The sequence below is a fragment of the Mesorhizobium sp. B1-1-7 genome (assembly GCF_006442705.1).
In the GTDB taxonomy this organism is placed as follows: domain Bacteria; phylum Pseudomonadota; class Alphaproteobacteria; order Rhizobiales; family Rhizobiaceae; genus Mesorhizobium; species Mesorhizobium opportunistum.
This window is the reverse complement of the sequence record NZ_VFWQ01000016.1, coordinates 1-55,375: the sequence shown is the minus strand read 5'-3', so window position 1 is coordinate 55,375 and position 55,375 is coordinate 1. Positions and strand designations below refer to the sequence as shown.

The 55,375-nt window shown below is 61.7% G+C and carries 56 protein-coding genes and 1 tRNA gene (1 of these 57 cut by a window edge); 34 read left to right on the top strand and 23 right to left on the bottom strand.

Features of this window, described 5'->3' with window-relative positions; translation table 11 throughout:
- Window positions 1–178 carry the 5' portion of a sugar O-acetyltransferase gene (locus FJ978_RS25140; RefSeq protein ID WP_140574809.1) on the bottom strand. Its footprint begins 380 nt before the window's first position, so only the first 178 of its 558 coding nucleotides appear in the window; it begins with the start codon at window positions 176–178; its stop codon lies off the left edge, out of view.
- 140 nt (window positions 179–318) lie between these two features.
- Here FJ978_RS25140 and FJ978_RS25135 point away from each other — a divergent pair, with 140 nt between their 5' ends.
- The 4 genes from FJ978_RS25135 (at window position 319) to FJ978_RS25120 (ending at window position 4,609) form a co-directional block, all read left to right on the top strand.
- Entirely contained in the window at window positions 319–780 is a 462-nt protein-coding gene (locus tag FJ978_RS25135) for a DUF4126 domain-containing protein (protein ID WP_140574807.1), read from the top strand.
- Window positions 777–2,153 (top strand): FAD-containing oxidoreductase, encoded by a 1,377-nt coding sequence (locus FJ978_RS25130; protein WP_140574805.1) that lies wholly within the window; start codon window positions 777–779, stop codon window positions 2,151–2,153. The genes FJ978_RS25135 and FJ978_RS25130 overlap by 4 nt, the downstream gene beginning before the upstream one ends.
- 147 nt (window positions 2,154–2,300) lie before the next feature.
- Window positions 2,301–3,470: an MFS transporter gene (locus tag FJ978_RS25125; RefSeq protein ID WP_140574803.1), complete on the top strand. Its 1,170-nt coding sequence runs from the start codon at window positions 2,301–2,303 to the stop codon at window positions 3,468–3,470.
- An 83-nt stretch (window positions 3,471–3,553) separates the two neighbouring features.
- Window positions 3,554–4,609, top strand: coding sequence for a succinylglutamate desuccinylase/aspartoacylase family protein (locus FJ978_RS25120; RefSeq protein WP_140574801.1), 1,056 nt, complete (start codon window positions 3,554–3,556; stop codon window positions 4,607–4,609).
- A gap of 1 nt (window position 4,610) precedes the next feature.
- Here the strand turns inward: FJ978_RS25120 and FJ978_RS25115 are convergent, their stop codons facing one another.
- Entirely contained in the window at window positions 4,611–5,381 is a 771-nt protein-coding gene (locus tag FJ978_RS25115; RefSeq protein ID WP_140574799.1) for an isocitrate lyase/phosphoenolpyruvate mutase family protein, read from the bottom strand.
- A gap of 320 nt (window positions 5,382–5,701) precedes the next feature.
- Between FJ978_RS25115 and FJ978_RS25110 the strand changes: the two genes are divergently transcribed.
- Complete coding sequence (locus tag FJ978_RS25110) at window positions 5,702–7,891, top strand: anthranilate synthase (RefSeq protein WP_140574797.1); 2,190 nt, start codon at window positions 5,702–5,704, stop codon at window positions 7,889–7,891.
- A 5-nt stretch (window positions 7,892–7,896) separates the two neighbouring features.
- Window positions 7,897–8,844: a cation diffusion facilitator family transporter gene (locus tag FJ978_RS25105; RefSeq protein ID WP_013893414.1), complete on the top strand. Its 948-nt coding sequence runs from the start codon at window positions 7,897–7,899 to the stop codon at window positions 8,842–8,844.
- Between the two features lie 153 nt (window positions 8,845–8,997).
- Here FJ978_RS25105 and FJ978_RS25100 read toward each other — a convergent pair whose 3' ends face one another.
- Complete coding sequence (locus tag FJ978_RS25100; RefSeq protein WP_140574795.1) at window positions 8,998–10,101, bottom strand: hypothetical protein; 1,104 nt, start codon at window positions 10,099–10,101, stop codon at window positions 8,998–9,000.
- Between the two features lie 96 nt (window positions 10,102–10,197).
- Here FJ978_RS25100 and FJ978_RS25095 point away from each other — a divergent pair, with 96 nt between their 5' ends.
- The 6 genes from FJ978_RS25095 (at window position 10,198) to FJ978_RS25070 (ending at window position 15,581) form a co-directional block, all read left to right on the top strand.
- Window positions 10,198–10,635 carry a DsrE family protein gene (locus FJ978_RS25095; RefSeq protein WP_013893412.1) on the top strand — a complete coding sequence of 146 codons (438 nt, stop codon included), beginning with the start codon at window positions 10,198–10,200 and terminating at the stop codon, window positions 10,633–10,635.
- A 64-nt stretch (window positions 10,636–10,699) separates the two neighbouring features.
- The gene (locus FJ978_RS25090) at window positions 10,700–11,482 is read left to right on the top strand and encodes an SDR family oxidoreductase (RefSeq protein WP_013893411.1); all 783 of its coding nucleotides are present in this window, start codon (window positions 10,700–10,702) and stop codon (window positions 11,480–11,482) included.
- Window positions 11,483–11,546: 64 nt separating this feature from the next.
- A complete protein-coding gene (locus tag FJ978_RS25085) occupies window positions 11,547–11,855 on the top strand; it encodes a putative quinol monooxygenase (protein WP_013893410.1) in 309 nt (102 codons plus the stop codon).
- A 38-nt stretch (window positions 11,856–11,893) separates the two neighbouring features.
- Window positions 11,894–12,139 carry a type II toxin-antitoxin system prevent-host-death family antitoxin gene (locus FJ978_RS25080; RefSeq protein ID WP_013893409.1) on the top strand — a complete coding sequence of 82 codons (246 nt, stop codon included), beginning with the start codon at window positions 11,894–11,896 and terminating at the stop codon, window positions 12,137–12,139.
- A 57-nt stretch (window positions 12,140–12,196) separates the two neighbouring features.
- Window positions 12,197–13,297, top strand: a complete 1,101-nt coding sequence (locus tag FJ978_RS25075) for an AbrB family transcriptional regulator (RefSeq protein WP_013893408.1) — start codon at window positions 12,197–12,199, stop codon at window positions 13,295–13,297.
- Window positions 13,298–13,469: 172 nt separating this feature from the next.
- Window positions 13,470–15,581 carry a TonB-dependent siderophore receptor gene (locus tag FJ978_RS25070; protein WP_140574793.1) on the top strand — a complete coding sequence of 704 codons (2,112 nt, stop codon included), beginning with the start codon at window positions 13,470–13,472 and terminating at the stop codon, window positions 15,579–15,581.
- Between the two features lie 26 nt (window positions 15,582–15,607).
- On the opposite strand, the gene FJ978_RS25065 is transcribed toward FJ978_RS25070, so the two are convergent.
- Both FJ978_RS25065 and FJ978_RS25060 read right to left on the bottom strand, forming a co-directional pair.
- Entirely contained in the window at window positions 15,608–16,687 is a 1,080-nt protein-coding gene (locus FJ978_RS25065) for a siderophore-interacting protein (protein WP_140574791.1), read from the bottom strand.
- 159 nt (window positions 16,688–16,846) lie between these two features.
- Window positions 16,847–17,734 carry a LysR family transcriptional regulator gene (locus FJ978_RS25060; protein ID WP_140574789.1) on the bottom strand — a complete coding sequence of 296 codons (888 nt, stop codon included), beginning with the start codon at window positions 17,732–17,734 and terminating at the stop codon, window positions 16,847–16,849.
- Between the two features lie 147 nt (window positions 17,735–17,881).
- Between FJ978_RS25060 and FJ978_RS25055 the strand changes: the two genes are divergently transcribed.
- Window positions 17,882–19,411, top strand: a complete 1,530-nt coding sequence (locus tag FJ978_RS25055) for an MFS transporter (protein ID WP_140574787.1) — start codon at window positions 17,882–17,884, stop codon at window positions 19,409–19,411.
- 10 nt (window positions 19,412–19,421) lie between these two features.
- Here the strand turns inward: FJ978_RS25055 and FJ978_RS25050 are convergent, their stop codons facing one another.
- From FJ978_RS25050 to FJ978_RS25040, 3 genes are read right to left on the bottom strand one after another with little or no spacing between them, the layout of a single operon-like run.
- Complete coding sequence (locus tag FJ978_RS25050) at window positions 19,422–19,736, bottom strand: nuclear transport factor 2 family protein (protein ID WP_246678200.1); 315 nt, start codon at window positions 19,734–19,736, stop codon at window positions 19,422–19,424.
- A 29-nt stretch (window positions 19,737–19,765) separates the two neighbouring features.
- On the bottom strand, window positions 19,766–20,542 hold the full coding sequence (locus tag FJ978_RS25045; protein WP_140574785.1) for an esterase family protein: 777 nt from the start codon (window positions 20,540–20,542) through the stop codon (window positions 19,766–19,768).
- 3 nt (window positions 20,543–20,545) lie between these two features.
- The gene (locus tag FJ978_RS25040) at window positions 20,546–21,712 is read right to left on the bottom strand and encodes an ATP-grasp domain-containing protein (RefSeq protein WP_140574783.1); all 1,167 of its coding nucleotides are present in this window, start codon (window positions 21,710–21,712) and stop codon (window positions 20,546–20,548) included.
- Window positions 21,713–22,136: 424 nt separating this feature from the next.
- Between FJ978_RS25040 and leuA the strand changes: the two genes are divergently transcribed.
- The 4 genes from leuA (at window position 22,137) to FJ978_RS25015 (ending at window position 27,652) form a co-directional block, all read left to right on the top strand.
- Window positions 22,137–23,882: a 2-isopropylmalate synthase gene (gene leuA, locus FJ978_RS25030; RefSeq protein WP_140574781.1), complete on the top strand. Its 1,746-nt coding sequence runs from the start codon at window positions 22,137–22,139 to the stop codon at window positions 23,880–23,882.
- 262 nt (window positions 23,883–24,144) lie between these two features.
- Window positions 24,145–25,914, top strand: a complete 1,770-nt coding sequence (locus tag FJ978_RS25025; RefSeq protein ID WP_140574780.1) for a tetratricopeptide repeat protein — start codon at window positions 24,145–24,147, stop codon at window positions 25,912–25,914.
- A 198-nt stretch (window positions 25,915–26,112) separates the two neighbouring features.
- A complete protein-coding gene (locus FJ978_RS25020) occupies window positions 26,113–26,916 on the top strand; it encodes an alpha/beta fold hydrolase (RefSeq protein ID WP_140574778.1) in 804 nt (267 codons plus the stop codon).
- Between the two features lie 121 nt (window positions 26,917–27,037).
- Window positions 27,038–27,652, top strand: a complete 615-nt coding sequence (locus FJ978_RS25015; RefSeq protein WP_013893396.1) for a hypothetical protein — start codon at window positions 27,038–27,040, stop codon at window positions 27,650–27,652.
- On the opposite strand, the gene FJ978_RS25010 is transcribed toward FJ978_RS25015, so the two are convergent.
- The gene (locus FJ978_RS25010; protein WP_140574776.1) at window positions 27,636–28,565 is read right to left on the bottom strand and encodes a metallophosphoesterase; all 930 of its coding nucleotides are present in this window, start codon (window positions 28,563–28,565) and stop codon (window positions 27,636–27,638) included. The genes FJ978_RS25015 and FJ978_RS25010 overlap by 17 nt on opposite strands.
- A 53-nt stretch (window positions 28,566–28,618) precedes the next feature.
- Between FJ978_RS25010 and FJ978_RS25005 the strand changes: the two genes are divergently transcribed.
- Window positions 28,619–29,113, top strand: coding sequence for an NUDIX domain-containing protein (locus FJ978_RS25005; RefSeq protein ID WP_140574774.1), 495 nt, complete (start codon window positions 28,619–28,621; stop codon window positions 29,111–29,113).
- Between the two features lie 75 nt (window positions 29,114–29,188).
- Window positions 29,189–29,671, top strand: coding sequence for an ABZJ_00895 family protein (locus FJ978_RS25000; RefSeq protein WP_140574772.1), 483 nt, complete (start codon window positions 29,189–29,191; stop codon window positions 29,669–29,671).
- A 15-nt stretch (window positions 29,672–29,686) separates the two neighbouring features.
- Here the strand turns inward: FJ978_RS25000 and FJ978_RS24995 are convergent, their stop codons facing one another.
- The gene (locus tag FJ978_RS24995; protein WP_140574770.1) at window positions 29,687–30,676 is read right to left on the bottom strand and encodes a glutathione S-transferase family protein; all 990 of its coding nucleotides are present in this window, start codon (window positions 30,674–30,676) and stop codon (window positions 29,687–29,689) included.
- Window positions 30,677–30,943: 267 nt separating this feature from the next.
- Here FJ978_RS24995 and FJ978_RS24990 point away from each other — a divergent pair, with 267 nt between their 5' ends.
- From FJ978_RS24990 to FJ978_RS24970, 5 genes are all read left to right on the top strand, one after another.
- On the top strand, window positions 30,944–31,480 hold the full coding sequence (locus FJ978_RS24990) for an N-acetyltransferase (protein ID WP_023765291.1): 537 nt from the start codon (window positions 30,944–30,946) through the stop codon (window positions 31,478–31,480).
- A 58-nt stretch (window positions 31,481–31,538) separates the two neighbouring features.
- Window positions 31,539–32,300 (top strand): 3-hydroxyacyl-CoA dehydrogenase, encoded by a 762-nt coding sequence (locus FJ978_RS24985; RefSeq protein ID WP_140574768.1) that lies wholly within the window; start codon window positions 31,539–31,541, stop codon window positions 32,298–32,300.
- A 125-nt stretch (window positions 32,301–32,425) separates the two neighbouring features.
- The gene (locus tag FJ978_RS24980; RefSeq protein ID WP_140574766.1) at window positions 32,426–33,205 is read left to right on the top strand and encodes a HugZ family protein; all 780 of its coding nucleotides are present in this window, start codon (window positions 32,426–32,428) and stop codon (window positions 33,203–33,205) included.
- A gap of 155 nt (window positions 33,206–33,360) precedes the next feature.
- Window positions 33,361–33,705, top strand: coding sequence for a metalloregulator ArsR/SmtB family transcription factor (locus FJ978_RS24975; protein WP_013893387.1), 345 nt, complete (start codon window positions 33,361–33,363; stop codon window positions 33,703–33,705).
- Window positions 33,706–33,808: 103 nt separating this feature from the next.
- Window positions 33,809–34,606, top strand: coding sequence for an RNA methyltransferase (locus FJ978_RS24970; protein ID WP_140574764.1), 798 nt, complete (start codon window positions 33,809–33,811; stop codon window positions 34,604–34,606).
- A 52-nt stretch (window positions 34,607–34,658) separates the two neighbouring features.
- On the opposite strand, the gene FJ978_RS24965 is transcribed toward FJ978_RS24970, so the two are convergent.
- Window positions 34,659–35,825, bottom strand: coding sequence for a hypothetical protein (locus FJ978_RS24965; protein WP_140574762.1), 1,167 nt, complete (start codon window positions 35,823–35,825; stop codon window positions 34,659–34,661).
- A 158-nt stretch (window positions 35,826–35,983) separates the two neighbouring features.
- Window positions 35,984–36,520 carry an EipA family protein gene (locus tag FJ978_RS24960; protein ID WP_083833235.1) on the bottom strand — a complete coding sequence of 179 codons (537 nt, stop codon included), beginning with the start codon at window positions 36,518–36,520 and terminating at the stop codon, window positions 35,984–35,986.
- A gap of 439 nt (window positions 36,521–36,959) precedes the next feature.
- On the opposite strand from FJ978_RS24960, the gene FJ978_RS24955 reads away from it, so the two are divergent.
- Both FJ978_RS24955 and FJ978_RS24950 read left to right on the top strand, forming a co-directional pair.
- Complete coding sequence (locus tag FJ978_RS24955; protein WP_140574760.1) at window positions 36,960–37,589, top strand: histidine phosphotransferase family protein; 630 nt, start codon at window positions 36,960–36,962, stop codon at window positions 37,587–37,589.
- A 242-nt stretch (window positions 37,590–37,831) separates the two neighbouring features.
- Window positions 37,832–38,200: a response regulator gene (locus FJ978_RS24950; protein WP_013893382.1), complete on the top strand. Its 369-nt coding sequence runs from the start codon at window positions 37,832–37,834 to the stop codon at window positions 38,198–38,200.
- Between the two features lie 172 nt (window positions 38,201–38,372).
- On the opposite strand, the gene ctrA is transcribed toward FJ978_RS24950, so the two are convergent.
- On the bottom strand, window positions 38,373–39,068 hold the full coding sequence (gene ctrA, locus FJ978_RS24945) for a cell cycle two-component system response regulator CtrA (protein ID WP_006203583.1): 696 nt from the start codon (window positions 39,066–39,068) through the stop codon (window positions 38,373–38,375).
- Between the two features lie 451 nt (window positions 39,069–39,519).
- Here ctrA and FJ978_RS24940 point away from each other — a divergent pair, with 451 nt between their 5' ends.
- Window positions 39,520–39,897, top strand: a complete 378-nt coding sequence (locus FJ978_RS24940; RefSeq protein WP_013893381.1) for a flagellar export protein FliJ — start codon at window positions 39,520–39,522, stop codon at window positions 39,895–39,897.
- A 73-nt stretch (window positions 39,898–39,970) separates the two neighbouring features.
- On the opposite strand, the gene FJ978_RS24935 is transcribed toward FJ978_RS24940, so the two are convergent.
- Entirely contained in the window at window positions 39,971–40,369 is a 399-nt protein-coding gene (locus FJ978_RS24935) for a helix-turn-helix domain-containing protein (RefSeq protein ID WP_140574758.1), read from the bottom strand.
- A gap of 89 nt (window positions 40,370–40,458) precedes the next feature.
- Here FJ978_RS24935 and FJ978_RS24930 point away from each other — a divergent pair, with 89 nt between their 5' ends.
- Window positions 40,459–41,385, top strand: a complete 927-nt coding sequence (locus FJ978_RS24930) for an NADP-dependent oxidoreductase (RefSeq protein WP_140574756.1) — start codon at window positions 40,459–40,461, stop codon at window positions 41,383–41,385.
- Between the two features lie 70 nt (window positions 41,386–41,455).
- Here the strand turns inward: FJ978_RS24930 and FJ978_RS24925 are convergent, their stop codons facing one another.
- The gene (locus FJ978_RS24925) at window positions 41,456–41,731 is read right to left on the bottom strand and encodes a DUF1153 domain-containing protein (protein WP_006203587.1); all 276 of its coding nucleotides are present in this window, start codon (window positions 41,729–41,731) and stop codon (window positions 41,456–41,458) included.
- A gap of 298 nt (window positions 41,732–42,029) precedes the next feature.
- Between FJ978_RS24925 and mnmA the strand changes: the two genes are divergently transcribed.
- On the top strand, window positions 42,030–43,220 hold the full coding sequence (gene mnmA, locus FJ978_RS24920) for a tRNA 2-thiouridine(34) synthase MnmA (RefSeq protein WP_140574754.1): 1,191 nt from the start codon (window positions 42,030–42,032) through the stop codon (window positions 43,218–43,220).
- Between the two features lie 155 nt (window positions 43,221–43,375).
- Here mnmA and FJ978_RS24915 read toward each other — a convergent pair whose 3' ends face one another.
- Window positions 43,376–44,335 carry a Gfo/Idh/MocA family oxidoreductase gene (locus FJ978_RS24915; protein WP_140574752.1) on the bottom strand — a complete coding sequence of 320 codons (960 nt, stop codon included), beginning with the start codon at window positions 44,333–44,335 and terminating at the stop codon, window positions 43,376–43,378.
- A 240-nt stretch (window positions 44,336–44,575) separates the two neighbouring features.
- Here FJ978_RS24915 and FJ978_RS24910 point away from each other — a divergent pair.
- Window positions 44,576–44,652 (top strand) — tRNA-Met (locus FJ978_RS24910).
- Here FJ978_RS24910 and FJ978_RS24905 read toward each other — a convergent pair.
- The 4 genes from FJ978_RS24905 to FJ978_RS24890 all read right to left on the bottom strand — a co-directional run bounded on the left by FJ978_RS24905 (window position 44,631) and on the right by FJ978_RS24890 (window position 48,732).
- Window positions 44,631–46,229: a recombinase family protein gene (locus FJ978_RS24905; RefSeq protein WP_140574750.1), complete on the bottom strand. Its 1,599-nt coding sequence runs from the start codon at window positions 46,227–46,229 to the stop codon at window positions 44,631–44,633. The genes FJ978_RS24910 and FJ978_RS24905 overlap by 22 nt on opposite strands.
- Before the next feature lie 641 nt (window positions 46,230–46,870).
- A complete protein-coding gene (locus tag FJ978_RS24900; RefSeq protein ID WP_140574749.1) occupies window positions 46,871–47,314 on the bottom strand; it encodes a hypothetical protein in 444 nt (147 codons plus the stop codon).
- 301 nt (window positions 47,315–47,615) lie between these two features.
- The gene (locus tag FJ978_RS24895; RefSeq protein ID WP_140574747.1) at window positions 47,616–48,191 is read right to left on the bottom strand and encodes a hypothetical protein; all 576 of its coding nucleotides are present in this window, start codon (window positions 48,189–48,191) and stop codon (window positions 47,616–47,618) included.
- 64 nt (window positions 48,192–48,255) lie between these two features.
- Window positions 48,256–48,732: a hypothetical protein gene (locus tag FJ978_RS24890; RefSeq protein WP_140574745.1), complete on the bottom strand. Its 477-nt coding sequence runs from the start codon at window positions 48,730–48,732 to the stop codon at window positions 48,256–48,258.
- Window positions 48,733–49,088: 356 nt separating this feature from the next.
- Between FJ978_RS24890 and FJ978_RS24885 the strand changes: the two genes are divergently transcribed.
- The 3 genes from FJ978_RS24885 (at window position 49,089) to FJ978_RS24875 (ending at window position 51,336) form a co-directional block, all read left to right on the top strand.
- A complete protein-coding gene (locus FJ978_RS24885; RefSeq protein WP_140574743.1) occupies window positions 49,089–49,748 on the top strand; it encodes a DUF2726 domain-containing protein in 660 nt (219 codons plus the stop codon).
- 120 nt (window positions 49,749–49,868) lie between these two features.
- Window positions 49,869–50,750, top strand: coding sequence for a nucleotidyltransferase (locus FJ978_RS24880; RefSeq protein ID WP_140574741.1), 882 nt, complete (start codon window positions 49,869–49,871; stop codon window positions 50,748–50,750).
- Window positions 50,692–51,336: an SLATT domain-containing protein gene (locus FJ978_RS24875; RefSeq protein ID WP_140574739.1), complete on the top strand. Its 645-nt coding sequence runs from the start codon at window positions 50,692–50,694 to the stop codon at window positions 51,334–51,336. Before FJ978_RS24880 ends, FJ978_RS24875 begins: the two co-directional genes overlap by 59 nt.
- Window positions 51,337–51,346: 10 nt before the next feature.
- Here FJ978_RS24875 and FJ978_RS24870 read toward each other — a convergent pair whose 3' ends face one another.
- Window positions 51,347–52,243: a hypothetical protein gene (locus tag FJ978_RS24870; protein ID WP_140574737.1), complete on the bottom strand. Its 897-nt coding sequence runs from the start codon at window positions 52,241–52,243 to the stop codon at window positions 51,347–51,349.
- 219 nt (window positions 52,244–52,462) lie between these two features.
- On the opposite strand from FJ978_RS24870, the gene FJ978_RS24865 reads away from it, so the two are divergent.
- Complete coding sequence (locus FJ978_RS24865) at window positions 52,463–53,260, top strand: hypothetical protein (protein WP_140574735.1); 798 nt, start codon at window positions 52,463–52,465, stop codon at window positions 53,258–53,260.
- A gap of 355 nt (window positions 53,261–53,615) precedes the next feature.
- On the opposite strand, the gene FJ978_RS24860 is transcribed toward FJ978_RS24865, so the two are convergent.
- On the bottom strand, window positions 53,616–54,245 hold the full coding sequence (locus FJ978_RS24860; RefSeq protein ID WP_140574733.1) for a hypothetical protein: 630 nt from the start codon (window positions 54,243–54,245) through the stop codon (window positions 53,616–53,618).
- A 76-nt stretch (window positions 54,246–54,321) separates the two neighbouring features.
- A partial coding sequence (locus tag FJ978_RS24855; RefSeq protein WP_210241450.1) for a hypothetical protein occupies window positions 54,322–55,375 on the bottom strand: 1,054 nt, incomplete at its 5' end.

The following is a 55,375-nucleotide window of genomic DNA, read 5'->3' as shown; positions in this document are numbered from 1 at the left end:
TGCCAGCGGCGCCGAGCAGCGCCTTCAGGCTCGGCCCGAGATTGCCGCGCTGGCGGGGCGGCAGCGTATTATGCTCGAACACGGCGTCGCGCGCCGTGGCGCGCAGCGCCTCCAATTCGTCATCGAGGCAGGTGTACCATTGGCCGGCGGCCATCCTTGTGCGGTCGCTCTCAGCCATGAAGGGTCTCCAATCGACGTCATTGCAAAGCACAATCGCGGCCGGCAGAAAAGTGCCGACGCAAGCACTGGCCAAATATCGGACCTATGGTAGCCTGCCTGCTCAGGGCTGTCCTGGCCCGGCGATCGAGGGGATCGACCATGCTTTATGTTCTCGCACTGCTGATCGGTGTCATTGCCGGCCTGCGCGCCATGACCGCGCCGGCCGCCGTCGCCTGGGGCGCCTGGCTCGGCCGGCTGCCGGTTGCCGGCACCTGGGCGAGCTTCATGGGCCACTGGGCCGCCGTCGGCATCTTCACCATCCTGGCCATCGTCGAGCTGGTCACAGACCAGCTGCCGTCGACGCCCAGCCGCAAGGTGCCGCAGCAGTTTGGCGCCCGCATAATCATGGGCGCCTTCACTGGTGCGGTGATCGGCGCAACTGGCGGCGCCACCGTCGGCGGCCTGATCGCCGGCGCCATCGGCGCGGTCATCGGCACGCTGGGTGGCGCCGAGGCGCGCGGCCGGCTGGCAGCGGCTTTCGGCAAGGATCCGCCCGCCGCCTTCATCGAGGACGCGGTGGCGATCATCGGCGGCCTGCTGATCGTGGCGGCGGTGGCATGACAGCCAAGACTTTCGACGCCATCATCATCGGCGCTGGCCAGGCGGGGTCGCCATTGGCCGGCCGGCTGACGGCCGCTGGCATGAGCGTGGCGCTGATCGAGCGCAAGCTGGTCGGCGGCACCTGCGTCAACACCGGCTGCATGCCGACCAAGACCATGGTCGCCAGCGCCTATGCCGCGCATCTCGCCAGGCGCGCCGCCGATTATGGCGTGACGCTCTCAGGCCCCGTCGGGGTCGACTACAAAGTGATCAAGGCGCGCAAGGACAAGGTGACGATCAACGCCCGCACCAATCTGGAGACATGGATCGCCGGCATGAAGGGCTGCACCCTCTATCGCGGCCACGCACGCTTCGAGACCGCCAACACGGTGCGCGTCGGCGACGAGCTTCTGACCGCCGAAAAGGTCTTCCTCAACACCGGCGGCCGCGCTTCTGTGGCCGACCTGCCCGGCGTCCACGACATCGACTACCTGACCAATTCCACGATGATGGATTTAGACGTGCTGCCGCGCCACCTGATCGTTGTCGGCGGCAGCTACATCTCGCTCGAATTCGCGCAGATGTTCCGCCGCTTCGGCTCGGAAGTCACCGTCATCGAAAAGAGCCCGCGCCTGACCGGCCGCGAGGACGAGGACGTCTCCGCCGCCATCCTGTCGATTCTCGAAAACGAAGACATCGCCGTCCATCTCGGCGCCGACGACATCGGCTTTGCCAGACAGGGCGGGGATATCGCCGTGACCTTCTCCGTCGGCAAGCCGCCGGCTGTCGGCTCGCACGTGCTGCTGGCGCTCGGCCGCACCCCCAACACCGACGATCTCGGGCTCGACAAGGCCGGCGTGGAAGTCGACAAACGCGGCTTCGTCACCGTCGATGACCAGTTGCGCACCAGCGTGCCGGGCATCTGGGCGATGGGCGACTGCAACGGCAGGGGCGCCTTCACCCACACCTCCTACAACGACTATGAGATCGTCGCCGCCAACTTGCTCGACAACGATCCGCGCAAGGTCAGCGACCGCATCGAGGCCTACGCGCTCTACATCGACCCGCCGCTCGGCCGCTGCGGCATGACAGAGGCCGCGGTCAAGAAATCCGGCCGCCGGGCGCTGATCGGCCAACGGCCGATGACGCGCGTCGGCCGCGCCGTCGAAAAGGGCGAGACGCAAGGCTTCATGAAGATCCTTGTCGATGCCGACACCAGGGAAATCCTCGGCTGTTCGGTGCTCGGTCCTGGCGGCGACGAGGCGGTGCATTGCGTGCTCGACCTGATGTACGCCAAGGCGCCCGTCGACACGCTGGCGCGCGCCATGCACATCCATCCGACCGTCTCGGAATTGCTTCCCACCATCGCGCAGGAGCTGAAGCCGCTGGCCTGAAACCTATTCGGCTTCCGGTCGGGTGCCTCGGCAGCCCGTTGCAGGTCTGCTCCATCCTTTCTGCATTGCTGCATTGCAGCGATGTATGTTGCGCCTGGCATGGATCCTCGCGCAGTCTAAATTGAACCGATTCAGCCTGGACGCCCCATGCCTTTGCCGATCCTTGCGCTTGCCATTGCGTCCTTCTGCATTGGCACCACCGAATTCGTCATCATGGGGCTGCTGCCGGAGGTCGCCGCCGATCTCGGCGTGACGATCCCCGCCGCCGGCTTGCTGGTCACCGGCTATGCGCTGGGCGTCGTCTTCGGCGCGCCGATCGTCGCCATGGCCACGGCGCATCTGCCACGCAAGCCGGTGCTGGTCGGGTTGGCCGCTCTGTTTGTTGTCGGCAATCTGTTCTGCGCCATCGCCCCCAACTACTGGCTGCTGATGGCCGCGCGCGTCTTCACCGCCTTCGGCCACGGCGCCTTCTTCGGCATCGGCTCGGTCGTCGCGGCAAGCCTGGTGCCCCGCAACAAGCGCGCCAGCGCCATCGCGCTGATGTTCGCCGGGCTGACGCTGTCCAACATTCTGGGCGTCCCGGCCGGCACGGCGCTTGGCGAAGCTTTCGGCTGGCGCTCCACCTTCCTCGCCGTGGTCGGCATCGGCCTGATCTCGGTCGCGGCCATCGCCTGGCTGGTGCCGTCCGATGTCGCCGAGCCGAGCGGCGGCGGCCTGCGCGGCGAACTGCGCGTGCTGGGCAAGTTGCAGGTCTGGCTGGCGATGCTGATCGCCTCGCTAGCCTCGGCCAGCCTGTTCGCCGTCTTCACCTACATCAAGCCCTACCTCACCGACGTGTCCGGCCTGTCGACCTCGGCGGTCACCTGGGTGCTCTTGCTGTTCGGCGCCGGCATGACCATCGGCAACGTCATCGGCGGCCGGCTGGCCGACTGGAAGCTGATGCCGACAGTCATCGGCACGCTGCTTTTGATGGCGGTCCTGTTCGTCGGCTTCATGCAGTTCGGCGCGATCCCAAGCGTCGCCATCGGCGTGGTCTTCCTGTGGGGGCTGCTGGTCTTCGTCGTCGTGCCGCCGCTGCAAATCCGCGTCGTCGAGGCGGCTTCCGAAGGACCGAACCTTGCCGCCACGCTCAACCAGGGCGCCTTCAATGTCGGCAACGCCAGCGGGGCATGGATCGGCGGCGTGGCCCTTTCGGCTGGCGTTTCCTATGCCCATCTGCCCCTGGTCGGCGCGGTGCTCGCTTTGCTGGCGGTCACCGTGGCGGTGCTGTCACAGGCCCTGGACCGGCGGATCCCCGTCGCACAACCCGCCGAGTAGTGCGCCCATAGCGCGACAAATTGGACCAATCGACAATGGCCTCGCCGCGGGGCATGTCTCTCCGCCTGCCGAAGGAGGAAGTCATGCAGAAATCGATCGAACGCATCGCCGGCGACAGCGATGGCGTTTCCTACGAATTCCCGGTGTTCCGCTTCACCGGCGCCGACAAGGCGGCGCCCTCGGCCTATCTGCAGGCGGCACTCCATGCCGGCGAACTGCCGGGCGTGGTCGCCATCGATGCCTTGATGCCGATGCTCGCCAAGGCCGAAGCCGAAGGCCGCATCAAGGGCAACATCACCATCGTGCCATGGGCCAACCCGATCGGCCGCGCCCAGTATCATTTCGGCGAGCATCAGGGCCGCTTCCATCTGGGCACCCGCACCAACTTCAACAGAGGCTTTCCGTTGCTTGCGGCACCCGATGCCAAGCTTTTGCCCGACACCACGTTCGGCGGCGCCGACCAACGGTTGAAGTCACGCCTGGTGCAGCTGTCGCTCGGCAACGACATCGTGCTCGACCTGCATTGCGACGACGAAGGCCTGGCCTATCTCTACATCCACACCAGCCTATGGCCGGCCATGGCCGATTGCGCCGCCGCCATGGCCATCGACGCGGTGGTGCTGTGGAGCGAGGACACCGACGGTACTTTCGAGGGCGCCTCGATCATGCCCTACCAGAACATTCCCGCCGAGGTGGCGAAGCTCGACCGCCGCGTCGCCACCACGGTCGAATATCGCGGCATCCTCGACGTCGATGGCCCGCTGGCCAGCGCTGATGCCGCAGGCCTCTACCGACTGCTGGTGGCACGCGGCGTGGTCACCGATGCCACGCTTCCCGCACCCGATCCGTTCAAGGGTGTCGTCGCCCCGTTGGAAAACATCGACATGATGCCGGCGCCCCGGGCTGGCGCTGTCCTCTATGACGTAAAGCCCGGCGACCGCGTCGCGCGGGGTGCGCGGCTGGCCACCATCGTGCATGCGCCGGGCGAGGCCGATGGCCACACCGAAGTGTTCGCGCCGCAGGACGGCCTCATCCTGACCCGCCGCTCGCGCCGCATCATCCGCGCCGGCGAGGATTTGCTGAAACTGGTCGGCGACAGGAAGAGCGCCGACGCCAGGTCAGGCACGCTCGAGGACTGAATTACCCCGAGATCGCCTGTCGCGCCTTCGCCTCCAGCCACTCAGCCATCTGCCGGTAAGGCACGGGACCATGGCTGATGCGGGCGACGCCGAGTTCGGCCAGCTGTTGCCGCGGCGGCACATGCGCCAGCGCGATGATGTTGACCGGCAGCGTCGTGGCCTTGCACAGCGCCTCGATTAGCCCTTCGTCACCAAGACCCGGCGCAAAGAAGCCGCTTGCCCCGGCCTGTTCATAGGCATGCGCGCGCTCGATCGCCTGGTCGAGCAGGGCCCTGTCATGCGCATCGGGCTTCGCCTTGAGGAAGACGTCGGTGCGGGCGTTGAGGAAGGCCGGGATGCCGGAGGCCTTGACGGCTGCTGCAGCCGCCTCGACTCGCTTTACCTGCACGGCAATGTCGTGCAGGCCGGTGCCGCCGACAATCTGGTCCTCGAAATTGAAGCCGATGGCGCCGGCCCGCAAGGCACGCGTCACCGTTTGGGCGACGACCTCCGGCTCGACGCCATAGCCGCCCTCGAGGTCCATGGTCACCGGCAGATCGACCGCCGCCACGATGCGCTTGATGTTGTCGAGCGCCAGTTCCAGCGGGATCTTCTCGCCATCGGCGTAGCCAAAGGCGGCCGCGACCGGCCAGCTTCCGGTGGCGATGGCCTTGGCGCCCGCTTTCTCGACGATCTTGGCCGAACCCGGATCCCAGGCATTGTAGAGAACCACCGGATTTCCCTTGACGTGAAGGGAATGGAACGTTCGCGCGCGCTCGATCTGGTCGGTCATGATGTCTATCCCGTTTTCTCGATGTTGGACACGCAGTTTAGGCAGGGCTACCGGCTGTGGCGATGTGCCATGGGCCTGAGAAGCGGCGGCCACCGAACAGACTTTTCAAATCAGTTGCGTATCCGGTTTTTCGCCGCTATGGATTTCGCCATGAACATGCGTTCGACCAAGACCATTTGGTGGTGGGCCTGCTGACAGCGGCCTGTTCGAACGCTTGCGCGTGAAAAGAGAGGGTGGCCGCAACGGAATGTCCGGGCGGCCATTTGTTTTTTCAAAAGCCAGTCCCGGGTCCGTTGCCCAACAAGCTGATGGAGACGGCAATGACGATGAAGGTTCTGGAAAACGGCGCTGAAAGCTTCGTGACCGCGGGTGGCATCACCATCACCCGCGAGCGTCACGACAAGCCCTATGCGGGAGCCATCGACAGCTATGTCGATGGCTTGAATTCGCGCCGAGGCGCGGTGTTCTCCTCGAATTACGAATATCCCGGCCGCTACACGCGCTGGGACACCGCCATCATCGATCCGCCGCTGGTGATCTCGGCGCGCGGCCGCGCCATGCGCATCGAGGCGCTGAACGGCCGCGGCGAGGCGCTGTTGCCGGTCATCGGCAAGACGCTCGGCGACCTTTCCGAGGTGACGATCGCCGAAACTTCAAAGAAACTCATCCGCCTCGACGTCGCCAAGCCCGGCCGCGTCTTCACCGAGGAAGAGCGCAGCCGCGTTCCCTCGGTCTTCACTGTCCTGCGCGCCATCACTGCTTTGTTCAAGACCGCCGAAGACGCCAATCTCGGCCTCTACGGCGCCTTCGGCTACGACCTCGCCTTCCAGTTCGACCCGGTCGACTACAAGCTCGAGCGCAAGCCTAGCCAGCGCGACCTCGTGCTGTTCCTGCCCGACGAAATCCTGGTCGTCGACCATTATTCGGCCAAGGCCTGGACCGACCGCTACGACTATTCGGGCGAGGGTTTTTCCACCGAGGGCCTGCCGCGCGACGAAATCGCCGAGCCGTTCAAGACCGCCGACCGCATCCCGCCGCGCGGCGACCACGAGCCCGGCGAATACGCCAATCTGGTGCGCCGCGCGATGGACTCGTTCAAACGCGGCGACCTGTTCGAAGTCGTACCCGGCCAGATGTTCTACGAGCGCTGCGAGACGCAGCCCTCGGAGATTTCGCGCAAGCTGAAGTCGATCAACCCCTCGCCCTATTCCTTCTTCATCAATCTGGGCGAAGGCGAATACCTGATCGGCGCCTCGCCCGAAATGTTCGTGCGCGTCAACGGCCGCCGCGTCGAAACCTGCCCGATCTCGGGCACCATCGCGCGCGGTGACGACGCCATTTCGGACAGCGAGCAGATCCTGAAACTGCTCAACTCGAAGAAGGACGAATCCGAGCTCACAATGTGCTCGGACGTCGACCGCAACGACAAGTCGCGGGTCTGCGAACCGGGCTCGGTACGCGTGATCGGCCGCCGCCAGATCGAGATGTATTCGCGGCTGATCCACACCGTCGATCACATCGAGGGCCGCCTGCGCGAAGGCATGGACGCCTTCGACGCGTTTCTCTCGCACGCCTGGGCGGTCACCGTCACCGGCGCGCCCAAACTGTGGGCCATGCGCTTCATCGAGCAGAATGAGAAGAGCCCGCGCGCCTGGTATGGCGGTGCGATCGGCATGGTCAATTTCAACGGCGACATGAACACCGGCCTGACGCTGCGCACCATCCGCATCAAGGACGGCATCGCAGAGGTGCGCGCCGGTGCCACGCTGCTTTTCGACAGCATTCCCGAGGAAGAAGAAGCCGAAACCGAACTGAAGGCATCCGCCATGCTCTCCGCCATCCGCGACGCCAAGGCAGGCAATTCCGCCAGCACCGAGCGCACCACCGCGCGCGTCGGTGACGGCGTCAACATCCTGCTCGTCGACCACGAAGACTCCTTCGTCCACACGCTCGCCAACTACTTCCGGCAGACCGGCGCCAATGTCTCGACGGTGCGCACGCCGGTGCCGGAGGAAGTCTTCGACCGGCTGAAGCCCGACCTCGTCGTGCTGTCGCCCGGCCCTGGCACGCCGAAGGATTTCGACTGCGCCGCCACCATCGCACGAGCTCGTGCCCGCGAGCTGCCGATCTTCGGCGTCTGCCTTGGCTTGCAGGCGCTGGCGGAGGCCTATGGCGGGGAACTCAGGCAGTTGCATATTCCCATGCACGGCAAGCCGTCGCGCATCCGCGTCTCCAAGCCGGGCATCATCTTTTCCGGCCTGCCCAAGGAAGTCACCGTCGGCCGCTACCACTCGATCTTCGCCGATCCGGTGCGGCTGCCGGATGACTTCATCGTCACGGCCGAGACCGAGGACGGCGTCATCATGGCCTTCGAGCACCGCAAGGAGCCCATCGCCGCTGTCCAGTTCCACCCGGAATCGATCATGACGCTTGGCCACAATGCCGGCATGCGCATCATCGAGAACATCGTTGCCCATTTGCCGCGCAAGGCCAAGGAAAAGGCAGCCTGAACTCAATGGCCGAAGCCGAGAACACGGTGGCGATCGCGGCCAAGGCCGCGGCGAAGCGCAAGGTCGCCAACCTTGCCTTCTGGTCGATCATCATTGCCGCGATCGTGCTCGGCCTGAAAATCGTCGCCTGGTACGTGACCGGCTCCGTCGCGCTCTATTCCGACGCGCTGGAATCGATCGTCAACGTCATCGCCTCGGCCGCCGCCTTCTGGGCGATCCAGGTCAGCTACAAGCCCGCCGACCAGGATCACCCGTTCGGTCATCACAAGGCGGAATATTTCTCGGCAGTGCTCGAAGGCGTGCTGATCGTGCTCGCCGCCCTTCTGATCCTGAACGAAGTCTGGCGCTCCTGGCAGACACCGGCGCCACTCGAGCAGCCCTGGGAAGGTCTTGCCGTCAACGGCGTCGCCACCGTCATCAACGCCTTCTGGGCCTGGACGCTGATCCGCGCCGGCCGGGCCGAGAAGTCGCCGGCGCTGGTCGCCGACGGCAACCACATCATGACCGACGTGGTCACCTCGATCGGCGTCTTCGGCGGCCTGGTCGGGGCCATCCTGACCGGCTGGCAGATCCTCGATCCGGCTCTCGCCGTCCTCGTTGCGCTCAACATCCTGTGGCAGGGCTGGCACGTCATCGGCTCGTCGATGAACGGACTGATGGACCGTGCCGTCGACACGAAGGAAAACATGCGCATCCGCGACGTCATCTCGGCCAACTGCAAGGGCGCGCTGGAGGTGCATGACCTCAAGACCCGCATCGCAGGCCGCGCCACCTTCATCGAGTTCCACCTGGTCGTCGACGCCGACATGTCCGTCGGCGCCAGCCACGTCATCTGCGACCGCATCGAGGACGCGCTAAAGGCCGAAATCCCCTCGGTGCGCGTCACCATCCACGTCGAGCCCGACGACGAAGCCAAGCTGCCCAAGGGCACGACGGCCGTGCCGTTCGCATAGCCTGCAGTTTGCGAGGCCTGTCGAGATTCAGGTCAGGCCGAGCCGAGAATGGTGGCTTCCGAGAACCGGAGCGGAGCGTACTTAAGTACGTGAGCACCGGAAGCGCAGGAAGCTGCCGTTCGCAGGCCGGCATCACCTGAATATCGGCAGGCCTCACGGGGCGCAGGCTGATTGCGGCATTGGCTGCAGCCTGTAGACCTTGTCGTCGGATTGCGTCTTGCCGGCGGCGGCCTTCGAGCAGAGATCGACGATCGCCAGGCTGCTGTTGGGATTGGCCAGCATCATCGTGCCGTTGGCACCGCGCTTGAGGAAAATCTCCTTCTGCGCGATGTCGCAGGAGAAATCGCTCATCTTCGAACTCGCGGCACAACGCCACTGGTCGGCCTCGCCCTGGCAGGAATAGGTCTGCGTGACCTTGCCCGACTTCTGCCGCGTCGTGACCGAGACGGCAATGTCGGCGCCGTCGGGCCAATTGGCGGCGTCGCCGCCGGAGGCATAGGATGCCAGTTCCACCGGGCCGCGGAAAACCCGGATCGATTGCGTCAGCTGGCCGGGATGCGAGGCCAAATGCGACGCGTCATAGTCGCGGCCATAGCAAAAGGCCTGGTCGGGCTTCAGCCGCTCGCGCAACGGCGCCCCGAGCGCTGGATCGATCGGATCGATGCGCGCGAACTCCGCCTTGCAGGTCGCGGCCGGCATCGGGTCGAGGCGGAAATTGTCGTCCTCCTTGCCGAGCGCCTGCCTGTCGTATTCGGCCGCGCCCAGTTCTTCTTCCGAATCTGCATCGAGATAGATATCGGACGACAGATCGGACAGGAGCAGCCGGCCCTTGTCGTCGACCTTCAGCGACGCCAGCGTGCGGTCGCAATCCATGCCGCAACGGATCTGGCCCGATGCGTCGTCCTCGGACGCATGATTGCACCAGCCGCCTGCCCATTGCGGCGCCTTGGCGCCGCGCACGGTGGTGGTGAGGAAACCATTGTAGGATGTGTCCGAATTCGCCGACGGCTCCTCGTTCGGCCTGCTGACCGGATCGTGACCATAGTAGAAGAAGATCCGCGCCACCTTCTGCTTCGGATACGCCTTCATATGCGCCGCGTCATAGACCCGGCCGAAACAGGCGTCCGCCCCGTTCGGGCTGAGTTCGGTCAGTTTGAGCGCATTGTCGGCAGCGGCCGTGCCTGCCAGCAAACCGAGCAACGCGACACCAAATCCGGCGCCGGCGACTGTCTTCCATTCCCCTGCCCTGAACGTCATGTGACCCCTCCTCGCATCGACAGGACGTAACGTCAATTTATGCTAGTATTGCGGCTGGAGCCACGCAAATCGCTGAGAAATCCGAGGAGGGGTGCCATGCGCCGACGCGACATGTTCCGCGCGGTTCTTGCCGGAACCGGAACGCTTCTCGGCCTGCGGGCGGTGCAGGCCGCGGCTACCGAGCCCGCCAGGCTGAAGGTCGCCTATCACCTGAGCGATGTGGACAAGGTCAACTTTGTGCTCGGCAACATCAAGAACCATTACGAGGGCACTGGCGGCAATGTCGACATCGTGCTCGTCGTGCATGGCCCGGCCCTTGCCGGCTTCAAGTCGAAGGGCATATCGGCGGCGGTCTCCGGCCGCTTCGCCGGCCTGGTGCAGCAGGGGCTGGAGCCGCATGCCTGCGCCAACACCATGCACGGCATGGACATTTCGCTGGCCGACCTGCTGGCCGGCTTCCATGCCGCCGACAAGGGTGGTGTCGTCAAGCTCGCCGAACTGCAAAGCCAGGGCTATGCCTATCTCAGGCCATAGTGCACAGTCTTGGCTGGACGGTCGCGAACGGCTGGTCTCATGAAAATCCCCGGAGGAAACGGCCGTGCCAGGTACAACCGCGCTTACCATCCCCGATCTCGCGGGCAAGACGGTGCTGGTCACCGGTGCCTCGACCGGCATCGGCGCCGCACTGGCGCTGGCCTATGCCGCGCAGAAGTCCAAAGTGGCACTGCACTATAATTCAAGCCGCGACGCCGCCGAGAAACTTGGCAAGACCATTGCCGACAATGGCGGCGAGGTGTTCCTCGTCCAGGGTGACTTCTCCGTCGCCGCCGATGTCGAACGCGTCGTCGAGGACAGCGCGCAACATTTCGGCCGTCTCGACGGGCTGGTCAACAATGCCGGCGGCATGCTCGGCCGCGTGCCCTACGCCGAGCAGACCGAGGCCCATTACGATGCGGTGATGGACCTCAACGCGCGTTCGGTGCTGACCGCCTCGCGCAAGGCGATGCCGTGGCTGAAGAAGCAGGGTGGCTTCATCGTCAACACCTCGTCGATCGCCGCGCGCAACGGGGCGGGCGGCGGCGCCGGTCTCTACGGTTCGGCCAAGGCCTTCGTCTCCAACGTGACGCGCGGCATGGCCAAGGAACTGATCGGCTTCGGCATCCGCGTCAACGCGGTGGCGCCCGGCACCATTCTCACGCCCTTCCACGAGCGCTATTCGACCGAGGAACAGATGAAAGGCATGGTCGCCACCATTCCGCAAGGGCGCGCCGGCACCGCCGAAGACTGCGTCGGCGCCTATCTGTTCCTCTCATCGGACCTGTTGAGCGGCTACATCACCGGCCAGGTGATCGAGGTGAATGGCGGCCAGTTGATGCCGTGACCAGCTATCTGCATACTGGCGGCCCGCATACTCTTGTCGGAGACTTTGAAGGGGAGACAATAGAATGTACGGACTGATCGGCAAGATGCGGGCAGCGCGCGGCCAGCGCGACGCGGTGGTGGACCTCCTGCGCGCCAGCACCGGCGCCCTGCCGGGTTGCCTGAGCTATATCATCGCCCGCGACCCCGCGGATGCCGATGCGATCTGGGTCACCGAAGTGTGGACCGACGCCGAAAGGCACAAGGCCTCGCTGCAGCTTCCCGAAGTCCAGGCGGCCATCGCCAAGGCGCGGCCCTTCATCGCCGGCTTCGAGTTCCAGGTCGAGACCCACCCGGTCGGCGGCTTTGGGTTGGCCGAGGTCAAGACTGACTGACTAGAACAGACAGTGCGATGCCAACGGGGCAACCTGCAATGCAGATCGTGAACACCCAAGATGCGAAGGCCAATCTTTCACGTCTCGTTGACCAGGCCGCCAAAGGTGAGCCATTCATCATAGCCAAGGCGGGCAAACCATTGGTCAAGGTCGTGTCGATCAACCAGCAGCCGTCGGCTCACGCGCGACGGGTCGGTTTTATGGCTGGCCAGTTTTCCGTCCCCGACGACTTCGATCGCATGGGCGGCGGACAGATCGAGCAACAGTTCGACGCCAACGCGTAGGCTCCTTTTTTGGCGCAACGGCTTCGCATCGCCCCGCTTCGCGTCTAAGACCGAAAAATGGATTCCTCGGCCGAGCCACCTCTGGACCAGCCCGCCATCGAGCGCATGGCGCGCATGGGCAGGCCTTGGCAGTGGCTGGTCCTGCTCACCATCTCGGCCCTTTTTGCCGGCGCGCTCGAACTCGCTGCTTTGCCGGCGGCGCTGCTGATCGGGCCGATGCTGGCGGCCATCGCCGCCGGCACCAATGGCGCCACGGTGCGCGTGCCGCGCCTTCTGTTCGGCTCCGCCCAGGCGATCGTCGGCTGCCTCGTCGCCGCTTCGATCTCGGCCGACATCTTTCCCGTCTTCTATCGCGAATGGCCGCTGTTCCTGGGCGCCGTGGTGGCGACCGTCGCGGCCTCCAGCCTGCTCGGCTGGCTGATCAGCCGCTGGCGCATCCTGCCCGGCACCACCGCCGTCTGGGGCTCCTCGCCGGGCGCCGCCACCGCCATGGTGCTGATGGCTGGTGCCTTCGGCGCCGACCAGCGCCTCGTCGCCTTCATGCAGTATCTGCGCGTCATCTTCGTTTCGGTGACGGCGGCTCTGGTCGCCAAGATGTGGGTAGACACATCGGGCATCGAGATCCCGCCCATCGTCTGGTTTCCGCCGATCGATGCCCAGGCCTTCGCCGCCACCATCGGCATCGCGATCGTCGGCGGCCTGGCGGGCAAATTGTGCCGGCTGCCCTCGCCGTTTTTCCTCGGTACCTTCATCTTCGGCACCGTCATCCATCTCGGCCTTGGCGTGGAGATGCAATTGCCGCCCTGGCTGCTGGCCGTCAGCTACGCCATGGTCGGCTGGTCGATCGGATTGAACTTCACCCGGCCGATCCTGCGCCATGCAACGCGCGCCCTGCCACAGATCATCGCCTCGATCGTGGCGCTGATCGCCTTTTGCGGCGGGCTCGCCTTCCTGATCAGCCATCTGCTCGGCATCGATCCGCTGACCGCCTATCTGGCGACCAGCCCCGGCGGCATGGACAGCGTCGCCATCATCGCCGCCGCCGCTCGGAACGTCGACATCTCCTTCGTCATGGCGCTGCAATCGGCGCGTTTCCTCGTCGTGCTGCTGGTCGGCCCAAGCGTCGCGCGGCTGGTGGCCAGAAGCATCCGGGAATAGGCAAAACCGCTCGCTTCGGCCTCATGATTTGACCGGTCGAATCCCGACCTGCGTGGCCGCTGCACGAAAACCCTCGATAGCTTGGGCGTAAGTCGCAAAAAATACTTGACTCACATACTCATATTTGAGAGCGCGAGAACGCAATCTGACATGAGACAGTGGAGACGAGTGGATGCGAGCATGGCCGACGACATGGCGCCTGGGGATATCGTTGCTGGGCAGCGCGGCGATGCTTGGCCAACCCTTGGCTGCTCATGCGCAGGACAGTGGCGAGGCCGCGGTGCTCGGCCAGATCGAGGTCACCGCGCAAAGCAACGAGATCCTGGTGCAGGATGGCTATGTCGCCAAGAAGGACCGCATCGGCACCAAGGTCGACACGCCGATCACGGAGATCCCGCAGGCCATTTCGGTGGTGACGCAAAAGCAGATCGAGGATCAGAAGCCGCGCACGCTGAACGAGGCGCTCGGCTACACGGCCAGCGCCAATCCCAACAGCTTCGGCTTCGACACCCGCTATGACGCCTTCTTCCTGCGCGGTTTCCCGGCCTTCTACAACAGCATGTTCCGCGACGGGCTGCGCCAGTACAACGGCCCCTCCGCCTGGTTCAAGACCGAGCCCTACGGCATCGAGGGGGTCACCATCCTGAAGGGCCCGGCGTCCTCGCTCTATGGCGTCAGCGGCCCCGGCGGCATCGTCAACGTCGTCACCAAGCGTCCCAAGGATGAGCCGTTCCACGAGATCGAACTGCTGGCCGGCGAGCACGACCGGTTCCAGGCAGCCCTTGACGCTTCCGGACCGGTGAACGAGGACGGCAGCATCCTCTATCGCTTCACCAGCCTTGGCCGCCTGGGCGAAACCGATCTGCCGGCCTATCCCGACGACAAGCTTTATCTGGCGCCTGCGATCACCTTCAAGCCGGACGAGGACACCAAGCTCACCATCCTCGGCGAATATTCGAAATCGGTCACCGGCGGCACCGCTGCCTTCTACAATCCGGGCTATGGCGTGCTCTCCAACATCTACGAGGGCGATCCCGCCTGGAACGATTTCACCCAGAACCAGAGGCGCATCGGCTATGAGTTCGAGCACCGCTTCAACGATGTGCTGACGGTGCGCCAGAACCTGCGCTACAATGCCGTCGACAGCGACATCGAATACAGCGGCCACTATTTGCCCGGTGCCAACCAGCCGCTGGAGCGCTATTGGGGCCACTACACCGAGACGATGAAGAACTTCGTCGTCGACAACATGGCGCAGTTCGAGTTCGACACCGGGCCGGTCAGGCACACCGCCGTCGCCGGCATCGACTATGCCTGGTCGGACTATGATGCCGCCAGCGGCCTGTCCTACGTCTCGGTCGACGACATCAAGGCGATGCCGGTTCCCCATTCCGGCGGGCAGGAGATGAACCAGCTCGGCGTCTACCTGCACGACCAGATGGAGTGGAACGACTTCACCCTGTTCACCAGCGGCCGCTACGACTGGGTCGATACCACCTCCACATCAGCCGATTTCAGCCAGTCGAAGCAGAAGGACAGCGCCTTCTCCGGCCGGCTTGGCCTGTCCTACCGGGCCGAGTGGGGCATCATCCCATACGTCAACTACTCGACCTCGTTCTCGCCCAACATCGGCTTCGTCTATGACAACGTCACCAGCACGACCGGCCGCGTCGCCCGGCCGACCATCGCCACGCAGAAGGAGATCGGCGTCAAATATGAGATCCCCGACCACAACGCGACCGTAAGCGCCGCATTGTTCGACATCGACCAGAAGGATGGCGTCGTCTTCGATGCCTCGACCAACGTCAACAAGCAGCGCCAGCTCGACCTCAATTCGCGCGGTGTCGAGCTGGAAGCCAATGCCTCGCTCGGCAATGGCTTCAGCTTCAGCGCCTCCTACGCCTATCAGCGCGTCAGGATCGAGCGCGGCGCCACGGACACCGATGGCAAGGAACTGTCGGCGACGCCCAATCACATCCTGTCGCTCTGGGGCCACTATCAGTTCGAGAACGGCACGCTGGAAGGGCTGGGGCTGGGCACCGGCGTGCGCGTTGCCGGGTCGAGCTATGGCGACGACACCAACACTTTCAAGAACAGCGCGCGCGCCTTTGTCGACGCCTCGCTGTCCTATGATTTCGGCACCAGCAATCCGAAGCTCGAAGGCGTCAAACTGCAGGTCAACGCCAAGAACCTGTTCGACAGCCAAAAGACCATCTGCTCGGCCGGCTATTGCTACCGCGACGAAGGCCGCTCGCTGTTCGCCAGCCTGCGCTACCGTTTCTGAGATCAGCGCGTTGCAGGGGGCAGCGGCTATTCCTCGCCGCCCCCGTTTTCGCCCAGCGCGCCGCGGCGCCAATAGGCGGTGACCAGATGCCTGTCGCGTGCAAGGCCCCACTCCTTGCGCACGATCTTGCGGATCTCGCGGAAGTCGGCGAATTCGCATCCGGCCAAGACATGGAGCCCGTCGGCAAGCGCGGCGTGGCTGCGCTCCCGCAAAGCGGCTGGCAGCAGGCCGGCGGTGCCGGCCTCTCGGCCGTGCCGGTAGAGCCAGGTGATGTCGATGTTCTCGCCCTGCGGCAACGCGATCCGGTCGCCCTGGCCGTCGACCTCGATAAGCGCCTCGGCGCGGGTCGACGGCGGCAGATGCTCCAGGATCCTGCCAATGGCGGGCAGCGCCGTGTCGTCGCCGGCCAGAAGCAAAGTCTGCGCCTCCGGCGCCTCGCCGCCGCCGGGCCCGATCATGCCGATGAGATCTCCAACCCGTGCATTCTGCGCGAAGGCGGCGGCGGGCGTATTCTGGCCGGGATGCAGCACGAAATCGACATCGAGCCAGCCGCTTGCGGCGTCGATCGCCCGGATCGTGTAGACCCGCACGGTCAGCGCGTCCTCCCCGGAGGGCCAGACAAGCAGGCCGTCAGCGCCAAGCATGGGCCAGACCGGCCGCCGGCCACGCGGCGGCAAAAGCAGCCGCATGTGCAGACCGCCATGGGTAAAACGGCCGAGATCCTTGCCAGCGAAACGCAAGCGCTGCATGTGCGGCGAAATCCGCGTCGACGACATCACGGTGATCTCGCGGAAGAAGACCGGCGTACCGGCATCGCTGCCGTCGCCTTCCCAACGCAATCCGCTGGTGGTGCCGAGATGCTGGGCAACATGGCCGGCGACCGTCATCTTCATGTAGGAGAGGCAGGTCTCGTCGATCGCCGCGACGCGGACCAGCATGGCGTTGCCGTCGAGCGTGGCGCTCAACGACCCGTAATAGAGGCGAAGCTCCCATCGATCGGCGGCACCGGTCTCGATCTCGAATTCGCCGTGCTCGGTGCGAAGACGCTCGATCGCCGACCTCATCGCTTCATCGCTGATCCGGGTCTGCGCACTCAACTGGTCCATCGTTCAAGTCCTTCGATAGCGGTTCAAACGAAGCCGCCGAAAGATCTTGGCCTCGTCGCCATCGCCGGCATGCCACAGCGCCGCCGTCGTTTCCACAAGAAACTTGACTTAAGTAATCATATTTTTGGATGGGCCGTCGGAGATCTGATTTATGCCGGCCTATCGCGGTGCTGCAAGGCGTTCGGGAAGGAAATCGACGAAAACGCGCACCTTCGGCGACAGATGGCGATTGGAGGGCCATAGCATCCGGAACTGGCCACGGCCGTCGACATGATCGTCCAGAACGATGCGCAGCTTGTCCTCGCGCAACGCCTCGCGGACCAGGAAATCGGGCATGCAGGCGATACCCAGGCCGGTGAGCGTGGCGCCCTTCAAGGCTTCCATATTGTTGCAAGTCAGCATCGAGCGGATCTGCGGTTGGGCGCTTCCGGTAATGAACGGCCAGTCCAGCAGCCTGCCGCTGTTGAGGAAGCGGAAGTTTATGCCGAAATGCCTGATGAGATCGGCCGGCTCACTCGGAGTGCCATGGCGGTCGAGGTAGGAGGGCGCCGCGCACAAGAGCATACGAAACGGCGCAACGGGTCTCGACACCAACCGTGAATCGGGCAGCTCGCCACTTCTGATCGCGACATCGATGCCCTCCTCGATGACGTCGACGACGCGATCGTTGAAATCGATATCGAGCTCGATCTCGGGATAGCGGGCCATGAACTCCGACAGCACCGGCAGCAGCAGATGGTAGGTGACGATCGGGGTCGAGATACGCAGCCGCCCGCGTGGCGTCTCGCGTGTCCGCGACAGCATCGCCTCGGCATCGTCGATGTCGTCGAGGATGCGCCGCACCCGCTCGTCGAACAGTCTGCCCTCCTCTGTCAGGCCGACACGTCGCGTGCTGCGCTGCAGGAGCCGCACGCCGAGCTCCTGTTCGAGCCGCGCGACGCTCTTGCCGACGGCGGAAGCCGAGATGCCGAGCGCGCGGCCGGCGGCGATGAAACTGCCGAGTTCGGCGGTGCGGGCGAAGGCCAAGAGGCCACTGAGGCGATCCATTGCATTCTTCCATTCGAGCGTTTCAGTCCGGTATGTCAGGAAATACAATACCATTTTTCTGGAAAGGCGGCGGGCCTATCTTGTCGTTGCGACCGGCGCGCGACCCACGCGGCAAGCTGGCGGATGCTTTTTCAGATAGGAAAATCCATGACCCTGAAGACCACAACCGGCTCGGCCGAGAGATGGCTGGTGCTCTTGTCGGTATGCCTTGCCGCGATGACGATGCCCTTGACCTTCACCGGCCCGGCGGTCGCGCTCTCGCGTATAGCGGCCGATCTCGGCGGCAGCCCGATCGCGCTCAACTGGGTGACGAACGCCTTCATGTTGACTTTCGGCGCCAGCCTTATGGCGGCAGGAGCGCTGGCCGACAATCACGGCCGCAAGCGGATTTTCCTCGCTGGCCTCTGCCTCTATGTCGTGGCGTCATTTGGCGCGATGCTGGCGCCCGACATCATCTGGTTCGACATGTTCAGGGCCGCGCAAGGGATCGGCAGTTCCCTGGCCTTCGCCGGCGGCGCCTCGGCACTGGCCCAGGAATTCGAGGGACCGCTGCGGCTGCGCGCCTTTTCCTTCCTCGGCACCAGCTTCGGCATCGGTCTCGCCTTCGGTCCGATCGCCTCCGGCCTGCTCATCTCCGCATTCGGTTGGCGATCGATCTTTGTTCTGGTCGCGGCACTCGCGATCGCCTCGGCGGTCCTCGGCCTGCGCACCATCAGGGACTCGCGCGATCCGGATGCGACCGGGCTCGACTGGGCGGGAGCCGGCACCTTCACCATCGCGCTGGCCTCGCTGACCTATGGCGTGTTGCAGGCGCCGCAAAGCGGCTGGGCCAATCCCCTCGTCATCGCGCTTCTGGCAGCGGCGGCCCTCTTCTTCGCCGCGTTCGTCATCGTCGAGCGGCGCGTGCGGCGACCGATGCTCGATCTCACCCTGTTTCGCTTTCCCCGCTTCGTCGGCGTCCAGTTCCTGGCGGCGGCACCCGCCTATGGCTTTGTCGTCCTGCTGGTGCTTCTGCCGATCCGCTTCATCGGCATCGAAGGGATGAGCGAGATCAAGGCCGGGCAATTGATGATCTGCCTCTCGGGACCGCTGCTGATCCTGCCTTTGCTTGCCGGCCAGCTGGCGCGCTGGATCGCGCCGGCCACGATCTGCGGCGTCGGCCTGCTCGTCACCGCCGCCGGCCTCGTCTGGCTGAGCCTGACACCACCGGTCGATATCGCGCTGGTGGCGCCGCTGGTGCTGATCGGCGTCGGCATCGCTTTGCCCTGGGGACTGATGGACGGGCTTGCCGTCAGCGTCGTGCCGAGGGAGCGCGCCGGCATGGCGGTCGGCATCTTCAACACCACGCGCGTCGCCTGCGAGGGCGTGGCAGTGGCGATCGTCATGGCGACACTGTCCGGCTTCACCGCGGCGCAGTTGGCCGCTCAGGAAGCGTCCACGGATACGGCCGCCGCGGCGCAGCTGCTGGTGACCGGCAATGTCGGCGCAAGTGCGCAACATCTGCCTACGGCCAGCGCCGCCGTCCTGGTCGAGGCTTACGAAGCGGCGTTCGACAGGCTGCTGATCGTGCTGGCGGCAATCACCATCGTCACCGCCCTTGTCGTGTTCCTCGGCCTGCGTCGCGGATCAGCAGCGGAACATGAGGCCGTGCCGGTGCCGGCATGCCAGGAAGGGTAGGCTGCGGATCTCAGGCGATGACCAGGCTCGCGATGCGATCGCCGTCCAGCGTGAAGGTCATGTCGCCCTCGCCGTTGAAGCCGTCGCCCGTGACGGCGATGCGAACACGATAAGTCCCTTCCGCCGCGGCGATGCGGACAATCCGGAGATTGGACTTCACGCCGATATTGTCCGACTGGTTCCAGCGCGCGATCTGCCCGCGGCCGTGAAAGTCCCGTCCCCAGTCGCTCAGGAACGCATCGTCGGCAAAGGTGTCGAGAAAGGCATCCGTATCACCTGCATTGGTGGCCTCGACAAAGCGGCGGATGGGTTCGGGTATCGTCATCATCTCTGCCCAAGGCGCATCAATGTAGCTTAGTCGAGCCTGTGCATCAGATCCTCATCCAGCCAGCGGCCGAAGAAATAGACCAGCTGCTTGTGCCACCATGGCCAGTCATGGCTGACATCGCCGCCCCAATAATCGACCCATGCGGGAATCGACTTGTCGCGCAGGATCTGTTCCAGCTGGCGCGTCTCGACCAGCATGCGCTCTTCCCAGGCGCCCTGCCCGCAGCAGAAGATCAGCCTGAGCAACTTGAGCCTGGCCAGCAGTTTAGGATCGACGATGCCGGGCAGATAGTCGAGCGGCGAATTGTAGAAGATGTCGCCTTCCAGCGCCTTGCCGAAGAAGTCGCGGGCCGAATAGACGCCCGACAGGGCGATGACGCCGCTCGCCAGTTCCGGAAAGCGGAAGACGAAATTGGACGAGTGGTAGCCGCCCATCGAACAGCCCGAGAACAGCGGCTTCAGCTTGCGTCCGCCATTGGCTGCCGAGGCGGTCTCAAGGAATTCCGGCAGCGCCTCCTCGCGCACATAGCGGAAATAGGCCTCGTGCCGGGCGATGCGGTGCGCGGCATCGTGATGCTTGTCGAAGAAGGATTCCGAATCGATCCCGTCGACCGCGAACAGCTGGATGCGGCCGGTGTCGATGAACTCGGCCAGCGCGCTTACCCCGCCGGAATCCTCGAACTGGTAGAACCGCCCCTGCGAGGTCGGGAACACCACCACCGGCCGGCCGGCATGGCCGTAGCGCTTGTACTCCATGTCGCGGCCAAGATTGCGGGCGAAGGCCTTGTGATAGGAGATGTCCATCCCTCACGCCTTTTCCGCGTGGATATAGGCGACTGCTTCGCGCAGCGCCGCCTGATCCTTCGACCGCATCTGATAGGCGTAGTTTCCCATGGCGCGGCTGAAAACCTCTTCGATGGGCTGATGGTGGACGATCTTGTCGCCATGCGCGGCTAGCACGTCCTCATGGCTGTGCAAATAGCGGAGGCGGCGCTTGCGGCTGGCATAGGCAGTGAAATACTTGCCTTCATAGGGGCCGCCGGCGGCGTCCTTGACCACCATGTCGGCCCATGCCGCATAGACGTCGATATCGAACGTATAGTTGATCGCGTCGGTCATCCAGGCGCCGGGCGGCCGCATGTTGACCTCCAGCGCGATGATCCGGTCGTCCCTGGTCTCGAACAGCTCGATATGGAAAAAGCGCTCGCGCACGTCGAACGCCTTCAGGATCTTGCGGCCCGCCTCCTCGACAACGGGCCGGATCCGGGGGAAACAGATGTAGCTCATGTGGCGGTCCTTGTTGACCACCTCCATGACGCTCTGGTCGTAGCGGTGACTGGCGGCCAGCACCACCTCGCCGTCGCGGTTGACCAGGCCGTCATAGGTCACCACCAGCCCCTCGATGAACTGCTCCATGACGAAGGTTACGCCCTCGGGCTTGTCCCTGAAGAACTGGTCGAGCTCTCCCGTGTTGGAGATCTTGAAGGTGTTCGAGGCGCCGGATCCCGAATCCGGCTTCACCACGACGGGATAGCCGACCCGGCGGATGAAGGTCATGGCGCCGGCGCGGTCGGAGCATTTGCGCTGCGCGATCGTCTCGACGCCGCTCTTGCGGAAGAAGGCGCGCATGCGGCTCTTGCGCTTCAGGTTCTTCACGAAATCGAGCTTGGTGCCGTAGATGTTGAAGTCGGTTCGGATGTTGGCTTCGAGTTCCAGCCAGTGCTCGTTGAGCGACTCGAAACGGTCGATGCGGCCCCATTTGTGGATGAAATGTCCCATCGCCCGGAACACCGGATCATAGTCCTCCATGTCGGCGACCCGGTAATATTCGGAGAGCGAAGCCTTCAGCTTGCCGTCCAACGCTTCATAGGGTGCGTCGCCGATGCCGAGCACCGTGGCGCCGGCCTTTTTCAGCCGGTCGCAGAAATCGGCGCCGTTGGCTGGAAAATGCGGCGAGAAGAACACGAAATTCATGGCCAGTCCCCTCCCGGCGAAAGGGCACCGCAGCCCCGCCAGCGCTCAAGTCTGGCGCATTTGCGGCGCGCGGGGAAGAGCGTCCGCATTGGGATGGCATTCAACCGGGTCCCACCCGCTTGCCTCTCACAAGCCGCTCCTGTAAGAGAACCGCCATGAACACGCGCGCCACCACCGCTTCCCGTCAGACCGGCTTTGCCGGCGAGACCGTGCGCGCGCTTGCCTCGACCCTGCTTCTTCTCGGCCTTATCGGCGATCGCCGGGTTCGCTGAAGGAGCGCCCGGCGGTCGAACCGCCGCGCAAGCGCATGCTCCTTGGCCAGTCTCAAAATTGGCAATCACATCAAGCGAACGAAAATCTGGTAAAGGCGCCACTCGCCATCAATCCGTCCAGGACGGATCCGAGGCCGCCGGGAGAAACGACGATGAACGCACGAGAACAAATCCGCCCTGATGCCGCCGCAGCCGGCAAGGATGCGGAACCGGCCCGGGGCATGCCCGACGCGGCCCGCAAATATCAACCCTATCCAACCGTTGGCCTCACCGATCGGACCTGGCCTTCGAAAGTCATCGACAAGGCGCCGATCTGGTGTTCTGTCGACCTGCGCGACGGCAACCAGGCGCTGATCGATCCGATGGGCCATGAGCGCAAGGCCCGCATGTTCGGCCTGCTGCTCGACATGGGCTTCAAGGAGATCGAGATCGGCTTCCCCTCGGCCTCGCAGACCGATTTCGACTTCGCCCGCTGGTGCATCGAGGAAGGCAATGTCCCCGTCGACGTATCGCTGCAGGTGCTGGTGCAGTGCCGGCCCGAGCTGATCACCCGCACCTTCGAAGCGCTGAAGGGCGCCACCAACCCGATCGTGCATTTCTACAATTCGACCAGTGAATTGCAGCGCCGCGTCGTCTTCGAGAAGGATGTCGGCGGCATCAAGCGCATCGCCACCGACGCGGCCAAGATGATCACCGACATGGCCGCCAAGGCCGGTGGCGGTTTCCGCTTCGAATATTCGCCGGAGAGCTTCACCGGCACCGAGCTCGACGTGGCATTGGAGATCTGCAATGCCGTCACCGAGATCGTCAGGCCGACAGTCGACAACAAGCTGATCATCAATCTGCCGTCGACGGTCGAGATGTCGACGCCCAACGTCTATGCCGATCGCATCGAATGGATGTGCCGCAATCTCGACAACAGGGAGAACCTGATCATCTCGCTGCATCCGCACAATGACCGCGGCACCGGCATCGCCACCACCGAGCTCGGCCTGATGGCCGGCGCCGACCGCGTCGAAGGCACACTGTTCGGCAATGGCGAGCGCACCGGCAATGTCGACATCGTCACGCTGGCGCTCAACATGTACACGCAAGGCGTCGATCCCGGCATCGACTGCTCCGACATCAACCGGATGAAGGACGTCTACGAATATTCGAACCAGTTGAAGATCCCCGAGCGCCACCCCTATGTCGGCGAACTCGTCTACACGGCCTTCTCCGGTTCGCATCAGGACGCCATCAACAAGGGCATGAAGGCCTTGAAGAAGGCCAACACATCGCTGTGGGAAGTGCCCTATTTGCCGATCGATCCGGCCGATGTCGGCCGCAGCTACGAGGCGATCATCCGCATCAACTCGCAGTCGGGCAAGGGCGGCATCGCCTATGTGCTGCAGGCCGATTACGGCCTCAACCTGCCACGCAACTTGCAGATCGAGTTCAGCCAGGCGATCCAGGCGATCACCGACGCGGAAGGCAAGGAAGTGCCGGCCAAGCGCATCTATGAGCGGTTTCTCGAGGCCTATGTCGATCAGCCGGGCGCACGCTTGAAATTCCTCGATCACCACACCTACCCCGACACCGAGGTCAAGGGGCGGCGCGTGGTCGAGGCTGTCATCCTCGACAACGGCAAGGAAACGACGATATCAGGCACTGGCACCGGCCCGATCGACGGCTTCGTCGATGCGCTGTCGCGGCATGTCGGCGTCGAGATGTCGGTGCTCGACTATTCCGAGCACTCGATGCAGCGCGGCTCGAACGCCTCCGCCATTTCCTATGTCGAGATGGAATATCCAGGCGGAAAGCTGTTCGGCGCCGGCATCAACACCAACATCGTCGCCGCCTCGCTGGAAGCCGTGACTTCTGCCGCCAACCGTATCGTGGGCCGCAAGGCGCGGTAATCCCCACCGATCGGGTCGTCGGCGCGAGAGCAGCAGCGCTCTCGCGCGACGTTTTCGAACCCGAACCGGGCCTGGCCCAAAATGGCCGATGATGTCGGCGGCGCGCTTCGGCGTCCGCCGACGACGTCCTGCAGCGGGGCCATTAACCACTGGAAAATTATCCGGTTAGGTACGCGATCGCATAATGGGTGTATACTTGTGTGGAGATGCGGGCACTATATGATCGTGCCTCAACCTGTGCCGACTTCGAGAGGATCGACACTTGCAGCATGCCACGCCTGCCGCCCCCGCAGTGCGCGAGACACTGGAGCGACTGCTTGCCAGCGAAACGTTTGGACGGTCCGAACGCGCGCGCAAACTGATCCGCTATCTCGTCGAACGCGAACAGGCAGGCGAAGCCGACAGGCTCAAGGGCTTTTCCATCGCCATGGACGTCTTCGGCAAGGACGGTGATTTCGATCCGTCGACCGATGCGGTGGTGCGGGTCCAAGCTGGCCGGCTGCGCGATTTGCTGCAGCAGTATTTCGCCAATGAAGGCGTCGCCGAACCCGTCCGCATTGCCATTCCGCGCGGCGGCTATGTCCCGGCCTATGAGCTCAACGCGATCCGTTTGCCGGAAACGGCCAGCCTTGCCGGGCAGACGGAAGCGCTGGCATCGCCATCCGAGCAGCCGAGCGCCGCCGACATTCCGTCCGCCGTACTGCTGGCATCGACTGCCGTTCCGGAGCCCTCGGTGGCACGCCATCTTAGGTTCTTCTGGATGGCGATCGCCGTGGTCATCGCCATGCTCGGTGTTCTGATCCTGCGTCAGGGCAGCGGCGCCCTGCTGGCAGGCGGCGACATACCGGCTACGTTAGAGCCCGCCGGCTTGACCGGCAGCATCGCCCGGTCCCCGGCAAGTGAGGCCCTGCCGCTCGTCTACCTCGCCGTCAAGGCCAATGGCCAAGATGCCAGCCGTGTCGCCGCGTCCTTGCGCGCCGGCCTGAGCGGTTTCGATACGGTCGACTTCATCGGCCGCGAGGCCGCCGACGAGACCGATCCGGTCACCAATGCCACGAGCTTCATCTTCGATATCCTGCCTGGACCGGACGAGGGCGACATCACCATCGAGCTGCAGAGCATGGCGACCGGCCGGGTGCTTTTGTCGCGCAACCTGACCGCCGCCGACAGCGCGCCGAACGCCGTCGAGGACCGCATCGCCGGCATCCTGAGTTCGGCTCTTCCCGCTTCCGGCGCGATCTACAACTATATCGAGCAGAGCGGCATGCAGACCGGCCTGACGCAATGCCTGCTGCTCAACGGCAAATACTATCTCGACCAAAACGTCAGAACTCACGGGGCCGCGTACCGCTGCCTTGAGGCCTTGGCCGACGACGGCGCAAAATCGTCGCTGGTTTATTCGGAACTCGCTTCGTTGCACCTCGAGGCGGTGAACGACCACTACGCCTATCCGCCGGATGCGACTATCGAGAAGGCGCTGACATTCGCCCACCGCGCCATACAGATGGGGCCGACCAGCCCTAACGCGCATCGCGCCTATGGCTACATCTATTCGCGCCTTGGCAATCCTGACGAGGCGCTGCGCTGGATGCGCAAGGCCTATGACCTCAACCCCTACGACGTCTCCATGGCCGCCGCCTATGGTTACGGGCTGATTTTCGCCGGCCGTTACACCGAGGGAACACCGCTTCTGGCCCATGCCGTGGATGCCTCCAGCGGGCATCCGACATGGTGGGATTTCGGACTCTTCGCCGGCGAATTCATGCTCGGCGACATGAACAAGGCAACCATTGCCAGCAACGCCTTGAGAACGACTGCAACAAAATCACACTATCTCGCCGCGCGGCTGATCGGCGCCCAAATTGCAGGCCAGGACGGTCAGGCGCGCAAGCTGCTCGATGAGCTGAGCGCCAAATTTCCGAAATTCGCCGCCAATCCGCGTGCGACTTTCGTCGATCGGAAATATCCGGCCGATTTGACCGAGCGACTGATCGGCGCCTTGCGCGCCTCCGGGCTTGAGAGCGCCAGTTAACGCCATCGACAGCCGTGGCGCGGCGCGGCATTATGGTCGGTTTCGTACGCTCCGGTCGTCAAATGCCCGGTTGACCGCCGAGTTCTGTCTTCAACCGTACAAATCGCGAAAATTTTACTGGTCATCGCGCCAGCCAAGGAGCAATTCAGCCACAATTGGCGTCGCGCACCCTGCAACAACAAAAAAATTTCAGCATCCATGATTTCATCGCTTCATGCCGCCGAACAAGGTGCTGGTTCGAAGACCATCGTTCTGCTGCATGGCTTCGGTGGTTGCCATGACGTCTGGGGTGAGGTGATCTCTCCCCTGTCGGCTTCGGCGCGCACGCTGGCCTATGATCTGCCGGGACACGGCTTGTCGCTTGATTTCCCGGGTGCCGGTCCGGCCAAGGTGGCGGCAAAGGCCATTCTCGCCGATCTCTCCGCGCGGGCGCTCAAGCGGGTCCATCTGGTCGGCCACTCGATGGGCGGCGCTGTCGCGGTACTGATGGCGCTGGCCGACCCGGAAAAAGTCGCCTCGCTGACGCTGTTGGCGCCCGGTGGCTTCGGCCCCGAGATCAACGGGGCGCTGTTGCGCCGCTTTGCCGCCGCGAGCGAGTCGTCCGAGATCCTTGCCTGCCTTGCCGCCATGTCGGGTCCACGCGCGCTGCCTGTTGATCACGCCGCCGATACGCTTTCCGAAATGCGCAGGCGGCCCGGGCAACTGGAAAAACTTGTCGAGATCGCAGCTGCCATGACCAGGGACGACCGGCAAGGCGTCATCCCGCGCGACCTGCTCGACACGCTGGCCATGCCCGTGATGGTGGTGTGGGGAACTGAAGACGCGGTGCTGCCCTTCACCCATGCGGATGGCCTGCCGGCGCGCTTTCATGTGCATCACGTTCTGGAGGCCGGCCATATGCTGATCGAGGAAGCGCCCGATCTGATCGCCAGGATCATCCAGCGCAACATGAACCGTCGCGCGAGACCCGTTCGCCCGAAACTCGCCACCACCGCCGATTGAGTTGCCGCTGAGCGCCATATCCCCGGCGCTTCGCCCCCTGACCTCGCCCCCCCATCTCGCCAGTGCATTTTGCCGGCGGCTGTGTTAACTGCGTGTTAACCAAACCCGCGAGGCCACGCCGATGAAGGACGCAGGCGAAAAGATCGATCCGTCAAGCAAACTGTCCGATGCCATCCGTGATGTGAAGAACGCCTTTGCCGACCGCGACGATGTCGTCGTCGACATGCGCGAGGCGCATCGCATGCGCCTCGATCTCCTGGCCGCCGAACTCGCGCCCGTCTTTGCCGACGTTCCTGCCGACATGGACAATTTCGATTTCGTCGTTTCCTCGGGGCTGCAGCCGCGTCTGTGGATCGACGCCGTCAGCCATGTCGCGATGGGCCGTGATCGCCGCACCTACCGCTTCCTCAAGGACACCCGCATCGGCCGTGTGGTGCTCGCCGAATCGACCGAGATGAAGCCGGTTGCCAACGCCGTGACGCGCTATGTCGCCGAGCGCATCGTCGAGCGCCAGAGGATGATGGAAGGCGGGGTCGAACCGGCAATCGCCGGCATGAAGCGCGCCGAGGTGAGCGAGGCGGAGCCGCCGCTGCGGTCGCCACAACGCAGCAAGGGCTGGTCTGCCTTCCTGTCCGGCCTTGGCCTGATCGCCGCCGGCGCGTTGGTCGGCCTGGCGGTGTCGATCGCCCTGTTCTGGGACCGTCTCGTGGCAATGGGGCTCAGCTTGCGGCCATAGCGGCTAGGGCCGGGGCGCCCAGTTCCAGCGTCTGCAGGTCGACAGGCGGTATCGCCGGTCCGGTCAGGCCACGCCGGGTCAGGCGGATCCGCCAATTGTCCTTTTCGCCGTCGATATCGAACAGATTGTACTGTGCCGCCGGGTGCTTGCCGCCCGGCGCCTGGCCGGCGGCGGCGACGCCGACAACCGGGACCTTGGCGCCGCGGACCCCGATCTGGAACAGCGACGGCAGATGCGAATGACCGTGCAGGACAAGCTCGGCGCCATGCCGGCGAATGATCTTGTGGAAGCGGGCGATGCCGAACAGCCGCTTGTGCTGCGGGACGGCGCCACGCACCGGCGGATGATGGATCATGATGGCGCGGAACAGGCCTTGCCCGCCGGTGTCGCGCAGGATCTTGCCGAGCCGCTCCGCCTGCCCCTCCATGAAGAAGCCATTGGCCATGAAGGGCGCCGTGGCGCGCGCCGTCGAGACGCCGATCAGCGCAACATTGCCGCGCACGCGCAGAAAGGGAAAGGCATTGCGGTCGACCGGCGTGTTGATGCCGTCACCGCTCATCCACGCCGCCCATGAGCGACAGACCTTGTCGAAGGCGCCGGGCACATAGGCATCGTGGTTTCCCGGAACGACGGAAACGTCGTGCGGCGGTCCCAACGTCTCCAGCCAGTGCCTTGCCATCTCGATCTCGCCGTCGAGCGCCAGATTGACCAGGTCGCCGGTGACGGCGAGATGGTCGGGACTTTGCGCCTTGACGTCGGCGACGATGGTGTCGATGACGGCGTCATGCATGTGGCGGCGGCGGTTGCGCTGCCAGTTGACGTAGCCGAGCACGCGCTTGGAGGCGAGATCGCGATAGGATACATCCGGGAGCGGCCCCAGATGGACATCGGAAATATGCGCGAGCCTGAACATGCATCCTTCATAGGCGACCAGCGCCCTCCTTTCCACCCACGGTTTCGCTACCGATGACGAGCCCGCAAGATCCCTTCCGCCAGACCGGCTGGGCTGGCCTCAGGGCCCGGCTGTTCCATCTCTATTTCGTGCTGCGGCGGCCGATGACGCTCGGCGTGCGCGGCCTGATCCACGATGCCGCCACGAATTCCGTTTTCCTCATCCGCCACACCTATGTGCCGGGCTGGCAGCTTCCCGGCGGTGGCGTCGAGGTCGGCGAGACGATGGACGAAGCGCTGGCGCGCGAATTGGCAGAGGAAGGCAACATCGCGCTTACCGCCCCGCCGGCGCTGAAATCGATGCATTTCAACCGCCGCTCCAGCCGCCGCGATCATGTCGGCTTCTATCTCATCGAGCAGTTCGCCCAGACGGCGCCGAAGCTGCCGGACCACGAGATCGCCGAAGCCGGCTTCTTCCCGCTGGACCATTTGCCGGAAGCAACGACGCCGGCGACACTGCGGCGGATCGCCGAGGTTTTCAAGGGAGAGCCGACTTCTAGTTACTGGTGATTTACGAAATACAGTTATCCTGAACCTCGACTTCAATGATTTTAATTTCAATAAAATCTTATCGAGGGGCGATAAATGGCTTACGAGAAAACAGATACGGTCAGTATATGGCCTTACGTCGGTATTTACATGCTTGTAACGTTTTTAGTCAGCCTGGCTCTGATCGCTCTGGCAATAATTTTTCCGTCATTCATCGCGCTTGCCGGAAAGAATACCTATTTCGGGGTGAATTTCGCCTCTACCTTGACAGCGTACTCCCTATTCATACGAAAACATGGGAGAACCTTCCATAGAGGGGAGTATTGGAAAACGGTGGCGTTTTCCACCATAGCTATCATTTTATTCTCGATGTTTTTCCTTCTGCTTTCACTCGCGGACGACGCCACGGCGGCAAAATTGAGAGGAATCCCATTTGGTGGCTGGGTTGCGATCATGGCATTGGCGACGCTGTTTGCTTTCTGCCTCAACGCCTTCGGTTACTCGAGTTGGTTCGGAAATCGCATGTTGAAGGCCAATCGCAAAAGACAAACGCAACTCGACACCAAACCTTTCCGCTGATCAGCCTGCCGGCTATCAGGCCGCCTTCCTGAACCGTCCCCGGTCATGCGGCGCGGCATAGTCCAGCTCCGGCCCCACGGGCACGATCCGCGTCGGGTTGATCGTTTCGTGGCTACCGTAGTAATGCGCCTTGATGTGATGCAGGTTCACCGTGCCGGCGACGCCGGGCACCTGATAGAGGTCGCGCAGATAGTTCGACAGGTTGGGATAGTCGGCGATACGGCGCAGATTGCACTTGAAATGACCGACATAGACCGGGTCGAAGCGTACAAGCGTGGTGAACAGCCGCCAGTCGGCTTCGGTGATGCGATCGCCAACGAGATAACGCTGCTTGGAAAGCCGATCCTCGAGCGTGTCGAGCGCTGAGAACAATGCGTCGAAGGCCTCCTGATAGGCGGCTTGCGTGGTGGCGAAGCCGGCACGATAGACGCCGTTGTTGATGGCGGGATAGACCAGAGCGTTGATCGCATCGATCTCGCCGCGCAAGGGCTGTGGATAGAAATCGAGACCGGCATCGCCCCATTCGTCGAAGGCTGAATTGAGCATCCGGATGATCTCGGAGGATTCGTTGGAGACGATGGTCTGCTCCTTTTTGTCCCACAGCACCGGCACCGTGACCCGGCCGGAATAGGCTGGATCGGCCCTGGTGTAGATCTGGTGCAGGAAGTCGAGGCCGTAGAGCGTGTCGCCGGTGGCGCCGTCCTCTGCGAGAAACGTCCAGCCGTTCGCGCCCATGAAATGGTGCACGACCGAGACGGAGATGATGCCTTCGAGCCTCTTCAGCGCGCGAAAGATCAACGTCCGGTGCGCCCACGGACATGCAAGCGAGACATAGAGGTGGTAGCGGCCGGGCTCTGCCTTGAAGCCTCGATGGCGGCCTTCGGCCGGTTTGCCGTCACGCGTGATCCAGTCGCGCCACAGCGACTGCGCCCGCACGAACTTGCCGCCGCTGTCCTTGGTGTCGTACCAGCGGTCCTGCCACTTGCCGTCGACCAGCAATCCCATGGGATGTCCTTTCGCCTTTCCACCTGATGTAGAGCGCGACGCGGCAAGGCTGAAATCATCAGGGCTGAACAGACTGTCAATCGTTGGGCCCAGTGAACGGGGTCGATTGCAGCGGCCGAAAATTGATGCTAGCGGACACTCCGCATGTTCGATTTTGCTTTGACCCGGTTTGACCGACGACGAAAGGGCGCCCGCGCTTGATGAAGCGCTGACTGGCGAATGCTGCCGTTTGCAGCAACCTTTCCTCTCTACCGGAACGCAAAGACCATGAGCCTTGCCGACGTGAAATACCTGCCGGAAACCCCGGCGCATGATGCTGAGATCGAAGCCATCAACGACGAGGCCTTCGGCCCCGGCCGTTTTGTCCTGGCTGCCTACAAGATCCGCGAGGCTGGAGGGCACGAACGCGCTCTGTCCTTTGTCGCCGTCGACGGCGACATCGTCGTCGCTTCGGTGCGCATGACCCGCATTGCCGCCGGCCCCGGTCGCGCGCTGATGCTCGGGCCGCTCGCGGTAAGGCCCGCCTTCAAGAATCTCGGCATTGGCCGCCGGCTGGTGGCGATTGCGCTGGAAGCTGCCGCCAAGGCCGGTGCGCCGGCCGTCATACTGGTCGGCGACGAGCCCTATTACGGGCCGCTCGGCTTCAAGCGGATCCCGCGCGGCCAGATTTCGATGCCGCGCCCTGTCGATCTCGACCGCTTGCTGTCGCACGAGATCGTGCCGGGTTCCGTCGCCAAGCTCTTGGGCGAGGTCGGTCACGCCAGTCAGGCCAGGGTCGCCGAGCACATCGCCGCCATGGCTTGACCTTCCCGTTCGATCTGGCACTGATCCTTTCCTGCTTTCACTGGAAGGAAATGACGCCATGATCCCGAACGGCCAGATCGCAATCGTGACCGGCGGCGGCTCCGGCCTTGGCGAGGCGACGGCGCGGGCGCTTGCCGCCAAGGGTGCCCGCGTCGCCATATTCGATGTCGGCATCGACCGCGCCGCCAAGGTCGCGGCCGAGATCAGCGGCATTGCCGTCCAATGCGACGTCAGCAGCGCCGACAGCGGCGCTGCCGCCCTCGCCGAGGTCGCGGCCAAGCTCGGCGAGCCGCGCATCCTGGTCAACTGCGCCGGTATTGCCATCGGCGTGAAGACGATCGGCAAGGATGGTCCGCATCCGCTCGATCAGTACCGCAAGGTGATCGAGGTCAATCTGATCGGCACCTTCAATATGATCCGCCTCGTCGCCGATCGCGCCGCGAAGATCGAGCCGCTGCAGGGCGGCGAACGCGGCGTCATCGTCAACACGGCCTCGGTCGCCGCCTATGACGGCCAGATCGGCCAGGCGGCCTATTCGGCCTCCAAGGGTGGTGTGGTCGGCATGACGCTGCCGGTGGCGCGCGACCTTGCCCGTTCCGGGATCCGCGTCTGCACCATCGCGCCAGGCATCTTCAAGACACCGATGATGGCCGGCATGCCGCAGGAGGTGCAGGATTCGCTGGGCGCCGCCGTGCCCTTCCCTTCTCGCCTCGGCGAACCATCCGAATATGCCGCCCTTGCCCTGCACATCATCGAGAACCAGATGCTGAACGGCGAGACCATCCGCCTCGACGGCGCCATCCGCATGGCGCCGAAGTGATGCATGCCGTCCAAGGTGAGAAGCGGTTTTTGAGAAACGAAATGCATAAAGAGTTAGCCCTTGCCAAACCCGGCATCTTCGTCCGATAAGTGGAATATTAAGATCAACTTAGAAGAGCCAGACCCTTGGGCAAGAGAAAGAAGGATGTGATCCGCGAGACCGATGCCGAGGCGATCCGGCTGGCGAAGACGCTTCTGCGCAGCGCCCGCTCCGGCGCACTAGCGGTGCTGGAGCCGCGGACCGGGTCGCCGCTGGCGAGCCGGGTCGGCGTGGCCACGGACATCGACGGCGCGCCGCTGATCCTGGTGTCGATGCTTTCCGCGCACACACCTGCGTTGCTTGCCGATCCGCGCTGCTCCCTGCTGCTCGGCGAGCCAGGCAAGGGCGACCCGCTGGCGCATCCTCGCCTGACGCTGATCTGCGGGGCATCGCGGCTGGAGCGTGGCTCGGACATCCACGCGCGCGCCGAGCGCCGTTATCTCAACCGCAATCCCAAGGCCAGCCTCTATGCCGGGCTCGGCGACTTTTCGATCTTTCGCCTCGAACCGCAACGCGCCAGCCTCAATGGCGGCTTCGGCAAGGCCTATCTGCTCGATCGGTCCGATCTCACCAGCAGCGGACCCATCGTCGAAGAGCTTGCGGCCAGCGAACAATCCGCCATCGAGCACATGAACGCGGAACATCTCGACGCGGTCGCCGTTTATGCACATCAGTTTGCCAGGGCATCCGGTGAGGGCTGGACCATCGCCGGATTGGATGCCGACGGCATGGATTTGGTGTCGGGGGACAGTGTTTGCCGGGTTTTCTTCCCGCAACCCCTGGCTGCAGCACGCGAACTACGGCCTGTTTTGGTTGAAATGGCCAGGGGCGGCCGCGAAATGATGCAGACAAATGACAGAACTTAATTGCATTTGATCAAAAGCAATGCTTGAGATTTGGAAGAAATGTTCTACGCTCAAGGGGTGGCGCTGACTCGTCAGTGTCCTTTCGCAAGTGAATTTATGGATTCAGGCGCCATTGCCCCCATGGCACCTCGATGAGCAAACAGCATGGGGCATTCATGGTCTCGACAAAGCTAATCGCCAACGCTGAACCGGCGGCCGAATTTTTGATGCTTATGGGCAACGAAAAACGGCTGTTGATCATGAGCTATCTGATCGACGGTGAAATGTCGGTCGGCGCTATCGCCGAAAAGGTGATGCTCAGCCAATCCGCCCTCTCGCAGCATCTGGCCAAGCTGCGGGCGCTTGATTTGGTGGACACCCGCCGCGACCGTCAGATGATCTACTACTCCTGCAAATCCGATGCGGTGCGCGAACTGCTTGTCATGCTGGATGGTATTTTCGGCAGCGGCAAGGAGGACCTGTCCCAGATGGCACAGAGATTGCGCCGCGCCGGGACTTGACCGGACGCTTCTGCGGCCGTTTACCTCGCTGACGATTTCCGGAGCGTGGCTTGTGCGTCCTTTTCGACGCACGAACCGCGCTCTCGATCTTTGAGCAGGGGACATGAACCCAATTCGCATCGACGACCCGCAGGATCCGCGCGTCGCCGCCTATCTCGATATCCGCGAACGCGACCTTGCGGGCCGGCAAGGCCGCTTCGTCGCCGAAGGCAAGGTGGTGCTCGACCTGCTTTTGTCGTCGAGACGCTTCAGCGCCGAATCCGTCCTGGTCCTGGAAAACCGGCTAGGCGGCCTGAAGGACACGCTGGACAAGGCGCCCGTGGATCTGCCGGTCTATATCGTCACCGGTGCGGTGATGGACGCGATCGCCGGCTTTCACCTGCATCGCGGCATCCTGGCCATCGGCCGCAAGGAGACGCCGCAGCCGGCCGGCCCATTGCTGGATGCCTTGCCCGCCCTGGCCCTGGTCGTGGTGCTCGTCGGCATTTCCAACCACGACAATATGGGTTCGATCTTCCGCAACGCCGCCGCCTTCGGCGCCGATGCGGTGCTGATCGACGCGACATGCTGCGATCCGCTGTACCGCAAGGCGATCCGTGTTTCGGTCGGCGCCGCGCTGAAGATCCCTTTCGCGTCCTTCACCGACACCGCCGGCTTCACGGCGATGCTGGCCGAACGAGGCTTTGAGCAGTTCGCGCTGTCTCCACGCGGACGGACCGACATACGCGATGCAAAGTCGGTCGGGCGCCTGGCGCTCTATCTCGGCACCGAGGGCGAAGGCCTGCCCGAAAGCCTGCTCGCGCGCCTGCGGACCGTACGGATAACCATGGCGGAAGGCTTCGACAGCCTGAACGTGGCAGCCGCCTCAGCCATTGCCCTGCATCATTTCTCGCACCGCTAAGGCATGTCGCCCGAAAGTGACCTCGGTTTTTGGGAGAACGACAGCCGCCGGCTCAGGTCGCATCCGCATTCTGCAAGGCTCGCACACGGTCGGCGAGGCTGCGGTCGCCGCCGCTGGGCCGGCTGTCCTGCGGTACCGCCAACGCCTTGGCGATCGGCGAATCGGGCCCCTCGAGCTTGGCCGTCAGGTGGACGACTTCCGCCGCCAGCTCGTTCATCTGCTCGCGCAGCGCGGCACCGCCATTCGTGGTGCCCGATGATGCCATGGCGCCGAGATCCGCCTTCAGCCGCTTGTTCTCGCGCGCCAGCGCCGTCAGCCTGGCCTCCAGCCGTTCGCGATCGCTGTCGAGCTTGGCGATCGCCCTATCCAGCTCATCGCGCCTTTCAGCCTCGTCACGCCTGTCAGTCTCAAGCTTGTCGGCCTGATCGGGCTTGCCGACCAGCCGCAGAGCCGGTCCGCCATCCTCGGTTTTCGCTTTTTCGCGCAGCCGCGCCAGATCCTTTTCGCGACGCTCGAGCTTGTCCTCGCGATCGGCGAGCGTGGCGAGCAGCCGTTCGACCTTCTTGTCGAGTTCAGCCGTCCTTTTCTTCTCGGCCTTCAGGGCCTCGCGCGCTGCCTTGCTTTCGGCCGCGATCTCCTGTTGGCGGCGGTCAGCCTCCTTGCGCTGGCCGCGCAGCAGCGAGATGTCACTGGCAAGCTTCTGCAATTCGGACTCGCGCGCCACCAACTCGATCTGCCGGCTGCTGGAAGAAAAACTGGCGTCGTCGTACATGTGCTCCAGCTTTTCGAGCTCGAGCGCCCGCTTTTCCAGCTTTCGTTCGGTTTCCTTGAGCCGCTCCGAGAGCTGATGCAGTTCCTCTTCGCGCTGCCGCAGCGCTTCGTTCTTGGCGCCGAGTTCGGCGAGCGCGTGGTTCTTTTCCGTGCGCTCGACGGCCAGCCCCTTCAACGCCTCGCGGCCGCGATTGATCTCAACGAGTTGTTCGGCCGCCTTCTCGCGCAGCGCCTTGACGTTCATCTCGAGGCGGCGCGCCGACATGGCGTACTCGGCCCGGATCCGGTCCTTGTCGGCCTGGATCTCGGCCCGGGTCAACGGGATCGAAGCTTCGATGCGCCTGCGGGTCAGGGCGACGGCACGCCTCCAGACCGCCGGAGCGATCATCAGCGCCAGAAAACCGGCACACAGAAAGCCAAGGGCAAAGAACAGGACCGACTGAACCAAAGGACTACCCGCTATCGGCGGCAACCGCCTGAACTGGACCGTACCATCTTGGCATGGCGGAAATCCGGCGCTGCGGCAAGGGCTTGCCGCAGCGCATTGGGGATCACGGCCCTACAAACCCCGTCGAAAAGCCGGCTTTGCGGCACGACGGGCTTCGATCAAAAGGGATTCCACGTCGCCCGCTCGGTCAGTTTCAGATAGCCGAGATTGACGCCGAGCCGAGCACCGACACCGGTTCGGATCGGCACCAAAAGCACATTGTTGTTCTTCAGCACATTGAAGCCGACACCCGCCACGACATAGGCCGACCCCGCCACGCCGCCATAGCGGTTGTAGAGGTTGCCGACGTCGTCCAAGTTGTAGACCAGCATCATCACCCGGGATCCCTCGCCGCCGAAATCCCAACCCAGCGACGGGCCCTGCCAGAACACTTTGTGGTCGCCGGCATTTTTGGTGTAGAGCGTGCCTTCGCCATAGGTCAGGCCGCCGATGAGCGCGCCCGAACCCTCCTCGCCAAGCAGGTAACCGTTCGGCAGGCCGTAGGAAGCGAAGATCTTCTCGATGACAGTGGCCAGCCCGCCCGATGTCGCGCCGAAGAACTTGTGACCGGAATCGACAATCTCCTGAGCGGTATATTCCTGGGCCCGCAGGGCTGAAGTCGAGAAGACGAGAGCACCCATGAGCGCGATCGCCATTGATACGACACGGACAAATGTCCGGTCTGGTATGACACGGAACAGGTTCCGGCCAGAGGTGACACGGAAAAAGGTCCGGTCATAGAATCGGGAAAACATGCTTCCAATCTCCGTCAGGGAGCACCTTCGCCGACGCCTCGCACCCCGTACGGCTCTTTAGGCGGCCGTTAAGGGTAACTGTTAGGGGCAAACTATGCCGTAATCCTTTTTCAACCATTAAGCTCGCACATGAACATGGCGGTTCGAAGGCTGTTTGGGGTCGCTCACATGGGCGGCGGCCTGCGTGAACGCGCCATTTGCCATGACCACAATTTTGGATTTGTTGCTGCACGCACGGGCGCTGTGTATTCAAAAGCTCGGGGAGCGAGCGTGATTCGTGTTGGCAGGCGGCGATCGATCGCTCGGCCGTGAGTTGTGAAATTTGCAGGGATTTTCGCCGATGGCCGATCTGTTCACCCTTTCCGCACCTGATCTGGCTGCACTTTTGTGCAGCCGCGTCTGTCACGACATCATCTCGCCGGTCGGCGCGATCAACAACGGGCTCGAGCTGCTCGACGAGGGCGGCGCCGATGAAGACGCCATGCGGCTCATCCGCCAGAGCGCCAGGAACGCCTCGGCCCGATTGCAGTTCGCCCGTATCGCCTTTGGCGCGGCCGGCTCGGCGGGCATGATGATCGACACCGGAGACGCCGAAGCCGTCGCCATCGCTTTCCTCAAGAACGAAAAGCCGGAACTGGTCTGGAACGGGATCCGGGCGCTGCTGCCCAAGAACAAGGTCAAGCTGCTGCTCAACCTGCTCCTGGTTGCCAACGCCGCCATCCCGCGCGGCGGCAAGCTGGTCGTAACGCTGGAGAATCTCGAAACCGAGCCGCGTTTTTCACTCTCGGCAAGCGGGCCGATGCTGCGCGTGCCGCCGAAATTTCTCGAACTGCATTCCGGGCAGAAGCCTGAAGAGCCGATCGATGCGCATTCGGTCCAGCCTTATTACACGCTGCTTCTGGCCCGTGAGGCCGCCATGACGATATCGATCCATGCTACGGCGGAAGAAATCGTGCTTTCAGCGGCCTGAGTATCCGCTGCACCAAGGGCAAAGTATTTTTAACGGCGTAATATTAGCGCGAGCGCTAAATAGGAAGCGTTGAACTTCACCCAAACGACCACGTCGAAGCATCTGCAAGGAGAAGCCAGTCAAATGGTATCTTTGCAAAAATTTTACCCAATGCCTTTCAGGCTTCTTTACCAGATTGGCTTATGGTGCTCCTCGATGCCCCCGACGCTGCCGGATTGCCAAAAGGCAAAGAGGACTCGGAAATGAAACGCTGTATGTTCGTCGACGATTCGAGCGTCATCAGGAAGGTTGCAAAACGCATCCTGGGCGGTTCCGACATGATGATCATCGAAGCAGCGAGCGGACTTGACGCACTGGAGATGTGTGCCGCCGACATGCCTGACATCATCGTCGTCGACGGCGCCCTGCCGGACGTGCAGGCGGTTGACCTCATCCGCCGCGTACGCGCCATGGAAAGCCCGATCAGGCCGCAGATCCTGATCTCGCTGGTCGAGCTCGATATCGCGTCGATCATGCGGGCCAAGCGCGCCGGCGCCCAGGGCTATCTCCTGAAGCCCTTCAACCGCCCGCAGCTGCTCGAGCGCTTTCGCGCCTTGAAGATCGCCGCCTGATTCGGGGCCTGGAACCGTTCCGGGAAAAATCCGGAACGCTTTTCCGCAAGCATTCGCTCCGCTGGTATCCGCTCCGCAAGTATCCGCCCACATGAAGTATCCGCCCATCACGCAAAAAACCCGGCCTGAGCCGGGTTTTTGTCGATGGTGAGGTTCTGAAGGCGTTTGCCGCTCAGGCGCTGACGCGGATGTCTTCCGGTTCGCGCAGCACATAGCCGCGGCCCCAGACCGTCTCGATGTAATTCTGGCCACCGGACGCGGCGTCGAGCTTCTTGCGCAGCTTGCAGATGAAGACGTCGATGATCTTCAGCTCCGGCTCGTCCATGCCGCCATAGAGGTGGTTGAGGAACATTTCCTTGGTGAGCGTGGTGCCCTTGCGCAGCGAGAGCAGCTCCAGCATCTGATATTCCTTGCCGGTGAGGTGCACGCGCTGGCCGCCGACCTCAACGGTCTTGGCGTCGAGATTGACCACCAGGTCGCCAGTGGTGATGACCGACTGGGCGTGGCCCTTGGAACGCCGCACGATGGCATGGATGCGCGCCACCAGCTCGTCCTTGTGGAAAGGCTTGGTCATGTAGTCGTCGGCGCCGAAGCCGAGGCCGCGTACCTTGTCCTCGATGCCGGCCATGCCGGAGAGGATGAGGATGGGCGTCTTTACCTTGGAGAGGCGAAGCGTTCTCAAGACCTCGTAGCCGGACATGTCGGGCAGGTTGAGATCGAGAAGGATGATGTCGTAGTCGTAGAGTTTGCCGAGATCGACACCCTCTTCGCCGAGGTCCGTCGTATAGACGTTAAAACTTTCCGATTTCAGCATCAGTTCGATGCTTTGTGCGGTTGCACTGTCATCTTCTATCAGCAGAACACGCATTTCATTCCCCTTTTCTGCCGCCGGACCATTTCACGACCCGTCCTGCCCCGGAGCAGTGGTTGCCTTGTGCAGAGGCTGCCATTGAATGGTTAACAAAACCTAATTTCCCGTCCATGACGGTATCAGATTTTTTAACCCCTTTCTACACCCTCTTGAATCTAATGACGAATCACAGACCAAAATTCCTAATGCAACACATTAATAACCTGGACTAAGTGACTCCAGGGACTCATCGAGGCGGCTTCGCTTCGGCGGCCGGAATTTTTACCCGGCCTTAAGCCCTGACCCGTATGATTAACAATGCCCGTAAACGAATGGTTACCGTCGGCAAAAAACTTTAGGGTTTTGTTTCCCATAGTTCGGGGAATGCCGGTGGACACGGGCAGAGCTTGGGCCTTTCCAGGCGGTTTGGACGATATGTGCGGGTGTGCGTTTCCGGGAGTACCGAATCATGAAGTCACGTGAAAACCTCGTTCGGCTGAAACAGTTTCAGGTGAATGAGAAGCGGCGTCAGCTTCTGCAGCTCGACATGATGATCGCCGAGTTCGAACGCATGGCCGTCGAACTGGAGCTTCAGATCACCGCCGAGGAAAAGAAAGCCGGCATCACCGACATCAACCATTTTGCCTATCCGACCTTCGCCAAGGCGGCGCGTTTGCGCCGCGACAACCTTAGAAATTCGCAAAGCGACCTCGCCCAGCAGCGAAGCGCTGCCGAATCATTACTCGGCGAAGCTGAAGCGGAGCTTTCCAAGGCTGAAATGCTGGAATCGCGCGACACGAAGATCCGCGAGACCGAAACCGGCGGCCGCAGCGCCATGATCGGCTGACATCCGCGTCCCGAGCGCGTCCGCCCGGCGCGCGCAACCTACCGGGCGACGGCCTCGAGAGGGTGAACCGGCTCTAGGCAGCCCAATCCCCTTCATTTGCGGCAATCGCCCTTGCGCGGGCATCCTTGATGTCCGGTGCGTGCTGCTCGGCCCATGACCTGATCTGGGTGAGCAATCCCGCCAGGTTCTGGCCAAGCTCGGTCAGCTCATATTCGACGCGTGGCGGAATAACCGGATAGACCTCCCGCCGCACCAGGCCGTCGCGCTCCAGCACGCGCAATGTCTGCGTCAGCATCTTGGGCGTGATGCCTTCGAGCTTGCGGGCAAGCTCGCCATTGCGCCGCCGGCCTTTGCACAGCGCGCAAACCACCAGATAGACCCATTTGCTGGCCAGCATCTCGAGCACGGTGTGCGACGGACATGTCTGTCGGAACGCGTCATAGCCGAAGGAGCAACTATCTTCACTATCCATAGGGTACCTATATATCAGAAAGGTACATACTGGACAAGAGATCATTACTATCCAAATGATAGTGGCGCCAACCAAGCAGGAGACACCCCATGCGTGCCGTTATCCAGAACACCGTCGGCGGACCCGACGTCCTCGTCATTGCCAATCAGCCCGATCCCTCGCCCCAAGCCGGCGAGGTGCTGGTTCGAGTCCAGGCCGCCGGCATCAATCCCGTCGATAGCGCCGTACGCGCCGGCTATTATCCCTTGCTTGGCGAGCCGCCCTTCATCCTCGGCTGGGACATCTCGGGGACGGTCGAGGCGCTGGGCGACGGCGTCACCGCCTTCAAGGTTGGCGACGAGGTGTTCGGCATGCCGCGCTTCCCCAAGCAGGCGGCGGCCTACGCGGAACTGGTGACTGTCCCCGCGGATGAAATCGCACTCAAGCCTAAGAGAGCCAACCACATCCAGGCCGGCGCATTGCCATTGGCCGGCCTTACCGCCTGGCAAGGCCTTGTCCGCCATGGTGGACTGAAATCGGGCCAGCGCGTGCTGGTGCATGCGGGTGCCGGCGGTGTCGGCCATCTGGCGGTGCAGATCGCCAAGGCGCGCGGCGCTTACGTCATCGCCACCGCCAGCCCAAACAAGCTCGATTTCGTGCGCAAGCTCGGCGCCGACGAGGTCATCGACTACACCAAGCGCGATTTCACAAGCCAGATCAGCGACATCGATCTGGTGCTGGAGCCAGTGGGCGGCGACCACGCCGATCGCTCGCTGAAGGTCATCAAGCGTGGAGGCGTGCTGGTGTCATTGCTTAATGTCAACGACGCCACGCGAGCCGATGCCGGCGCGCGCGACATCCGGGTCGAGCGCATGTCCGTCGTGCCCGATCGCGAAGGCCTGGTGGAACTTGGCCGCTTGATCGATGCGAACAAGCTCGCCATCCATGTGGCGAAGAGCTTCCCGCTCGAAGAGGCCGGCGCTGCCCACGCCTTTCTCGCCACCAAGCCGATCGGCAAGGTGGTGCTGACGGTGTGACCGCCGGAAAATTGCTCGAAAAACAAAAAGGGCGCGGAGTGCCGCGCCCTTTGACTGTTTTCGAACTGCTCTAATGCCGGTATTGCTGGATGCGCGTGGTGCGCAGTCCGGCGAGACCGTATTCGTCGATCGACGCCTGCCAGGACAGGAATTCCTCTGTGGTCAGCTTGTAGCGTTGGCAGGCCTCTTCGAGGCTCAAAAGTCCGCCACGCACCGCCGCGACCACTTCCGCCTTGCGCCGGATGACCCAGCGACGCGTGTTCGTCGGCGGCAGATCGGCAATCGTAAGGGGGCTGCCGTCAGGCCCGATAACATACTTGACTCTAGGTCTAACCAGATCGGTCATCGTACTCTCTACAAAAAACTCAAAGACCCAATCCCCGCCACGTTACCGCCACAGCTTTAAAAATTGCCTAAGCAGACCCTAATGACTAGGTAAGGATCGTGAACGCCGCGTTAGTCTTTTCGCCGGCATTTGAAATATCTGGCTGGAAGCCTTAAATTGACCGGGAAAACCCGTCCGGTCGCGGATCGGCCACAAGCCGTGAATTGGCCCGTGAATTGGCTTGCAAGCTGGCGTCGCCGGAAAGCTTGACCTATATTCTCGACATTGGCATTCAGGTGCCGCGCAGAATGAAAGCACCATGAACAGTCTCGATCTTCCCGGACGTCCCGAAAACACCCGCATCGTCGTCGCCATGTCGGGCGGCGTGGATTCGTCCGTGGTCGCCGGCCTGCTGAAGCGCGAGGGCTATGACGTCGTCGGCGTCACCTTGCAGCTCTATGATCATGGCGCGGCGACGCACCGGGCCGGTTCATGCTGCGCCGGACAGGATATCGACGATGCCCGCCGCGTCTCCGAGACGCTCGGCATTCCCCACTACGTGCTCGATTATGAGGAACGGTTCCGCAAGGCGGTCATCGACCCGTTCGCCGAGAGCTACGTCGCCGGCGAAACGCCCATCCCTTGCGTCTCCTGCAACCAGACAGTGAAGTTCGCCGATCTTCTGGCCACCGCCAAGGAGCTGGGCGCCGATGCGCTGGCCACCGGTCACTACATCCGCTCCGGCGCCAACGGCGCCCATCGCGCGCTCTACCGGCCGGTCGATGCCGACCGCGACCAGAGCTATTTCCTGTTCGCCACCACCCAGGCGCAGATCGACTATCTCAGATTTCCGCTCGGCGGCCTGTCGAAGCCGCAGGTTCGCGCCATTGCCGAGGAGATGGGGCTGACGGTCGCCGCCAAGCAGGACAGCCAGGACATCTGCTTCGTGCCGCAGGGAAAGTATTCCGACATCATCGCCAAGCTGAAGCCTTCAGCCGCCAATCCGGGCGACATCGTGCACATCGACGGCCGCGTGCTCGGCCGCCATGAAGGCATCCTGCGCTACACGATCGGCCAGCGCCGCGGCATCGGCATCGCGTCCGGCGAGCCGCTCTATGTCGTCCATCTCGACGCCGAACGGGCCCGCGTCGTGGTCGGCCCCCGCGAGGCGCTGGAGACGCACAATATCTACCTGCGCAATATGAACTGGCTTGGCGACGGTCAGCTCACCGGTATTCCCGCAGGCGGCATCGAGCTGTTCGCCAAGGTCCGCTCGACCAGGCCGCCGCGCCCGGCGGTGCTGCGTCACGAGGCCGGCGTGACTTCGGTCGAACTGGCCGATGGCGAGTCCGGCATCGCGCCCGGACAGGCCTGCGTGCTTTATTCAGACGACGGCAACGAGGCCCGCGTCTTCGGCGGCGGCTTCATCGAGCGCTCCGAGCGCGGCGCCGAGGCCGAGGCGATGCTCAGCCGGCTTGCCGCAAGGCCGGCGCAGATTCCGGCCGAGTAAACTCTACCCTCCGAGACCGTTTCGAAATTCGCTCTGGCGAGTCATATGGTGGTGATTTCGAGAACCGGAGCGCAGCGGACATTTGGGTCCGTGAGCACCGGAAGCGCAGAAAACGCCGTCAGATGGCGGCCAGAGTAGAATTTCCAAACGGTCTCTCAGGACTTGGTGTGGGTGACCGTTCCCGCAGTCAGGATGCGCAGCACCCTGATCGCTTCCTCTCCGCTGGTGCGTGGCTCGGCCCGCGTCTCGATGCACTGGATGAAATGCTCCAGCTCGCGCGTCAGCGGCATGCCTTGCGCAACCGCGACATAGGACGGCTCGTTGGTGGTGAACGCCCATTGGCCGCTGTCCTGCCACACCGCGTGGCGGTAGACGGCAAGCTTGCGCTCCCATGGCTCGACATCGTCGAACACCGCCATCGCTTTGGTGCCGACCACGGTCAGCCGCCGCTCGCGATAGGGATTGAGCCGTGACGCGAAGAGGTGGCTGCGCAGGCCGTTGGGAAAGCGCATATGCAGATGCGCGAAGTCGCTGAGATTGTCGAGCAGTGCCGCCCCCTCGCCGCGCACCTCGATCGGCTCCGTGCCGGTGATGGCCAGGATCATCGACAGATCGTGCGGTGCAAGGTCCCACAGCGCATCGTTCTCGGTGTGGAACTTGCCGAGGCCGAGCCGGTGCGAGTGGATATAGCGGACCTCGCCGAGCTCGCCATTGTCGATCAGCCCCTTCAGCGTCTCGAAGGCGGGGTGGAAACGCAGGACATGTCCGACCATGAAGACGCGGCCATTGTCCTTGGCCGCCTGCACCGAGCGCTCGGCATCCGCGACCGTCAGCGCGATCGGCTTTTCCACCAGCACGTCCTTGCCGCTCTCGACGGCGCGCACGGAAAGATCGGCATGGAACTGCGGCGGCAAGGCCATGACGATGGCGTCGATGTCATCGCGGACGAACAGCTGGTCGGGCTCGATCGCCAGGCAATCCTGTTCGCTGGCAAAACCTTCGGCACGAGCACGGTTGGCGTCCGAGACCGCGTGCAGCGCGCCGAGCGCCTTGAGGGTGCGGATGTGGTTGCTGCCCCAGTATCCGCAACCGAGGACTGCAATGCGCGGCTTCATCTGTTTCAAACTCTAAAAACTCGTGGCCGAGACATAGCGACGTGCCCCTTCGAACTCAACCCCGGCGGCTGCAACCAAATGTCGACGCGGCAAAGCTTTTTCGGCAATGAGAATATGCGGCGATATGGAATGCTTCGAAGCTTGACAGGCTCGCCCTCCCAACCTTATATCCGCGCGACCTTGGCGAACGCCTCGAAATGCCTTTCGATTTAAGGCGGTTTTCGGGCCTTTCGCCGCCCTGGCGGGGTAGCTCAGTTGGTTAGAGCACGGGAATCATAATCCTGGGGTCGGGGGTTCAAGTCCCTCTCCCGCTACCATCGTTAACAACACCGAGGCTCCCAAAGCCTTGCGCCCCTACGAGGGCGTTCAATCTACCCCGGATGTTGACGCTCACTCCACCCTGCTTATCGCGGCTTGGAAACACTGTGACGCTATCTACAAGTTCGCGGATCGCGTTCGCACCTTCGCTGTTGCCATTGTCGATGCCGTCTTGAAGTTCTTCTCTCAGGCGACCCAATTTCGCCTCGTACTGAGCAAGCGCATGCGGGTGAAGCACAACGACGTCTATCTCCTTCGGAACGATCTCCAATTCGCGCTCCAAGCCCTGCCGCACGGCACGAAGTATATGCACCCTGTCCCCTACATCGTCCGGGGTGAGCACCCCTTTGGCGAACCCATCTACTATACGGTCGATCTCGCGCTGCTTTTCCGCAATCTGGCGCGTCAATGTCGAACGCCGTCGTTCCGAAGTTGCAAGTAGGTGTTTCCTCTCGGCCACATAGGCTTCGATGAAGAGGGTGACCTTACGCGGCTCCCTCAATTCAGCCATCAAAACACTGATCACCACCGTTTCAACTGTATCGAGATAGCAGGTTTTTGGGTCGGGACACGTTCCGCTCTCTCGTGCGGCTGAACACCTCACGCGCGTCCTCCCTGACTTATCTTTCCCGCAAGTGGACACTCCGGCACCACACGCCCCACAGCGCAGGAGGCCGGACAATATGCGCTTCGGGCGGCGTTGGGTCTCAGGCCGCTTCTTGGTAGCTGCGACCCGCAGTTCGCGAACACGGTCAAAGGTCTCGTCAGATATTATCTGCAGGTGCGGCACCACAGCGATGTGCCTCTCCTGGGACCCATTGATCCGCGATACGCGCTTCCCAGTGTCGGGGTTCTTCACCATCCGCACCTTGTTCCAGACGACCCGACCTAAATATAGCTCGTTGTTCAGGATGCCGTATCCGCGTTGCAGGTTGCCATGGATGGTCGAGGCATTCCAAACTTTGCCGCGCGGCGGAGCGATGCCGTTTCGGTTCAAGCCGTAGGCGATCCGCCTAGGGGAATTGCCTTCAGCGTATTCCGCGAAGACGCGGCGAACGATCTCGGCTTCGGCCTCCACAATCTCTAGCTCGCCGAGCCGCCCCGGCACTGCGCGGTATCCGTAAGCTCGACCGCCCGCGCTGCGACCTTCTCGAATGACACCCGCCATGCCTCGACGGACTTTCTTCGCCCCATCCTCTCGTTGCATCTGCCCGATCAAGCCCCTAAGGCCGACCATGAGGCCATCAACCGGCCCATCATTGACCGCCCTGATTTGTACCCCGGCGAATTGGAGCCGTTTGTGAATGCCCGCCAGGTCCTCCAAATCGCGCGACAAGCGGTCCAGAGCTTCGACAATGACGAGTTCAAACTGGCCCGCTTTGGCTTTCTCCATTAAGTCCGACAAGCCATCCCTTCCGACCATCGACCCCCCAGATCGGGCGTGATCTGCGAAAGTGGCTACAACCGAAAGCCCTTCGCGGGTTGCATACGCACGGCAATATTCAAACTGATCTTCTACGGACCGAGGATTTTGCATCTCCGTCGAAAATCGACTGTAGATCGCGGCGCGCATCATCAACCCTCTTCTAAACTCACAAGATGATCCTCCTTGGCAGCTTTCTTCGCAAGGAAGATCACGAGCCGGTCCAATTCATGCTGTGAAATTGATTTCACGTTGGGAAAAGCCACAACTATTGAGCCACATCTGGCCGAGGGTTCGGGGTCAGGGCGGGCTTGGGTCCGCCGCTTATTGAGAACGAGGGGCACGCACTTGCTCCGGAAGGATAGGTGCGTGCGGAGATGCTGGCACACACTTGCAGCGTGCCTGTCCGCGTGCCCTCACGGTCTGACGGCTCCTCCCCCTTAGGCGGTTGAGCACTTACTCCACAAGCGTGCGAATGACACCACTGGTAAGCCCGTAAGTCAAACTCAAGCGGCGCGCCTCCGAGTTACACGGGAATACAGTTCCTACATTTCTTTCATTCCTACCTACCTTCTTATCCCGAAATCTTTTTTCGTAGAGCGAAGCGAAAGTCGCCCGAACGCGCAGCGTGAGCGGTGACGCCATAGAAGTCGGGACTGACTTCCATGGCAAGAGATCGTCTTATTCAGCTCTATAGGTTTGCACTCATCTCAGTAAAGATCGTCAACACATCTAGACAATCTAGAGATAGGCCAACAGCCAGACTACCGAGGTTCGTCAACCTTTGGCACAATTCAAAGCTTCTTGGCCTTGTGGTTCTGGGGCTTCTTATAGGGGTAGGATGGTATTTTTTTCGCGCCGATGACGGCCCCTCCGTTGAGCTTGTGCTCATACATGTCCCACGGGGTCTTATGGCTCTCAAGCTCATCGGGATCGAGGCTCATCCAGAGTAGCTTGACGTTGCCCAGCTTCATCGCCCGGATTGCCACAAAGGTATACTTCCGCAAATGCGGCAGCGCCCTGTTTTTCATCTCGCTAGCCGACAGACCGGCCTCCCGCGCCCAGTCCTCGCGAGACATAGCGATCCACTCGCGTTTGTTTCTGGTGAGCTTGGTTGGAACGTTGCTCCAACGATAGAGCAGCCTGTAGAGCAACAGTGCGGCAGGCCATTGCCCGTCAACCACGTTGCGTAACTGCGCAATCAGGCCGGGCATGCCGAATGTAGATTTCTTCTTCATTCTCGATCTCCCCGCGACGGATTTGGCGCTGGGAGGTCGCGGAGGCTCAGCAGCGCAGGGTGCCACTGATCCTCCGTGATGCGGGCATGACATAAGGCTACTCAGGGTGCGCGGGAAGTCAAATCCCTCCGAATGTTGCTCCCAACATGGCATCACTTGGGCCTCAAATCCCCCAGCGCAACGGGCCTCAAGAACTATAGTCTCGCAATGGACGCGACACCCGCCACAGCCGAAGAAATGAAATTGATTTCACAAGGTTCGGACATCCAAGACGCTGGAGAACGGTTGCCGATGCGTACTTCTACTCACGTGTGAAATTGTATTTGAAATTGTAACGACTAGACCAAAGCTCGACGGTCTTCCCATCGTTTTCCCAGATAACTTGCTCTAAGTCTCCAATCGTATCGAGGAGAGTGACTTCTGTGCCTTGGGGGATGATGATGCAGTCGAGTTTGAGAGCCAGATCGACGCGATTGGCCCAGACCAGGTTGTTGAATTTGTCAACGTCACCCGGCAGCCGACAGCCCGGAGCTTTATCAATGGCAAACTGCGCATCTGGGTTGGATGGGCGTGGATGGATCGCTTTGACAGGCGGGGGTTGATCGACCACTACCGGGGCGGTCTTTCCTGACGTCGACACTGAGACATCGGTTGGGGTAGACGCCGTGCCAGCATCCGAAACAGGCTGGCTCTCGGGCAAGAGTTTGGCGACGAGGTCAACTGCTCCGAATGACAACGGCCCCGCCGAGCCAATAGCTAGTATGATAATCGTTTTCCTGAAAGTCCCCGGTTTGACTATTGCCAGCACCACAAGAGCCAGTGGCAGCGCCACAAGGACGAGCATGACAAGGTAATGCCAAATCGATAGCTGGCCCATATCGGCGTGCCCCCACCACGCGAGGCGCTTGGGAAATCCGCTGAGCTATCTCGCACATTCCAGATTACCGAAACGTAGGGAAATTGTAGCTGACTTGCGTGTTTACGCAAATAGATTGCAGGTAAGAGAAAAACTCTCGGTCGGGCGGCAGCTTATCGACCCATCGTTTTCCGTGCTGTAGCTGGTTCACCTGATGACAGAGATGAACTGCCGCGAACAGAAAGCGGGAACGAATTGAGTAGGGCATCCCCAGTGCGAGAGAAGCAATGGGCGATACGAACTCCACCAGCACATCAAGCTTTCTTTGGTCGGTAAGCGGCCTCATCACTTCTTCCCACGCCGCTAGGCGATGCGCATAGTTGATCAGGGCGTTGATCTCATTCGCGATTTCAGCGGAGAACTCCCGCAGCATGGTCCCATAAGGCATTAACGACATGTGCATTCGCTGAGGCAGGCGGTACCACTCGTATTCGGCATAGTCCGCGCTGAACGGTGCGGTTTTCAGCGCTCGCCGATATTGGGTGTACAGTTGGATTGACATGCCTTTGGCCTGCCTTCTGGTCGTGGCTCGGTGTTGCTTGGCACCGCGACTACCACCACGGCGTATCATGCCAGAAACAGGCGAACCGGCCAAGCGACTACCGCTGGAATTGAGGAACTGGCAGCACGATACGCGACAGCCGCAACGGGCTGTAGCTGCCCATCTTTGGGTCAAGGACAAATTCCCCCGCTCCCTATGGCTGCTGGCCACGAGACTAATGTCAGCATCGCAAGGGGCTTCCAAAATCCGTCAATCCGCACGCTGACAGCAGATCATAATACAAAATTGGGATTGCTGACCGTCGGCCTGTTTACTGTTATGGTTGAGGTTCGGCGCCAACGAGGTATCTTACTTGCATGCCACCCGAGTTTAGTGAGCAAGCACAGCAAATCTTTCCGCTATTTGGCATTCTGCTGGCAGGCGTCCTCGTTGGTATGGCCTTGGAGCGTTTCCTTTCGAGAAAACGGAGGCAGGCGTGGAGGGAAAAGAACCGCTGGCGCTGGGCGAAAGAGCGCAGTGGGGGCGACATCCTTAGCGGCTTGTGGGGCGCCCCGAAGCCTGTTTCCGCGCCACCGAAACCAACTGATCCTGCTGACCAGTTGCGGATTGTTATGGGGGCGAATTTCACTATTCAACCGCTCCTCAACGGGAGTGAAATGCGCGTCTTCAAGGAACTTGATCGCATGGTGATCGGCTGCAATCCGGGATGGCAGGTCATGGCCCAGGTGTCGCTGGGCGAGATACTTCGTAGCACGGATGGAAAAGCCTACAGTTGCATCAACTCGAAACGGGTGGACCTCCTTCTTGTCGATGAGAACTGTCGGCCTCGACATGCACTCGAATACCAAGGCCATGCGCATCACCAAGGTACAGCAGCAGCACGTGATGCCGTCAAAAAGGAAGCCCTTCGACGGGCTGGCATCAGTTATCATGAAATTGTCGGAGGTCATACAACACCTTCCGAACTCAAGCGGCTTGTCGAGAAACTCGTGGATAGGCCAGCGGCGGCTCAATAACTAACCCCCTCATAAGGCAGCAGAGGTAGTGTCTCTGCATTTGTCGTGGATTACGGCCCGGGGTTCATTGCACATAGGTCCGGGTGTTCCTACATTGTTCCCATAACTTTGGGGGGACATATGGGCGTTGCGGAAGAGTTCACACAGTTTAAGGACCGCTACAACATCGGAACAGACCTGATCTCGTCCATTTCATACCGGTATAAGCGGATCACCGGGCAGCTGAATTATGATTTCCGTTCTTCTTCAAGCGACACCGCAAACAGCCTGTATGTCGGCTCTTACGGGCGCGACACCGCCGCCAAGGGACTTAGTGACCTTGATATGGCTTATGTTCTGCCATCTAATCTATACTCGCAATACAATTCCTACACTTCAAATGGACAATCGGCGCTGCTCCAAGCTGTGAAAACGTCGATCAGAAAGACCTATCCTACCTCTGATAGCTACGGAGATGGACAAGTCGTGGTCGTCAATTTTACCGATGGCGTGACTTTTGAGGTCTTGCCGGTATTCAACAATCCAGATGGCACGTGGACTTATCCCAATGCCAACGGCGGCGGTAGCTGGAAGACCTGCAATCCTCGAGCGGAGATCGAGGCCATTGCCAGCCGCAACCTCGTCACCAATCGCAATCTCAAACACCTTTGCCGCATGATGCGCGTGTGGCGTGACCATAACAATGCCCCCATGTCCGGCGCGTTGATTGACGCCCTTGCCTACTACTTCATCGGAGATTGGCCTCATCGCGACAAGTCATTCCTCTATCACGATTGGATGGCTCGGGATTTTCTCCTCTATCTTGCTGAGCGAGATACGAACCAGACCTACTGGCGGATGCCGGGAAGCGGTTCCACGGTATGGAGCAAAGGAACATTCCAGCACAAAGCGCGTGCTGACTACAACAACGCCGTAGAAGCCTGCGGATTTACGGGAGACGAGAATGGCGCAACACGTCGTGCCAAGTGGAGGTACGTCTTTGGACCGACCTTCGCAACTTGAGCCGGAACGGTACGCGCTCGAAAGCCAAATCCGCGAGTGCTACGCGCGATGCGCGTACACTCACAAGACCCATGAGAAGATGGCCGAGCGCCTTCATGTTCGGCACAAGCGCGGTAAGTGGGCCAACATCGTTTTGTCGGCGCTGATAACGGGTGGGGCCGTAAGCGTGATCTTTTCGAAGGGGTCCGCATGGGAAGGATATGCAGGGTACGCCACGGCGGCGCTCTCAATCCTGAGCCTGATCTTTAATGCGTATTTAAAGGACTTGGACCCCGGTGCGCTTGCCCAGCGCCATAGAGAAACGGCGTCGGATATGTGGAATGTTAGGGAGGCTTATCTAAGCTTGATCACGGACGTCCTAGACCAAGAAGCCAACCTCGCCTCGCTTCGCGACCGGCGAGACGCTTTGCAGGCAGCGTTGCACAAAATCTACCACGGCGCACCGCACACTGACGGCAAAGCTTATGGAAAGGCACAGGATGCTTTGAAGAACAACGAGGACCTGACCTTCACAGATAAGGAGATTGACGTGATGTTGCCCGCCAGTCTCAGGCGGTCAGGGCATCCCCAAATTACGAAAGAGTAGTTTCACGTCTCTACTTGGAATTTAAAGCGTCGATCTTCTTGCGAAAGGCGTTCGACATAAACCCATAGGCTTCGTCATTGATGCGCTTGAACTCCGCATCCGCGATCTTGCCTCCATCAACAATCTGCGACACGCGGGGCTTTTCGAGCTTTGGCAGAGTGACCCCTAGCCCCGTCTCGCAGTCGCCAGCCGTATTGTTTCGCGCAATCTCGAAAAACTCTTTGGTCGTGAAATTGAGACTTAGCTGGTTCGTGCGGCAGGCCGTGTTTTCATAGGGAACCGCGTCAATCTGATTGCCGTCCCAGCGCGTAATCCTATACGTCTCATTTGCGACCTGCCCGACACTGTAGGATTGCGTCCAAGAGTTTTCATCCGGGAGCATGAGGGCGACCTGGCGATAGTCGCACGTTGCTCTCACACGGTCGCACGTGATGGCAACATTGTTGATTGGGTATGCGATCCTCTCATCTAGGATTTGGAGTGTGCCTTTGACCGAAGCCCAATCCTCGTTCATGACCCCACCGTAATCGAGGGAGAAGAAGCTCACGTAGGTCATGTTGGCACGCGCTGATCGGTAGCCAAGCGTGTGGATTTGCCACACGGTCAATTCGCCCGTTGATTTTTCGCCTAGGTCGGCTTGGAAGGCTTTCTTGGCGTTTTCGTAGTTAGCCAAGCCGTCATACATCAGCGTGTTCAACTGCGCTTGTATCACCAAGTCACCGCCTTTCGACGTGGCCAGATTGGCAGCGCCGGTATACATCATAGGAACAGACTTCGAGATTTCTTCCTTCGATAGCTTGAGGATGTCGCTAGGAAGGTAATTCTTGAACTGTGCCACTGCATCGTCGGCGGCTTGGGCACTTCCGCACCAGACTAGTACAAAGAAGAATGCTGTGAACCTGAACATGGAACCTACCCTCCGCGAAAGACAAGGTTTCCTATATCCCCAAAACGGTCAACTGACACGGCGGCCCGGCTGCTTCATGCTCGCCTTTGACCCCTGCCGCCTGCCTTCGCGTTGGACCGCGAACCTTGGTAGTGAGGGCAAAGTTTTGGGGACGTGCAAGGGGGTCCACAAGGAGACACCGGATAGCCCGGTGTTCAACAGTCAGGTAGAAGCGCAAGCATGCCTGTTGAACGACTAAACCCGCCTATTGGAATAGACTTCAATGGAGATTTCCATATGCCACCCCCCATAATTAGGGTCGAGGAGACTTTTACCCAATTTGTTAGAACCTTCCGTGGCGGTGGCGTTCTGTCTCACTTTGTTTCTAAAAATCCGAGCAGCACCCTGAATGCTGACTACTATTTTCCCACCGACAATGTGATTGCCGAGCTAAAGACACTGGAGACAGATGCTCTCGACCTTGAAACAATTGATCGACGTATTATGGCGAGCTACAAGTGGCTGGGGTATCGTTTAGAAGACTATACGGACTTTCTATTCGGCAGAAAATACCTGCCTGATGACGTTAATCAAAGAGTTTTTTCAGCTGTATCACGGCCTATCATTGATTGCGTGAGGAAAGCGAACAAGCAGATAATTTCTTCACGGCGTTTGATTGGGAAGGCTGACGCTAAGGGGCTGATACTGATTGCCAATAGCGGCAATTTCGGCTTCCCGCCTATGCAATTAATGAACGTCGTTTTAAAGGGCTTTGATCGTCTCTCCGAGCGCGAAAAAGACGGCATCGTGTATTTTACCCCGAACGTTTACCACTATGTCGGGGATGACGTACCTTACGAGATATGGGTTCCCATTGCGAATGAGCACGGCGCCGAACTTCAAGAATTCATAGATAGCCTCGGAAAAGCGTGGTTTGACTACCGTGAAACCACCGGCCAAGCCAGTATATCGAGAAAGACAAATTCTGACCTCTCTCCTCTCTTAAATGCAAAGGTCGTGCAGGATTGGGCTGATTGACGGGATCGGATGTCAATCGGAGAGCCGTAAGCCGCCTGCGGGTAGTTCATTGGCCATACAGTACATCTCAATCAAACTCGCGCGGGCTGTAGCCTCCATTGTTGGTCTAAGGACAAATTCCGCCACTTCATATGGCTACTGGCCATGGCTTTAACGAGGGCAACGGCTGAGGCTTCAAAAATCCGCCAAGCCCGCCAATGGCGGGGACGCTGGCAGGAGGTGTTTCTGAGCGACAAACAAAGCGTATCGGAGATTGGAACCGGACTGTCATGGTATCATCGCATACAATTATCCACGGCAAAGGCTCTAAATCCCTTCGACGTTGCTGGATCACCGTCGAGCGCATTGGGTCACTCTAGGTGAAGCCAAATCGGTGTATCTGACAGGACCGGTCGCGTTTGCCGTTCGGCACGTATTCAAGCCCGTCAGTACCCAAAATCCCGCCCTTGATCTCTAGGTCGCTGCCAGTCGGGGTTAGACGCCACATGCCTTGATTGATTTGAGCGTGCTGTTCATTTTCGAGCCATCTCGGCACGAGGAGCTTGTCTTCTGTTAGAAGCGAAGCCTCATCGTCGTCACGCTCTCGTGGCCAGAGTTTGGCCGAGGGGATCGCTAGGGAGCACCGAATTTCTTCGATGCTCATATCAGCAACTCTTCCCAAGAGGACCGGCGGGTTGTGTTCGGCAAACGTCATCAAAGCGGGTTGCAACGAACGGATTACGAACTGAGTTGCAACAAAGCCATGGTTGGGGCTTTGCCAGTAGCGACCACGCAGGCCGTCTGGCGCATTGTAAAGGAGATCGCAGGCTTGCTTACTCGTCCGAACGAGGAAGATGACTTGCCGCGCATTCTTCGGCTCCCCACGTGCTGGCGTCCCATAGCCCTTAACCTTAGCCCCAATAACATGGCACTCGGCTTGGATTTGGCCGAAGATTTCTTCAAAGGACAACCCAGCGTCTAGATACGCCTGCCTGCTGTCGCTCAATTGCGAGGTGTCCCACTCATTTGGGAAGGGCCCCCGTATCATGTGATCACTCATTCTCAGAGGGCGGCTAGTGGGGCTAGTCGGCGTCCAGCAGGACTAGTTCTGCAATGTCTTCAAGGCTGCCTATTTCCAAGTCTATGTGGCTCAACCGTTCCTCTGGGCGTCGAGGGAGCCAGCAAAAACGATACTCATCTTGATAGGCATATCCGAAGTATTTGCTGAGCGGAATAAACGGGCGGCCTGAGGTGGGAACAAGGGGATCGACGTAAATTGCAGGTCCCTCGTGCATTTCTAGCTCAGGATCATGCGCAATCACTGCCCGCCTCAGCCGGTCGCGGAATGCGCCCTTGTCGCGAATGACTACACAGGCTTCAGCACTGAAGTCTACTACCAAGCGCGGTTCAACCGAGGAGGTGAGGCAATAGAGGTAGTAATCCGATTGCGCATCGAACCTGACATCAAGGCGCTGCTCGGCAGCGCCATCGGCTTGCGGCGAGTATCGAACGAGTTTCCCGAAGTCATCTCGCACCATCGCAAAGGAAAAGGACAGGGAAAGCTCGTCGTCGCGGATTGCTTGATTATGGTTTGGCTCGGAAAAGAAGCTGGCAGGCTGGATACGCAATTGGCCGTGAAGGTACAGCCGCTCCATGTGGATGCGCTTACCCAGTTTGATGAAAACGTCACCGCGCCGGAGGCCCAATGCCGAGATGCGTTCCACAGCTTGTTTGGCCAGATTAGACGCGTAGTTAGGCAAGTGGTCGCGCTGCAGAATGTCCCGCCCCATGCCAGCGGGCCATGGCCCATATCGTAGCTGCATTTCTTCAGCCACGTGCGTGAACTTTTCCCACACCGGGCCATTTTGCTCGTCTACCAGGTGTACGCCGATCTTAGTATTTGGCGTCACTGTCAGGAGATTGCGCATGATGTCACGAAAACGGGTGCCCAGTTCATCCCGCGACAGATGACGGGCATACCGCGATCCTCGGTATTGCTCTCGATACACAACATGCAGAGGGGTTCGACCTTCCATCAACTCGCCTGACCCTCCCGCGCGTCCCACTCTTTCCAAGTCGAGGTAAGGCCATGGCGCGCTGCTCCTGTTGAAGAAGATGTCATGTCTCGCGTCGGCA

Excerpts from the sequence above, each read along its gene's own strand:
- FJ978_RS25100 (WP_140574795.1), bottom strand. The coding sequence starts at position 10,101 with ATGACGTTCAGGGCAGGGGAATGGAAGACAGTCGCCGGCGCCGGATTT.
- FJ978_RS25065 (WP_140574791.1), bottom strand. The coding sequence starts at position 16,687 with ATGGACCAGTTGAGTGCGCAGACCCGGATCAGCGATGAAGCGATGAGG.
- FJ978_RS25130 (WP_140574805.1), top strand. The coding sequence starts at position 777 with ATGACAGCCAAGACTTTCGACGCCATCATCATCGGCGCTGGCCAGGCG.
- FJ978_RS24875 (WP_140574739.1), top strand. The coding sequence starts at position 50,692 with ATGGCGCAACACGTCGTGCCAAGTGGAGGTACGTCTTTGGACCGACCT.
- FJ978_RS25135 (WP_140574807.1), top strand. The coding sequence starts at position 319 with ATGCTTTATGTTCTCGCACTGCTGATCGGTGTCATTGCCGGCCTGCGC.
- FJ978_RS25010 (WP_140574776.1), bottom strand. The coding sequence starts at position 28,565 with ATGTTCAGGCTCGCGCATATTTCCGATGTCCATCTGGGGCCGCTCCCG.
- FJ978_RS25005 (WP_140574774.1), top strand. The coding sequence starts at position 28,619 with ATGACGAGCCCGCAAGATCCCTTCCGCCAGACCGGCTGGGCTGGCCTC.
- FJ978_RS24865 (WP_140574735.1), top strand. The coding sequence starts at position 52,463 with ATGCCTGTTGAACGACTAAACCCGCCTATTGGAATAGACTTCAATGGA.
- FJ978_RS25105 (WP_013893414.1), top strand. The coding sequence starts at position 7,897 with ATGGCCGAAGCCGAGAACACGGTGGCGATCGCGGCCAAGGCCGCGGCG.
- FJ978_RS24870 (WP_140574737.1), bottom strand. The coding sequence starts at position 52,243 with ATGTTCAGGTTCACAGCATTCTTCTTTGTACTAGTCTGGTGCGGAAGT.
- FJ978_RS25020 (WP_140574778.1), top strand. The coding sequence starts at position 26,113 with ATGATTTCATCGCTTCATGCCGCCGAACAAGGTGCTGGTTCGAAGACC.
- FJ978_RS24935 (WP_140574758.1), bottom strand. The coding sequence starts at position 40,369 with ATGGATAGTGAAGATAGTTGCTCCTTCGGCTATGACGCGTTCCGACAG.
- FJ978_RS25095 (WP_013893412.1), top strand. The coding sequence starts at position 10,198 with ATGCGCCGACGCGACATGTTCCGCGCGGTTCTTGCCGGAACCGGAACG.
- FJ978_RS24960 (WP_083833235.1), bottom strand. The coding sequence starts at position 36,520 with ATGGCGATCGCGCTCATGGGTGCTCTCGTCTTCTCGACTTCAGCCCTG.
- ctrA (WP_006203583.1), bottom strand. The coding sequence starts at position 39,068 with ATGCGTGTTCTGCTGATAGAAGATGACAGTGCAACCGCACAAAGCATC.
- FJ978_RS24990 (WP_023765291.1), top strand. The coding sequence starts at position 30,944 with ATGAGCCTTGCCGACGTGAAATACCTGCCGGAAACCCCGGCGCATGAT.
- FJ978_RS25015 (WP_013893396.1), top strand. The coding sequence starts at position 27,038 with ATGAAGGACGCAGGCGAAAAGATCGATCCGTCAAGCAAACTGTCCGAT.
- FJ978_RS25120 (WP_140574801.1), top strand. The coding sequence starts at position 3,554 with ATGCAGAAATCGATCGAACGCATCGCCGGCGACAGCGATGGCGTTTCC.
- FJ978_RS25055 (WP_140574787.1), top strand. The coding sequence starts at position 17,882 with ATGACCCTGAAGACCACAACCGGCTCGGCCGAGAGATGGCTGGTGCTC.
- FJ978_RS25040 (WP_140574783.1), bottom strand. The coding sequence starts at position 21,712 with ATGAATTTCGTGTTCTTCTCGCCGCATTTTCCAGCCAACGGCGCCGAT.
- FJ978_RS25110 (WP_140574797.1), top strand. The coding sequence starts at position 5,702 with ATGACGATGAAGGTTCTGGAAAACGGCGCTGAAAGCTTCGTGACCGCG.
- FJ978_RS24975 (WP_013893387.1), top strand. The coding sequence starts at position 33,361 with ATGGTCTCGACAAAGCTAATCGCCAACGCTGAACCGGCGGCCGAATTT.
- FJ978_RS24890 (WP_140574745.1), bottom strand. The coding sequence starts at position 48,732 with ATGTCAATCCAACTGTACACCCAATATCGGCGAGCGCTGAAAACCGCA.
- FJ978_RS25125 (WP_140574803.1), top strand. The coding sequence starts at position 2,301 with ATGCCTTTGCCGATCCTTGCGCTTGCCATTGCGTCCTTCTGCATTGGC.
- FJ978_RS25000 (WP_140574772.1), top strand. The coding sequence starts at position 29,189 with ATGGCTTACGAGAAAACAGATACGGTCAGTATATGGCCTTACGTCGGT.
- FJ978_RS24955 (WP_140574760.1), top strand. The coding sequence starts at position 36,960 with ATGGCCGATCTGTTCACCCTTTCCGCACCTGATCTGGCTGCACTTTTG.
- FJ978_RS24900 (WP_140574749.1), bottom strand. The coding sequence starts at position 47,314 with ATGAAGAAGAAATCTACATTCGGCATGCCCGGCCTGATTGCGCAGTTA.
- mnmA (WP_140574754.1), top strand. The coding sequence starts at position 42,030 with ATGAACAGTCTCGATCTTCCCGGACGTCCCGAAAACACCCGCATCGTC.
- FJ978_RS24940 (WP_013893381.1), top strand. The coding sequence starts at position 39,520 with ATGAAGTCACGTGAAAACCTCGTTCGGCTGAAACAGTTTCAGGTGAAT.
- FJ978_RS24925 (WP_006203587.1), bottom strand. The coding sequence starts at position 41,731 with ATGACCGATCTGGTTAGACCTAGAGTCAAGTATGTTATCGGGCCTGAC.
- FJ978_RS24885 (WP_140574743.1), top strand. The coding sequence starts at position 49,089 with ATGCCACCCGAGTTTAGTGAGCAAGCACAGCAAATCTTTCCGCTATTT.
- FJ978_RS24985 (WP_140574768.1), top strand. The coding sequence starts at position 31,539 with ATGATCCCGAACGGCCAGATCGCAATCGTGACCGGCGGCGGCTCCGGC.
- FJ978_RS25060 (WP_140574789.1), bottom strand. The coding sequence starts at position 17,734 with ATGGATCGCCTCAGTGGCCTCTTGGCCTTCGCCCGCACCGCCGAACTC.
- FJ978_RS24880 (WP_140574741.1), top strand. The coding sequence starts at position 49,869 with ATGGGCGTTGCGGAAGAGTTCACACAGTTTAAGGACCGCTACAACATC.
- FJ978_RS25115 (WP_140574799.1), bottom strand. The coding sequence starts at position 5,381 with ATGACCGACCAGATCGAGCGCGCGCGAACGTTCCATTCCCTTCACGTC.
- FJ978_RS24970 (WP_140574764.1), top strand. The coding sequence starts at position 33,809 with ATGAACCCAATTCGCATCGACGACCCGCAGGATCCGCGCGTCGCCGCC.
- FJ978_RS24895 (WP_140574747.1), bottom strand. The coding sequence starts at position 48,191 with ATGGGCCAGCTATCGATTTGGCATTACCTTGTCATGCTCGTCCTTGTG.
- FJ978_RS25080 (WP_013893409.1), top strand. The coding sequence starts at position 11,894 with ATGCAGATCGTGAACACCCAAGATGCGAAGGCCAATCTTTCACGTCTC.
- FJ978_RS24930 (WP_140574756.1), top strand. The coding sequence starts at position 40,459 with ATGCGTGCCGTTATCCAGAACACCGTCGGCGGACCCGACGTCCTCGTC.
- leuA (WP_140574781.1), top strand. The coding sequence starts at position 22,137 with ATGAACGCACGAGAACAAATCCGCCCTGATGCCGCCGCAGCCGGCAAG.
- FJ978_RS25070 (WP_140574793.1), top strand. The coding sequence starts at position 13,470 with ATGCGAGCATGGCCGACGACATGGCGCCTGGGGATATCGTTGCTGGGC.
- FJ978_RS24905 (WP_140574750.1), bottom strand. The coding sequence starts at position 46,229 with ATGATGCGCGCCGCGATCTACAGTCGATTTTCGACGGAGATGCAAAAT.
- FJ978_RS24995 (WP_140574770.1), bottom strand. The coding sequence starts at position 30,676 with ATGGGATTGCTGGTCGACGGCAAGTGGCAGGACCGCTGGTACGACACC.
- FJ978_RS24950 (WP_013893382.1), top strand. The coding sequence starts at position 37,832 with ATGAAACGCTGTATGTTCGTCGACGATTCGAGCGTCATCAGGAAGGTT.
- FJ978_RS25045 (WP_140574785.1), bottom strand. The coding sequence starts at position 20,542 with ATGGACATCTCCTATCACAAGGCCTTCGCCCGCAATCTTGGCCGCGAC.
- FJ978_RS25085 (WP_013893410.1), top strand. The coding sequence starts at position 11,547 with ATGTACGGACTGATCGGCAAGATGCGGGCAGCGCGCGGCCAGCGCGAC.
- FJ978_RS25050 (WP_246678200.1), bottom strand. The coding sequence starts at position 19,736 with ATGACGATACCCGAACCCATCCGCCGCTTTGTCGAGGCCACCAATGCA.
- FJ978_RS25075 (WP_013893408.1), top strand. The coding sequence starts at position 12,197 with ATGGATTCCTCGGCCGAGCCACCTCTGGACCAGCCCGCCATCGAGCGC.
- FJ978_RS24915 (WP_140574752.1), bottom strand. The coding sequence starts at position 44,335 with ATGAAGCCGCGCATTGCAGTCCTCGGTTGCGGATACTGGGGCAGCAAC.